The organism is Polaribacter marinus, assembly GCF_022662535.1.
Taxonomy (GTDB): Bacteria; Bacteroidota; Bacteroidia; order Flavobacteriales; family Flavobacteriaceae; genus Polaribacter; species Polaribacter marinus.
Window position 1 is genome coordinate 57,672 of the sequence record NZ_JAKQYM010000010.1, and the last position, 57,671, is coordinate 115,342.

Consider the following 57,671-nt stretch of genomic DNA (forward strand, 5'->3'; position numbering starts at 1 on the left):
TTGTCTTTATAAACAAATGCTTTTTGTTCTTTGTTAAATAATTTAGCAACGATATTTTTTGCAACTAATCTTCCTTGTTGAATAGCAGGTTGTGCCATCATTGGATGTCCGTAAGGATTTTTTTCTGAAGACATACAAGCAACATCCCCAATTGCATATATATTTGGATGATGTAGTACTTGGTTAAATTCATCAACTTTAATTCTTGCAGCTCTTTCAATGATACATTCAGCATGTAAACCATCAATAGTTTTGCCTTTTACACCAGCAGCCCAAATTACAGTTTCTGTTTTAAAATGATCTTCTCCATTTGTAGTTACAATTTTACCATTATAATCTAAAACGCGTAAATTTTTCCAAACATTTACACCTAATTTTATTAAGAAATCTTCTGCTTTTTCAGAAGCTTTTTCGCTCATTCCTTTTAATAAACAGTCAGAACTTTGAATTAAGTTTATCTGCATTTGTCTAATATCTAAATCCGGATAATCTTTTGGTAAAATACCTTTTTTCATTTCAGCCAAAGCACCGGCTAATTCTACACCAGTTGGTCCACCACCAACAATTACAAAGTTCATTAATGCATTTCTTTCTTCAATATTAGATGTTAATAAAGCGTCTTCGAAATTTTCTATTATTAGACTTCGAATGTTTAAAGATTGCGGAATGGACTTCATTTCCATGGCATATTTTTGAATGTTTGTATTTCCAAAAAAATTAGTTGTGGAACCTGTAGCAATAATTAATTGATCGTATTCTAAATTTCCAATAGAAGTTTCTATGGTGTTGTTTTTTGGATTTATTTTTTCTACTTCTGTTAATCTAAAATAGAAGTTTTCTACATCGTTAAAACGTTTTCTTAATGGAAAAGCAATAGAGTCGGGTTCTAAACCTCCGGTTGCAACCTGATAGAGTAGTGGTTGAAAAGTATGATAATTATGTTTGTCTATTAAAACAACTTGTACTTCTTGCTTTTCAAGTCCTTTTGCAGCTGCTAAACCTGCAAATCCGCCACCAATAATTATAACTCTTGGAAAGCTAGTTTGTGGAATGTTCATGTAGATTTGATGATTTTAAAATCAAATACAAATTTACTGAAAAGATAACTAGTTTTTATTTGAAGTTTCTTTTAATTTCAATCAAAGTTTTATTAGAGTTGATAAAACTAGAAATTATTTCTTTTCTTAAAATAGCTATTTTTTTATCATAGTAATTGGCCCATTTATCCTCTGTTAAAAGTTGGTTTATATGTTTAATTTTTTTTTGAGCTTCAGAAAATGTAAATAAATAATTTTTGTTTTCTTTTTTATTAGGTGAAATTTTAGCTGTTTTTTCTTCAAAATTAACATCAATAAAAAATATTTTTTCTTTCGAATTGATAGGGTAGAAGTCACACCATTTAGCATAGCCAATTACTGTTTTTTGGTTCTTGTAATCTTCATTTGCTATTAATTTCCATCTACAATTGGCAACTCTTCCCCAGTGATTCGATTTTCTATAAACACCTTCATCCGTATAAAAATACATACTTTCAGATTTACTTTTATAATTGGTGTCTTCAGGGAATTTAAAGTTTTCTATTTGTGTAAACTCACAAAAAGTATGTTTAAAGAAGTTGGTTTTATTGTAGATTTTCAAAAAAAATAGAATTTAATGCGAATTTATGAAAGAGAAATTAATTATTTAAATAAAGTTTTTTGTATTATTAGTTATAATACACAAAAAAACGCAACCAAATTAATGGTTGCGTTTTAGTTTAAGTATTGTAAAGTATTATTTTACTTCTTCAAAGTCTACATCTTCAACATTGTCACCTTGAGCATCATTAGCTTCTGGTTGACCTTGTTGTGCACCTGCATCAGCTCCTCCTGCAGCTTGTTCAGCAGCATACATCTCTTCAGAGGCAACTTTCCAAGCTTCATTAATCTTTTCCATTGCAGCATCAATTTGTGCCAAATCTTTAGATTCATGAGCAGCTTTTAATTCAACTAAAGCAGCTTCAATTGGTCCTTTTTTATCATCAGATAATTTATCACCAAATTCTTTTAATTGCTTTTCTGTTTGAAAAATCATAGAGTCAGCTCCATTTACTTTTTCTGCAGTTTCTTTAGCCGCTTTATCAGCTTCAGCATTTGCTTCAGCATCTTTTCTCATTTTTTCGATTTCTTCTTCAGATAAACCAGAAGAAGCTTCGATTCTAATTTCGTGAGATTTGTTTGTTCCTTTGTCCAAAGCAGAAACTTTAATAATACCATTGGCATCAATATCAAAAGTTACTTCAATTTGAGGTATTCCTCTTTGTGCTGGTGGTAAACCATCTAAATGGAAACGACCAATAGTATTATTATCTGCAGCCATAGCTCTTTCACCTTGTAAAACGTGAATTTCTACGGATGGTTGATTATCTACAGCTGTAGAGAATACTTGCGATTTTTTTGTAGGAATTGTTGTGTTTGCATCAATTAATTTTGTGAAAACATTTCCCATAGTTTCAATACCTAATGATAAAGGTGTAACGTCTAATAACAATACATCTTTTACATCTCCAGATAAAACTCCACCTTGAATAGCAGCTCCTAAAGCAACAACTTCATCAGGATTTACACCTTTACTTGGTGCTTTTCCAAAGAATTTTTCTACAGCTTCTTGTACCGCAGGAATTCTTGTAGAACCACCAACTAATACAATCTCATCAATATCAGAAATAGATAAATCAGCATTTTTTAATGCAGTTTGACAAGGTTCTATTGTTCTTTTTACTAAATCGTCAATTAATTGCTCAAATTTAGCTCTAGACAAGGTTCTTACCAAGTGTTTTGGTCCACTAGCAGTAGCCGTTACATAAGGTAAATTAATTTCTGTAGAAGCAGAAGAAGATAATTCAATCTTCGCTTTTTCAGCAGCCTCTTTTAAACGTTGTAAAGCCATAGGATCTTCTCTTAAGTCCATGTTTTCATCAGCTTTAAACTCTTCAGCTAACCAGTTAATGATTTTTTCGTCAACATCATCACCACCTAAATGCGTATCTCCATCAGTTGCTAATACTTCAAAAACTCCGTCTCCTAATTCTAAGATAGAAACATCATGTGTTCCACCACCAAAATCAAAAACAACAATTTTTTTATCGTCGTTAGACTTGTCTAAACCATAAGCTAATGCAGCAGCAGTAGGCTCATTTATAATTCTTTTTACTTGTAAACCTGCTATTTCACCCGCTTCTTTAGTAGCTTGTCTTTGTGCATCGTTAAAGTATGCTGGTACAGTAATTACTGCCTCAGTAACGTCAGTTCCTAAATAGTCTTCAGCAGTTTTTTTCATTTTTTGTAACACCATAGCAGAAATTTCTTGAGGCGTATATAAACGACCATCAATATCTACTCTTGGAGTATCATTATCTCCTTTTACAACTTTGTAAGGAACTCTTTTTACTTCTTGAGAAGATTCAGAGAACTTATTTCCCATAAAACGTTTAATAGAATAAACAGTTTTTGTTGGGTTAGTTACAGCTTGTCTTTTTGCAGGATCTCCAACTTTACGTTCTCCTCCTTCAACAAAGGCAACGATAGATGGTGTAGTTCTTTTACCTTCTGCGTTAGGAATTACAACTGGCTCATTTCCTTCCATTACGGAAACACATGAGTTTGTTGTTCCTAAATCGATTCCAATTATTTTACTCATAATAATTTATTTATATTAATTTTTTAAATTCAATTTTACATTATTCTATTTGTCAAACTGTGTGCCAACTGTTTTTTTATTGTAAAATGTCAGTTTTTTTAAAAAAATAATGAATATTGTTGTGACATTATGACACAAATTGTATCTAATTTATTGAAAAGGAAGAATTTTTGAAAAGACTTTTAAATTTCATATATTTGGATAATTCAAATAACCCTAATTATTATTTAATAAAAAAAACAAAAAATCATGAGTAAATTTGACGAAAAAGTAGCATTGTATAAAAAGTTTATGGACGATAGAGATCTACGTTCAAATACAGATTTATTAGCAGCCGTAACTAAAGGTTTAGGACCTTCTATTTATAAAGCAGATGCAGAAACAGTTTCTGGTTCTGATGCTAAAGAACTAGCAACTGTAAAAAATAATTTTTTAATTAAAAAGTTAGGTTTAACAGATAGTAAAGAATTAGATGAAGGAATTGAGGAGGTAATGGAAAGAATTGGTAAATCTGAAAGAAAAAAATATAGAGCAGTAGTTTACTATATGCTAATGAAAAAGTTTGATAAAGAAGCTGTTTACGGTTTTTAAGTTTTTAACTTTTTATTAATATAAAAAAAAATCCAACTCATTGAGTTGGATTTTTTACATTTACAACATAAATTTTAATCATTTTTAAGAATGTCTCAATTTATTAGTGTCTTTGATATGCTCAAAATAGGTGTTGGTCCATCAAGTTCTCATACTTTAGGTCCTTGGAGAGCGGCACAAGAATATGTTTCTAAGCTAAAAGAAACCAATAAATTTGATTTGATTGATAAAATTCAAGTTGATTTATATGGCTCTCTTTCTTTAACAGGAAAAGGCCATGCAACAGATTTAGCTGTTTTATTAGGCTTAAGTGAGGCAGATCCAGAATACATTCCTATTGAAGATATTTTTATTATTGTTGAAAGAATAAATACTCAAGAAGAAATTTTATTTAAAGGAGGGAAATCGATTCCTTTTTTCAAAAATTCAATTGTTTTTAATAGAGAATTTTTACCATTTCATGCAAATGGGATGACATTTAGAGGTTATAAAGAGGGTGAAGAAATTTCTAATGAAACCTATTTTTCTATAGGTGGCGGTTTTATTGTACAAGAAAATGATAACTTAGAAGAAGAAATTAAAATTAATAAAAAGAATTTTCCTTATCCTATCAATAGAGCTATTCAATTAGAAGAATATTGTGAAAAAGAAAATTTACAAATTTCTGAAATTGTTTTCAAAAATGAATTAGAATTAAGATATGCATCTGAAATTGATTTTGAATTGAATAGAATCTGGGAAACCATGTTAGAATGTATGTACATTGGTTGTCATACAGAAGGCAAGCTTCCAGGTGGGTTAAATGTAAAAAGACGCGCTTTTGATACACATCAAAGATTAATAAAAGACACTAGCTATCAAAATCCAAAAGAATGGATTACAGCGATTAGAAGTACAGAAGTAAAGTTTAGAGAAATTTTAAAATGGGTTAGTTGTTTTGCATTATCTGTAAATGAAGTAAATGCAGCTTTGGGTAGAGTGGTAACTGCACCAACAAATGGAAGTGCAGGTGTAATTCCAGCTGTTTTAATGTATTATTTAGTGATAGAAAACCATCAAGCAGATTTTAATGACATTAAAAAATTCTTATTAACCGCTGGCGAAATTGGCAGTATTTTTAAGAAAAATGCTACAATTTCTGCAGCTATGGGAGGATGTCAGGCAGAAATTGGAGTTTCTTCTGCAATGGCAGCAGGAGCTTTGACAGAGTTATTAGGAGGAACAGCAGCACAATGTTTATCGGCAGCAGAAATTGCTATGGAACATCATTTAGGTTTAACTTGTGATCCTATTGGAGGTTTAGTGCAAGTGCCTTGTATAGAACGAAATTCTATGGGTGCCATAAAAGCTATTCATGCAGCAGAAATTGCTTTAGAAACAAATCCTAAAGAATCGTTAGTACATTTAGACAACGTAATTGACACCATGTGGGAAACTGCGAAAGATATGAATAAAAACTACAAAGAAACCTCGGAAGGTGGTTTGGCAGTTACTGTAAGAATTGTAGATTGCTAATCAGTGGGCAGTTTTCAGTAACCGTTAATAGTGATAAATTGAAAACTGCCACTGAATACTGTAAACTATTTTTAACGTGTAAACACCAAATCATTTCCAGAAGACATTTCTTCAGAAAAACGATATTTATCAACATTAAAACCTTTTAATTCTTCAATAGTTTTTACGTTATTTTCAATAATATAACGCACCATTAAACCACGTGCTTTTTTAGCATAGGTCATTACAATTTTATAATTCCCATTTTTATAATCTTTAAAAATAGGTGTAATCATAGGTGTTTTTAATACCTTTTTTGGAATTACTTTAAAGTATTCTGTACTTGCCAAATTTATTAATAATTCATCATCTTTTAGCTCTTCATTTAAAGCTTCTGCTATAGTTGTATCCCAAAATTTATATAAATTTTCTTTTGTACCAACCTTTAATTTAGTTCCCATTTCTAAACGATATGGTTGTATTAAATCTAAAGGTTTTAATAAACCATAGAGTCCAGATAGAATGCGTAAATTTTCTTGTAATACAGGTAGTTTTTTTTTATCTAAAGTATTTACGTCAATTCCCTGAAAAACGGCACCTGTAAATGCATAAATAGCTTGTTTTGCATTTTGGGTTGTAAAAGGTGTTGCCCAAGTTTGATTTCGATCATAATTTAATGCAGCTAAATCATCAGAAATTTTCATTAACTCAGCTAATTTATTTTTTGAAAACGTTTTTAGTTTTTTATTCAATTTTTCTGATTGTGCTAAAAAACGAGGTTGTGTATGTAAACTAGTTGGAACTTTACTTTCGAAATCTAAAGATTTTGCTGGAGATATTATGATTTTCATACGATGTTTTTATTGTTGATGTAAAAATACAAATAGTAAGAGTTACATTCAAATTTTAAAAATCGTAAAATTGATAGAAATATCAATAAAATTGATGATTTCTATAACAAACAGACAGAAGCTCATTTAACTAATCTAGTTGCAGTAGTCTGGATTTTATATTGTGATATTAAATCATAATATTTTACCTTCATTTGAAGAAATTAAACTTTATATATAAGAAAAAAAATAGTCTTTTTTTTTGAATTTAAAATTCTTCTTTAGAGTTTTCAGAATAGGTTCTCCATTTTTCTAGACAGTCTGTAATATCTTTTGGGACTTCAGAATTGAACTGCATAAATTCTCCAGTAGTTGGATGCGTAAAACCTAATGTTTTTGCATGTAATGCTTGTCTTGGTAGTACCTTAAAACAGTTGTGTACAAATTGCTTGTATTTGGTAAATGTAGTTCCTTTTAAAATATCATTTCCTCCATAGCGCTCATCGTTAAATAACGTATGGCCAATATGTTTAAAATGTGCTCTAATTTGATGTGTTCTTCCAGTTTCTAATTTACATTGTACTAATGTAACATAAGTTAAACGTTCTAAAACTTTATAATGTGTTACGGCGTGTTTACCAAAATCTCCATCAGGAAAAACGGCCATTTGCAAACGATTTTTTAAACTACGACCAATATTTCCTTCAATTCTGCCTTCATCTTCTTCAATATTTCCCCAAACTAAAGCATAATATAAACGTTCTGTAGTTCTGTCAAAAAACTGACGAGATAAATTAGCCATTGCAAATTCGGTTTTAGCAACTACTAATAATCCACTGGTGTCTTTATCAATTCTATGAACCAAACCGGGTCTTTCATTAGAATTGGTTGGTAAATTTTCTATGTGATGAATTAAGCCATTGACCAAAGTTCCAGAATAATTTCCGTGACCAGGATGTACCACCATTCCTGCTGGTTTATTAACTACAATTACAGCATCGTCTTCATATACAATATCTAAAGGGATGTCTTCTGCAACCAACAAGTTTTCTGCTGGTGGATAAGCTAAAACAACTCTTACAACATCATTTGGTTTTACTTTATGATTTGATTTTACAGCAACGTCATTTACTAATACATTACCCGCTTTGGCAGCTTGTTGTACTTTGTTTCTGGTTGCGTTTTCTACAAAATTCATTAAAAACTTATCTACTCGTAAAGGCTCTTGACCTTCGCTAGCAGTAAATCTGTGATGTTCGTATAATTCGTCGTTTTCTATATCTTGATTTTCGTTTTCTTGCAAAATTTGTTTTTTAAGTTAAAAGTGATATTCGTAAAGAATCTCAGACTTTAACTGTTTAATTTTTAGTTTTAATCTTTAATTCCCTTTTCCATCACCTAAAACCAAATCTACAATTGAGTTTAGAGGAAGTTTGTCTCCATGAGTTAAAATTTCTCCTTTATATCGTAAGCCACGAACTACATCTTTACCTATATCTCTAACAAAAGTTGGATTTGTACCAATATTAAACCCTATAGAACGTAAATGAGACATTGCTTGTCTTTTCGTTTTTCCGTTTAAATCTGGGATTGTTACATCTCTATATTTAGAAGGGTTTAAGGTTAAATAAATTTTACGTTTTTCTTTTACAAAATCGCCTTCTTCTGGTGTTTGTTCTATAACAGATTTTTTTGGGTAATCTGGATTAAAACTGGCGCTGTCTATAACTTTAAAGTCTAAATTTAATTCTTTTAATTTTTGCTCTACCTCATCAAGGGTCATTTTATGTAAATTTGGAACTTGTATTTTTTGATCGTGATTGGTAGAAACTCCCAACCAAAATTTTAGAAAGAAAATAAAAGCTAGTAAACCTACAATTGCAATGGCAACTTGTATAAAAAAAGATTTACTTTTTAGAAATTGAACAATACTCATTTTTAAATTTTTAGAACACACAAAGATATAAAAACTAAACGTTGCTGTTTCTATATTTATTTTGATAAATTTGTTTTATTATTTTAGAATCAAATGAAAAAAAATATTGCCATAGTTATGGGCGGATATTCATCCGAAGTAAACATTTCTTTAAAAAGTGGAAATGTAGTTTATAATCATTTAGATAAAGGAAAATACAATCCTTATAGAGTACATATTTTAAGTGATAAATGGGTAGCTTTAGATGATGATAATAACGAATATCCTATTAATAAAAACGATTTTTCATTTTTAATGGAGAATGATAAAATTATTTTTGATTGCGCTTTTAATGCAATTCATGGTAGTCCAGGTGAAAATGGAATGCTTTTGGCGTATTTTAATTTAATTAATTTAAAACATACTTCTGCGCCATTTTATCAAATGGCATTAACATTTAATAAGAGAGATACTTTAAGTGTTGTAAAAGAATATGGTATAAAAACGGCTGTTTCTGTTTATTTAAATAAAGGAGATGTTGTTGATTTAGATAAAATTATAAGTAAAGTAGGTTTGCCATGTTTTATAAAACCTAATAATGCCGGATCTAGTTATGGTATTTCTAAAGCTCATACAAAAGAAGAAATTTTACCAGCTATAGACAAAGCTTATAAAGAAGATTCAGAAATTTTAATAGAGTCTTTTTTAGAAGGAACAGAGGTTTCTGTAGGAGTTATTCAATATCAAGGTAAAATAAAAGTTTTACCTATTACAGAAATCGTTACAGAGAACGATTTCTTTGATTATGAAGCTAAATATGAAGGAAAGTCACAAGAAGTTACTCCTGCACGAATTTCATCAGAAGAAAAAAGTAGAGTAGAAGAGGTGGCTAAAAGAGTGTATAAAATTTTAAGTATGTCTGGTTTTTCTCGTTCTGAGTATATCTTTGTAAAAGGAGAACCTCATTTCTTAGAAATAAATACAGTACCTGGTTTAACCGAAGAAAGTATTTTACCACAACAAGCAAAATCAGCAGGAATTACGTTAACAGAACTATTTGATAATGCTATTAGTATGGCTTTAAATTAAAATTATGAAGAAAGCAATTTTTCCAGGGTCTTTTGATCCAATTACGTTAGGTCATTATGATATTATTGAAAGAGGTGTAAAATTGTTTGATGAACTCATTATTGCCATTGGTATTAATGCTGATAAAAAATACATGTTTTCTTTAGAGCAGCGTAAAAAATTTATTGAAGATTGTTTTAAAAATGAACCTAAAATAAAAGTAGTTACCTACAAAGGATTAACAGTTGATTTTTGTCAAAAAAATAATGTCGATTTTATTCTAAGAGGATTAAGAAATCCTGCAGATTTTGAATTTGAAAAAGCAATCGCACATACAAATAGAGATTTAGCTCCAATAGAAACCGTCTTTTTATTAACAGCGGCAAGTACATCTTATATATCGTCCTCTATAGTAAGAGATGTAATAAGAAATCATGGAGATTATACCAAGTTAGTGCCCAAAACAGTAAGAATTAAATAATTATGAAAAACCTACTAAAAATAATAGCTTTATTCTCTTTTCTAGTGTTGTTAAATTCTTGTAATGATTCTTCTAAAAAAAATAAAGATTTTACAACACTATTCGAAAAATCTAAAGGAACAGAAACTCCCGTTTATAAAGATGTTATTTCTTATTATAAAGATTTGTCATCTGCTTATTCTGAAATTTCTTTGTTTTCTTTCGGACAAACAGATTCAGGAGAACCCTTGCATTTGGTGGTCTACAATCAAGAAGAAATCTATAATGTTAATGAAATTAAGAATTCACCCAAAAATAGAATTCTGATCAATAACGGAATTCATCCAGGTGAGTCAGACGGAATAGACGCTTCTATGTTATTGATAAGAGATATTGTTCAAAACGATTCTTTAAAAGAAAAATATAAAAATACTATTATTTGTGTTATTCCTGTTTATAATGTTGGCGGTGCTTTACATAGAAATTCTCATACCAGAGCAAATCAAAACGGCCCTAAAGAATATGGTTTTAGAGGAAATGCTAGAAATTACGATTTAAACCGAGATTTTATAAAACAAGACTCTAAAAATGCAGCAACTTTTGCAGAGATTTTCCACACCGTAGATCCAGATGTTTTTATAGATAATCACGTTAGTAATGGCGCAGATTATCAATATGCAATTACACATTTATTTACACAACATGATAAATTAGGGGGTAAATTAGGTGCTTTTATTGAAACTAAAATGCGTCCGAGCTTAGAGAATTCATTGCTTAAAAAAGGAATCTCAATTACACCTTATGTAAATGTCTGGGGAAATACTCCAGAGGCTGGATGGGCACAATTTTTTGATTCTCCAAGATATTCTACAGGTTATACAACATTGTTTCATACATTAGGATTAATGGTAGAAACCCATATGTTAAAACCTTATAAAACAAGAGTAGATCAAACCTATGAATTGTTGTTTTCTGCTTTAGATTTTACCGAAGAAAATTCACAAAAAATTAAAGGGCTCAGAAAAAATGCTATTGATGAAATTTTAGGAAGCAAAACATATCCAATTGCTTTTAAAATTGATAAAGAAAATTCAACAGAACTACAATTTAAAGGATTTGAAGGTGAATATATTGACAGTAAAGTAACAACAGGAAAACGCTTGTTTTACGATAGAACAAAGCCTTATACTAAAACTGTAAAGTATTTTAATAATTTTGTTGCAACAAAAGAAATTACAATTCCAAAAGCATATGTTTTACCAAAGGGTTGGCATAAAATTATTGATAGATTAGAAAATAATAATATAACATTTACTCGTTTTAAAAAAGACACAACTATTGCTGTTGAAGTAAATCATGTTGATCGTTTTGATACTCGTAAAATGGCGTATGAAGGTCATTATTTACACTATAATACCACTGTTTTAAAATCTACAGAAAACGTACTATTTAAAAAAGGAGATTTATACATTCCAACAAATCAAAACGGTATTCGTTATTTGTTAGAAACATTAGAAGCAGAAGCTACAGATTCATTTTTTAATTGGAACTTTTTTGATACAGTTTTACAGCAAAAAGAAGGATATTCTGCATATGTTTTTGAAGATTTAGCAGAAGAGTTTTTAATTAAAAATCCATTAATTAAAAAAGAGTTCGAAGAGAAATTAAATTCTGATCAAAATTTCGCTAAAAATCCTAGAGCACAATTACGTTTTGTTTATCAAAAAACACCTCATTACGAAAAAGCATATTTAAGATTGCCAGTTTTTAAAATATACTAAAAATTCATTTTATTTTTTAATCTAAAATTTACGTAACTTGTAGCATTAAAATATAAACAAGTGAGTAAATCTTTATCAATTAACGGAAAATCTTATACTGTAAATGTGCAAGATGATATGCCTTTGTTATGGGTAATTAGAGATATTGTTGGTTTAACAGGAACAAAATTTGGATGTGGAGTAAGTCAATGTGGCGCATGTTCTGTTTTAATTGATGGAAATCTTACAAAATCATGCAGCATGCCTGTTTCTTACGGAATAGGAAAAGAAATTTTTACAATCGAAGGAACTTCAGAAAACTTAGAATTTTTACGCAAAGCATGGAATGATGGTAATGTGCCCCAATGTGGGTATTGTCAATCTGGGCAATTAATTGCAGCAACATCGTTGTTAGATAAAAACGAAAACCCTACCGATGAAGATATAGATGCTGCAATGAGTGATAATATTTGTAGATGTGGAACTTACTCTAGAATTAGAAAAGCAATTCATAAAGCTGTTGAACTTAAAAACAAATCAATATGAGCAATATACAGCAAATAAATCGTAGAGATTTTGTCAAACTATTTGGTTTAACATCAACAGGAATTATTCTAGGTTGTAATATTTCATCAGATAGAAAAAAATTTATTCCCACTTCTGAAAAAGATACATTTTCGCCTAATTTATTTGTTCAAATAGAAAAAAATGGAGATGTTACTTTAATTGCTTCTCGTTCAGAAATGGGACAAGGAATTAAAACATCATTAGCGTCTGCTATTGCAGATGAATTAGAAGCCGATTGGAAGTATGTTAAAGTTAAACAAGCAATTGGCCACGAAAAATATGGAAATCAAAATACTGATGGTTCTAGAAGTGTAAGAACAAGGTTAGAGCCCATGCGTAAAATGGGAGCCATTGCTAAAATGATGCTGATTTCTGCGGCAGCCAAAAAATGGAATGTTGCAGAAAATACTTGTAAAGCAGAAAACCATTTTATCATAAATACCAATACAAATGATAAGATTTTCTTTGGTGATTTAGTTGATGATGCTGCAAAATTACCAGTTCCAGATGAAAAATTAATATTGCTTAAAAAAGTAGAAGATTTTAAGTTTATTGGTAAAAATTTAAAAAGTGTCGATTTAGAAGATTTTACACATGGAACTGCAACTTACGGAATAGACGTAAGAATTCCCAATATGAAATTTGCAGCGATTGCAAGATGTCCTGTTACTTTTGGAACTGTAAAAAGTTTCGATAAATCTGATGCAGAAAAAGTAAAAGGAGTAGAACGTATTTTTGAATTAGAAAGACTTGTACCACCAACAGGTCAGTTTTTTGGAGCTTTAGGTGGTGTGGCAGTTATAGCCAATAATACTTGGTCTGCTTTTGAAGGGAAGCAAAATTTAAATATCGAATGGAATTATGGCAATAATCATTCTTTTGATACGGAACAATTTCAAAAGAAATTAACAGAAAGAGTTCATAAAAAAGGGAAGTTAGTTCCAGGAAGTAGAGGAAACGTTAGTTCTACTTTTAATAAATCAAAAAATACAATTGAAGCTACTTATCATGTTCCTTTTTTGGTGCATGCCCCAATGGAAGTGCCAAATGCTACGGCTTGGTTTCAAGAAAATAAAATAGAAGTTTGGGCTCCTTTACAAGACCCGCAAACGGCAAGAGCAGAAATTGCTCATTTTTTTAATACAGATGTTCATAATGTAACTGTAAATGTAACTTTTTTAGGTGGAGGTTTTGGACGAAAATCGAAATCAGATTTTGTAGTTGAAGCGGTTGCTTTATCAAAAAAAATAAATGCGCCTGTTCAAGTAGTTTGGACGCGTGAAGATGATATTCAGCATAGTTTTTATCACGCTACAAGTGTTCAGTATTTAAAAGGTTCATTAGATACAAAAGGAAATGTTTCTGCATGGTTACAACGTGTTGCCGTTCCGTCAATAGTGTCGTCGTTTAAGTCAATGTCTGATTATGCTTCTGGTTTGGAATTGAATCAAGGTTTTACAAATAATCCATATGATATACAGAATTTTAGGTTAGAGAGCGTTAAGGCAGAAGCCCATTTAAGAATTGGTTGGTTAAGATCTGTGGTTAATATTCATAGTGGTTTTGGTAACAACTCTTTTGTAGATGAATTGGCTTTTGCTGCTAAAAAAGATCCTGTTCAGTTTCATTTAGATTTATTAGGAAAAGAAAAAGTTATTAAAGGAAGATCAGACTATCCGTTTGAATCTAAACGATTAAAAAATGTTTTAAAAAATACCGCTAAAATAGCCAATTGGGGTAAAGAACTACCAAAAGGTCATGGTATTGGAGTTGCAGTTCATTATAGCTTTTATAGTTATGTGGCAACTGCAGTAGAGGTTTCTGTAAAAAATGGAAAAGTGAAAGTTGAAAATGTTTGGACAACCATAGATTGTGGTTTGGCATTAAATAAAGATAATATTAAAAACCAATTAGAAGGAGCTGCAATTTTTGGAATGTCTATTGCTTTGTACGGTAAAGTTTCTGTTAAAGAAGGGGCTGTTGAACAACACAATTTTTTCGACTATCAAATGACAAGAATGAAAGATGCTCCAAATATTTATGTGGATATTGTAGAAGCAATGAATGAGCCATCAACGGGAGTTGGAGAACCAGGAGTTCCGGTAATGGCACCAGCAATTTGTAATGCTATTTTTAATGCTACAGGAAAACGCGTTCGGTCGTTACCTCTTTTAGATCATGATTTGGTGTAAAAAAATCAAATCAATAGAAAATATACTGAAATAATAATTTTGCCTTGCTATGACAAAAACTTTTGGGGAGTTTAAAAAAACTAGTTTTTATAAATATTTAATAATTTTTACAACGATTGCAGCTACTTTTTTAATAGCTATTGAATCGATTGAGGCAGGTAATGAAATCTCTTTAGATATTTTATTTGCAGAGCGAATTCTTTTTGGTTTGCTTGCTTTAGATTATTTTTTCCATTTTTCAGAAGCAGTAATTGATAAGAAACTTTTCTATTACTTAAAATCTTTTGAAGGAATTATAGATTGTATTGCTTTTCTACCTTTTGTTTTAACCTTTTTAGATTTTAATCATATTGAAGTTTTAAAATACTCTTTTGGTATAGCTACTTTTCTAAAAATTGCTCGTTTTTCAGACGCATTATCTATTTTTAAAGATGTAATTATTAGTGAGAGAAAGTCGATGTTAGCATCATTATATTTAATGTTTTTACTAACTTTTTTTATATCAACTATTTTATATTTTGTAGAAAAAGATATCAATCCTAATGGTTTTTCTAGTATTATAGAATCTATGTGGTGGGCGGTGGTAACATTGGCAACCGTAGGTTATGGTGATATTGTACCAATAACAGTTTTAGGAAAACTGATAGGGGCTTTAGCATCAATTGTTGGGTTAGGGATGTTTGCATTGCCTGCAGGTATTTTAGCTAATGGTTTTGCACAAGAATTGGCAAGAATAAAGTATGTAACTAGTTGGAATTTGGTAGCTAAAGTTCCTGTTTTTTCGGATTTAGATAAAGGGGCTATTTCTGATATAGCAAGACTTTTAATTGTAAAAAGATTTACTAAAAATGAAGTGGTTATTAAAAAAGGAGATCTTGGTGATGCTATGTATTTTATTTTAGAAGGCGAAGTTGATGTTGAGATACCAGAAAATCATATCACCTTAACTCAAGGAGATTTTTTTGGAGAAATAGCCTTACTGAAAGATGTAAAAAGAACAGCAACAGTAAGAGCTAAAAGAAGATGTGAAGTCTTAGAATTAACAACTTATGATTTAAAAAGACTGGTTCAGTCTAAACCAGATCTTATAGAAAAGATAGAGGCCATAGCTAAAAACAGATTTGATTTTTTTTAGAATTTATATTCTCCTAATGGATTAGGGAAATCTTCTGGATTTGCTGCTAAATGATAACGTGGGTCGTCAATATCTTCTATAATAATATCTTTAAAAATAGGGCTTGATTTGTATAATAAAAGTTTACAATCTTCACTCAAATGCTTTAAGGTAATTTTTTTTCCTGCTGCTTGATATTTTTCAACCAAACCAAAAATAGCTTCAATTGCAGAATGATCAGAAACACGAGCTTCTACAAAATCAATTTCTACATTTTCTGGATCATTTTTAACATCAAATTTTTCGTTAAAAGCAGAAATACTTCCAAAGAATAAAGGCCCCCAAATTTCATAAATTTTTGTTCCATCTTCTTTAAAACGTTTTCTAGCTCTAATTTTTTTGGCGTTTTCCCAAGCAAATACTAATGCAGAAATGATAACTCCTACAAAAACGGCAATTGCTAAATCAAAAATAACTGTTACAGTAGAAACGATAATTAAAACAAAAGCATCCGATTTTGGTATTTTCTTTAAAATTCTAAAACTAGACCAAGCAAAAGTTTCTATAACCATCATAAACATCACTCCAACTAATGCAGCAATTGGTACTTGTTCTATTAATTTGTCTGTAAAAAGTATAAAGGTTAATAAGGTTAAGGCCATCATTACTCCCGATAATCTCCCTCTTCCACCAGCGTTAATATTTATGACAGTTTGACCAATCATACCGCAACCACCAGTTCCGCCAAACAAACCACTTACAATGTTTCCTGCTCCTTGTGCAACACATTCTCTATTTCCGTTTCCTCTAGTTTCTGTTAATTCGTCTACTAAATTCATTGTCATTAAAGATTCTATTAATCCTACTGAAGCTGCTAAAAAAGCAAAAGGCAAAATAAAAGTTAGCGTATCTAAATTAAAAGGTAAGTTTTGCCAAAGTTCTAAATTCGGAGTAGGAAATTCTCCTTTTAAACCGGTTCCTCCTCCTTCAATAATATAGGAACCAACTGTAGAAACTTCTAAGCCAGAAAAAACAACGATTAATGTAGTAATTAGAATCGCTGTTAAAGATGCCGGTATTTTTTTAGTGATTTTAGGCAGCAACCAAATAATTCCCATTGTTAAAGCAACCAAACCTAACATTATATATAATTCTGTTCCTTGCATAAAAGTACTAACATATTGTTTTACACCTTCTGCAGAAACTTGTAGCGTTTTATGTGAAAACATTTTTACTTGTGCCCAAAAAATAACAATTGCTAAACCATTTACAAAACCAAGCATTACTGGGTGTGGGATTAAACGAACAAATCGACCTAATTTAAAGACCCCTGCAAAAATTTGAATGATTCCCATCAGAATTACACAGGCTAGTAAATAAAAATATCCCATATTATCTACAGGAGTATCAAATAACATTCCTTTGGTATGCCCTTCTGCAATCATTGATACAAAAATAACAGCAACTGCTCCTGCTGCACCAGAAATTAAACCGGGTCTACCTCCAAAAATAGCAGTAATTAATCCGATTATAAATGCACCAGAAAGTGCAACTAAAGGATCTATTTGTGCAACAAATGCAAAAGCAACCACCTCTGGTATCATGGCTAAAGAAACAGTTATTCCTGCTAAAACATCATCTTTTGCATTAGGTATTATTTTTCTAATAAAATCGGTCATCTTTAGTAGTTTTTACAAGTCGGCAAAGATAGAAGGTTTTTTTAGAAAATTAGACTTCTTTAAAAGTATCGTAGACTAATTTTATGTTTCCGTATGAGTTCTTTAGTTTTGTCGGAATTTCTTCATCAGGAAAAAAATTAACTTTAGTAATTCCTTCTTCAAGTTGTGGAATTAACTCTTTTTTGTAGTCAGAAGTCATTAAGAACCAATGAGTTTCTTTAATTTTTGTTCCGTTTTGATAATAAAGGTGATAAGTTGTAATTAATTTTTGTTGAATTATTAGTTCAAAAATTCCACATTCTTCTTCAACTTCTCTAATTGCAGCTGTTTCTATACTTTCTCCTTTTTCTATTCTACCTTTGGGTAAATCCCATTTATCATTTCTATAAATAAAAAGAAGTTCTTTTTTTGAGTTTAGAACCAATCCGCCAGCGGCAGAAACTACTTTAAAATTATTGATAAAAATATTCCAACCAGACTCTAAATCAGAAGTATATAAGTTTATACCTTTTATTTGTTCATTTTTAAGTTTATAGATAAGTTCATCTATTACAACATTTTTTAAAATATAAACAGGGTAATTATTTTCTTTATTTAAAGAAGATGTTAAAATTATTGGTTTATCATTTACAAAAACTTTATACATTTGCGATATGATTTTGAACAAAGATACTGCAAAAAAAACTGCTGAACTTTTATTACAGATAAAAGCGATAAAGTTGAATCCAAATGATCCCTTTCAATGGGCTTCAGGATGGAAGTCTCCGATATACTGCGATAATAGAGTTACACTGTCTTACCCTCCTGTTCGTGTATTTTTAAAAGAACAAATTGCTAAAATTGTTGAGTTACAACATGGAAAACCAGATGTTATTGCTGGTGTTGCTACTGGTGCAATTGCAATTGGTGTTTTAGTAGCACAAGAATTAGGGGTTCCTTTTATTTATGTGAGACCAGAACCTAAAAAACATGGTAGAAAAAACCAAATAGAAGGTCATTTAGAAAGTGGACAAAACGTTGTTGTTATTGAAGATTTAATTAGTACGGGTAAAAGTAGTTTAAACGCTGTAGAAGCTTTAAAAGAAGCTGGCGCAGTTGTAAAAGGAATGGTAGCTATTTTTTCTTACGGATTTGATATAGCTAATGAGAACTTTAAAGAAAAAAACATAAGTTTAACTACTTTGAGTAATTATGAAGAGTTATTAGAACAAGCTTTGGATAGTAATTATGTTTCTGTAAATGAACTAATTACCTTAAAAGAGTGGAGGTCTAATCCAAGTCAGTGGAAAAAAAAATAAAAAAAGATGAATATAGAAGGAAATAAAACAGTAGTAGCAAAATCTCAAAAAGAAATGTTTGAGTTTTTAACAGATTTAAAAAACTTTGAACAATTAATGCCAGAATCTATTCAAAAGTTTGAAGTTGATGGAGATTCATTTATTTTTGGTTTAAAAGGGATGCCAGAAATTAGATTGGTTTTAAAAAACTCAACAGAGTATTCTAACATAAAGTTAGGTGCAGCTAGTAGTAAATTAGATTTTGATTTGGATGCAAACATCTATGAAATAGATGATAGTTCTTGTGAAGTTCAATTAGATTTTAATGGGAAGTTTAATAAAATGATGGCTATGATGGTAAAAAAACCATTAACAAGTTTTATTGATACCTTAACCAATAATATAAAAGAGCTTTAGGCAAAAGAAATTTCTTTAATTCCAAATTCTTTTATTTCATCATTTTCAAGTTGAATCAGAAGGTTTCCAATTTTTGAAATACCATAAATTTTTCCTATAAACAAAACATTTTCATTATTTTTAAACATAGTGGGGATGTTTTTTTTGTACAAAACATTAAGGTATTCCTTTTCTAGAATATTAAATTTTTTAAGATTTAAGAGTGTAGTTTTTTCTTTTATTTTGGTAATTATTTTTTTTAATAAAACATCTAAATCATATTCTTTTTGAGTTTCGTTTTTTAAAGACGTAACATTTTTAAGTGAATTACGAAAGGTTACTTGGTTTACATTTAAACCAATTCCAACTATAGAAGATTTAATTTTACTGCCTTTTATGCTGTTTTCAATTAAAATTCCACATATTTTCTTGTTTACTGACATAATGTCGTTAGGCCATTTTATAAAAAGTTTTGATAGTTTTTCATCCAAAAGAACTTCTAAAATAGCTAAAGAAATAGCAAAATTTAGGTATTTTTTATGATTAATTTCCAAGGAAGAAAATCGAATGAATATGCTGAATGTTAGGTTTTTATGTGGTTCTGATAACCATTTGCTATTTAGTTGTCCACGTCCGTTAGTTTGGTTTTCTGTGCTAACAACAGTGAAGTTTTCTAACGTAGAGTTTTGTGCCAATTCTTTCAAAAAAGAATTCGTAGAATCAATGGCATTAAGTTTGATTATTTTCAAGTGTTAAATAATGTGTAAACTAGATCAATATTACATAAAATACTCGCAAAAAAATAATAACTTTGCAATAAATTAGAAAAAAAATTAATGGTAAAAAAACCAGTAAATACAGACGAGTTAATCGCTGTTATCATAAAAGGAATTGATGATGTTAAGGGAGAAGACATTCAATTACTAGATTTAAGAGAAATAGAAAATACAGTTTGCGATTACTTTATAATTTGTTCAGGTAATTCCAATACGCAAGTAAACGCAATATCTGGTTCAGTACAAAAAATAGTAAGTAAAGAACTTAAAGACAAACCTTGGCATGTAGAAGGACAAGGAAATTCTGAATGGGTTTTAATGGATTATGTAAACGTAGTTGTGCACATTTTTCAAAAACAAGTTAGAGAATTTTATGATATAGAAAGCCTTTGGGGAGATGCAAAAATTACTGAAATAAATCCTGTTTAAACTTTTTGATTTTTAAAACACATGAGTGATTCAAATAAAGACAATAATTCTAAGACACCTAAATTTAAGTTTAATGCTTACTGGATTTATGGAGCTATATTTTTAGCGATCATAGCCGTTCAGTTTTTTAGCAGTGGTGATTTAGCAACAAAAAATATTTCAAAAAACGAGTTTACTGAAATTTTAAAAGAAAATGATATTTCTAAAATTTTGGTTATAAATAACAACGTAGCTCAGGTTTTTATAAAAGAAGATGCTTTAAAGAAAAAGCGTTATCAAAAATTAGTAACGTCTACTTTTTATAGAAAAGGCGCTTCTTTGTACGAATATAATTTTGGAGATTTACAGAATTTTGAAAATGATGTAGAAAAAATTAGAAAAGAAAATGATTTAGATTTCGATTTAAAAAATGAAAGTAGAACCAGCATGTTTGATACTATTATTGGTTTCTTGCCTTTCATTATATTAATTGGTGTTTGGTTGTTTTTTATGAAAAGAATGTCTGGTGGTGGAGCCGGTTCTGGTGGAGGTGGTCAAATATTTAGTATTGGAAAATCTAAAGCTAAATTATTTGATAAAGACACCAAAGTAAAAACTACTTTTGAAAATGTAGCTGGTTTAGAAGGAGCAAAAGAAGAAGTTCAAGAAATTGTAGATTTTTTAAAAAGCCCAGAGAAATATACAGCTTTAGGAGGTAAAATACCTAAAGGAGCATTATTAGTAGGACCTCCGGGGACAGGTAAAACATTATTAGCAAAAGCAGTTGCTGGTGAAGCTGGTGTGCCTTTCTTTTCTTTATCTGGATCTGATTTTGTAGAGATGTTTGTAGGTGTTGGTGCATCTCGTGTTAGAGATTTATTTAAACAAGCAGCTCAAAAATCACCTTCAATTATTTTTATTGATGAAATTGATGCAATTGGTAGAGCTCGTGGTAAAAATAGTATGACGGGTGGTAATGATGAAAGAGAGAATACGTTAAATCAATTATTAACAGAAATGGATGGTTTTGGTACAGATACAAATGTAATTGTACTAGCTGCAACAAATAGAGCAGATGTTCTTGATAGCGCTTTAATGCGTGCAGGTCGTTTTGATAGACAAATTTATGTTGATTTACCTGATATTAATGAACGTAAAGAAATTTTTGAAGTACACATTAAACCATTAAAATTAGCAGATGATGTGAATGTTGAGTTTTTAGCACAACAAACACCAGGATTCTCTGGAGCTGATATAGCAAATATGTGTAATGAAGCTGCATTAATTGCAGCAAGGCAAGGTAAGAAAGCTATTCATCACCAAGATTTTTTAGATGCTGTTGATAGAATTGTTGGAGGTCTAGAAAAAAAGAATAAAGTAATTACTCCGAAAGAAAAGAAAACAATTGCATTTCATGAAGCAGGTCATGCCACTGTAAGTTGGATGTTAGAACATGCGGCACCATTGGTAAAAGTTACAATTGTTCCAAGAGGTCAATCTTTAGGAGCTGCTTGGTATTTACCGGCAGAAAGAATGATTGTTCAAACAGAACAAATGTTAGATGAAATGTGTGCTACCATGGGAGGTAGAGCTGCAGAAAAAGTGATGTTTAACAAAATTTCTACAGGAGCATTAAGTGACTTGGAAAAAGTGACAAAGCAAGCTAGAGCGATGGTTACTGTATATGGTTTGAATGAAGAGGTTGGTAATATTACTTATTATGACTCTTCTGGAAATGATTCTTTTGTAAAACCTTATAGTGAAGATACTGCAAAGACTATCGATAAAGAAATTTCTAAAATGATAGAAGCTCAATATCAAAGAGCAATAAAGTTATTAGAAGATAATAAAGATAAACTTACTACTTTAGCAGAACTACTTTTAGAAAAAGAAGTTATTTTTAAAGATGATTTGCAAAAAATATTCGGAAAAAGACCTTTTGATGAAGTAGAAGAAAAAATTGAAAAAGAAATTGAAGAAGAAGCTAGTGTTCCCCCAGTTAATAAAACTGAAGAATAACTAAACATCTTTAATTTAACAATGAAATTATTTAAAAAAATATTTAATTTTTCTATAAAGGAAACAAAAGAGATACAAAGTCAAGAGGTAAATTTATCTCTTGACGATTTGTTTGTACATAACTTTATAGAAAAAGGAGGTAAATTCTTATACTGCTTAAAAAAAGACGAAGTTATTGCAAACCTTAAAAGTATTATTTCCGAGAATAATTGGAGTGAAATTTTAATACTAGATAAAAACTTATCCTCCTTTTTTAAAAAAGAAGATGTAAAAATTATAGAGAGTTTTAATTCAAAAACACCAATTCTAACTACTTGTGAACATTTAATAGCAGACAATGGAGATATTTTATTTTCTTCAAATCAATTAAAAAGTAAGAAATTCTCTGAGCTGTCAGAAAACTTTATTGTATATGCTACTACAAGCCAATTAGTTAAAGATACTAGTCAAGGTTTAACGGGGATTAAAACAAATAATAAAGAAAATTTACCCACTAATATTTCAGCAATTAAGAACTATAACTTAAATAAAAGTGAGGATAATTTTTTAAACTACGGCAACAGTAATTCAAAAAACTTATATTTGCTGTTGTTAGAAGACTTATAATATGCGCAACCTTTTAAGAAGGAGTTTATCTGGAGTTATTTACGTTTTAATCTTTATTTCTGCAATTCTTTTTTCTAAAGAATCCTATATCATACTTACATCATTATTTGGTGTTATTTGCATATGGGAATTTTTAAAAATCATTAAACTTAAAAGTTTTGCTCCATATATTTTCTTTGTAGTTGCTTTATTTTTAATGCTTAAAAGACCTCAAAGTTATGCAGTAACAGGTATTCTAATTATTACGATTTTATCATCTATTTTTCTTATCTATCAACTTTTTTCAAAAAAAGAGATTAAATTTTCTGATGAAAGATCAAAACTAGGATTAACTATAAGATATTTAATTTTTTCTATGAGTTTCTTGGTTTTATTACCAATTTTTAAAGGTGATTATAAACCTTATTTGATGATTTGTCTTTTAGTTTTAATTTGGGTAAATGATAGCTTTGCTTTTTTAGTTGGAAAAAATTTTGGTAAAAGGAAATTGTTTGTTTCTGTATCACCTAAAAAAACAATCGAAGGCTTTTTGGGAGGTGTTGTTTTTGCATTAATTTCTGCTGTAATAATTAGTAAATATAATGCTGATTTTACAACTATAAATTGGATTATTATTGCACTTATTATTAGTGTAATTGGTACTATAGGAGATTTGGTAGAATCTAAATTTAAAAGACAAGCAAGCATTAAAGATAGCGGAAATATAATGCCAGGTCATGGTGGGATTTTTGATAGATTAGATAGTTTGTTGTTTGTTGCTCCATTTGTATATTTGTATATTAACTTTATAATTTAAGAATGATTCGTTTTCACAAAGAAGGATATAAAATTATTACCATTGCTTTTGTATTATCTATTATAGGTATTTTACTTGCAGAGAAATTTATTGAAATTGATTGGTTAGTTAAAGCGGTTCAAGTTTTTATTTTAGGTTTTTTAATAATTATACTTCAATTTTTTAGAAACCCTAAAAGAGTTACACCTTTAAATAAAAATACAATTATTGCACCAGTAGATGGTAAAGTTGTTGTAATTGAAGAAGTAGAAGAACCAGAGTATTTTAAAGGAAAAAGATTACAAGTTTCTATTTTTATGTCTCCAATTAATGTTCATGTAACAAGGTATGCAATGAGTGGAGTTGTAAAATATAGTAAATATCATCCAGGTAAATATTTAGTAGCTTGGCATCCTAAAGCTTCTACAGAAAATGAAAGAACAACAATTGTTTTAGAAAATACTACTTTTGGTGAAGTTTTATATAGGCAAATTGCAGGTGCGTTAGCAAAAAGGATAGTAAATTATGCTAAAGTAGGAGAAAAAGTAATACAAGGTACTGATGCAGGTTTTATTAAATTTGGATCTAGGGTAGATCTATTTTTACCTATTGGTACAAAACTGAATGTTAAATTAGGTGATAAAGTAAAAGGTGGAGTTCAAGTTGTTGCAGAGAAATAATTTTATGCAAAATGATTTAGACATAGAGTTTGAAAAAGCATTTGTTGAAATATCTAAATTAGAAGAAGCTGTAGCTCCAGATCTTATGCTGAAGCTTTATGCATATTATAAGCAGGCAAATTTTGGTAATAATTTTTCTTTTAAAAATGATATCGATGTAAGAGATGCATTTAAGTTAAATGCTTGGATTCAATTAAACGGAATGAAATCAGACGAAGCGAAAAAAGAATATATAAAGTTAGCAGAAACCATATTAAACCATAAATAATATAATTATGAAGAAAGTAGTTATTGTAGCTTTTTTAACAGTGATAGCATTTAATTTTTCTAGCTGCAAATCAGAAGCAAAAAAAGAAACATCAAAAGAAGTAAGTAAAGTTGACGCAAAATTTTCTTTAAAGAAGGCAAAAAATGAAATAAATTTTACTGCTTTTAAAACCACAGAAAAAGTTCCTGTTGGAGGACAGTTTAAAAAAGTAGATATTATTTCTGGAGGTGAAGGAAATACTATTAAAGAAGCAATTAATAATACAGAATTCTCAATACCTGTAAGTAGTATTTTTACAAAAGATACGAGTAGAGATTTTAAAATCAAAAAGTTTTTCTTCGGTATAATGGATAATACCAAATTATTATCTGGAAAATTAGTTATTGAAAATGATTCTGTTGGATATACAAATATTAAAATGAACGGAGTAACAGAGAAAATTCCTTTTCAATATACAATAGAAAACAATTCTTTTTCTTTGAAAGCAACTATGGATGTTACCAAATGGAATGCTGCCGATGCATTAGCAGCACTTAATAAAGAATGTTTTGACCTGCACAAAGGTGCAGATGGAATTTCTAAAACTTGGAATGAAGTATTATTAAATATTACTTCAACTTTTTAAGAACATAATATTAAAATACTAGTAGACTAGTTTCGTTACCGACTGAACCTAGTTCTTAAATTAAAAAGGTCATTATTATTTACTAATTAATGTTAGTAAATAATAATGACCTTTTTAAGGTTACAAAAATATTTTTTAGAACTAAAAAGTAACAAGCTATCCTTGATGATATTTTACGTTTAAATAAAGATTCACCATTTTAGGTGATAAGTCTCACCATTTATGGTGAGATGAAAATTTCACTATTTTTGGGTATTGACAAAGCCTTTATAAAGGAGTATTTTTAACATATAATAATTTACTAACCCCCCATAAATTTTTTATTATGAAAAAAATACTTTTCACATCATTACTTATTATTGTTTCTTTAACTACGAACGCTCAAGATTATGCATTAAATTCTGAAATGAATTATAATGAGAATAATATAGACAATAATTCATCTAAAGAAATAGTTCCTCTATTAGAGCAAACAAAGTATACTTATAAATATAAAGGAGATGATGTTTTAGTGATTTTTAGTGAGAACGAACATATAGAATATTTTAATGATAAAAAATATTTTATAAAATCAACAATAACTTGGACTGCAGAAGATGAATGTTATATGACATTACAAGAGTCTAACTTACCTAGATTTCCATTTAAAAAAGGAATTAAATTAAAAATGAAAATCCAAAAAGTAAAACGTGGATATATTTATTACGAATCGACTTTAGGAGGAAGAAGCTGGACAGGTAAAATGAAAAAATTAAATTAAAATAAATTTTTAAACGTATTTTGTAAAGTTGGAAATTTAAATTTAAAACCAGTTTCTATAATTTTATCAGCAGAAATTCGGCTTCCTTTTAAAAGTAATACGGACATTTCTCCAAAAATAAGTTGTAGAATTAAAGAAGGTACTCCAAATTTTATATAAGGACGTTTAAGGTTATTGGCTAATAATTTAGAGAATGATTTACTTGTTTGATGTTCTGGAGCAACAGCATTATAAATACCTTCTAATTGTTGTTCAATAACAGATATATACATATTACATAAATCGTCAATATGAATCCAAGGTAAATATTGTTTACCCGAACCTAAAGGTGAAATTATAGGTGTTTTCATTTTTTGTAAAGCGCCACCTTTTTTAGAAATCACAATACCAGTTCTTAATAAAGTAACTGGTATTTTTTTTGCTTCAAATTGAAGCGCTGCTTGTTCCCATTTTTTACAAACTTCACTTAGATAATCATTACCTGGTTTATCTGTTTCTTTGAAAATTTTAGTAGAAGTTATAGCGCCATAATAACCAATTCCGGAAGCAGAAACAAAGCCCTTTAAATTTAGTTTTTGTGCTATTACTTTTTTAAATAAAAGATTAGTTGTTTTTACCCTACTATCAATAATTAACTTTTTTCTTTTTTCTGACCAATTTTTATCCGCAATTCCAGCACCTGCTAAATGTATTATATAGTCTACATTTAAAAAGGCTTTATCATCAATATAGTCTTTAGAAACATTCCACTTGTATTCATTTTTATTTTTAGGAGTTCTACTTAAAATCGCTACTTCATGTTTTTGTTCTATTAACATCTTTGTAAGTCTAGTACCTACCAAACCTGTACCTCCAGTAATTAATATTTTAGCCATAATGTAAAGATATAAAAAAACCACAATCGAAAGATTGCGGTTTTTGATTGATAATTTTTATGCAATTATTTAATCTCTTTCATTGCATTGGTAATTAGTGTTTTTAAATGATTTTTATGTGCTTTGGTAGCTAGATTACCAGTACCATTGCTAACCCACGTTTTAATGTTTTTAAGATTATAAATTGCCATAGATTTTGCTGCAGAAGAAAATCTATTACTAGCTTTACCTGTAACCATATTAATTAATCTTTGTGTATAAACAACTTGTAAATTTTGTCTAAAAGAATTAATACTTCCATAAACATCTGGCTTAAACATTGTATTGTTTAAATCAGTCATAAAAGTAGATAATTTATATTTGTTACCATACAGTTCGGAATTAGATAATCTTTGTAATGTATTTGGATGCATTATGTGTGCTAAAACACTTGTTTGATAACCTAATACTTGTTCATGAATTTTAGGATCTTCTGGACCACCAAAGAAATTGTATCCTCTTCTTTGTCTTGCTAAAAGATTATAGACATCATTTGGTGTGTCAAAAGCATTTGGGGCAAAAATATACTTCTTTAAAGTATTCATAGCTCTTTTTTGATCAGCATAACTTACAGGAGTATAGGGTTGTGTTCCTCCATTTTGACCGAAAGTAGCTCTATCAACATATACACCTCCAATAAACCTAGAAACCACACCTCCTGCAGTAGCGGTTTGATTGTGAAGAGTATAGTAAGCTCTTCTTAATTCTTCATAAGTTTCTCCTTTCTTTGTAAATTGAGTTTTCAAATTCTTCATCATAGAATTGATTAACTCAAATCTGTTTATAGAGTACGTAATTTGATCGTTAGATAAATCGCCAATCATTACTCTTGGATCAATTGCTTTACCTGGAGAACGCATATCATCAGCATCGTTACCAAAAATTAAACCAGGTTCTGTAGATCTTTCTAATAATGCATTTCTTTCAGCTTTTCCTTTAAAAGGAGTATATCCAAATTGAATTGCCCAAATATCATAAGGTCCAACTGCCATGTCATAATATTGACCTTGTTTTGTTCTGTCATTAGTTAAGTTAATACCAGCATAATCCATTACAGAACCTGTTAAAGCTTTTCCTTTAATAAAGTTTTTATCTGCTAATTGAGCCGGTGTATAAACTTGACTTGCTTTCATATTATGATTCAATCCTAATGTATGACCAACTTCGTGCATAATTAAAGATTTCATCCCTTCTTTTTTTATCGCTTCCATTTCTAAATCTGAAGCTCCATTTGCTTGTAAAACAGCTGTACCTAGCATTAAATTTTCATGCATCATGTTTCCAATAGAGCAAAACATGTGGTTTTGGTGTTGTTGATGCTTTTTTACTTCCAATTCTTCTAAAGTTTCTAACTTCATATTAGAGGCTGCATCATTATATAATTTATCAGCAAAGACTCTGTTTGTAAAATGAACAAACTCTAACATAATATCTGCTCCTAAAATTTCACCAGTTCTAGGGTTTACAAAGCTTGGTCCATAACCACCAAAAGGAGGATTTGGAGAAGAAGTCCAACGTAAAACATTATAACGTACATCACCTGCATCCCAATCTGCATTATCTGGTTGTACTTTTACAACCATAGCATTTTTAAATCCTGCTTTTTCAAAAGCTTCATTCCATGCTAAAACTCCTTCTTTAATAGTTTCTCTCCATTCTATAGGAGTTGTGTTTTCTATCCACCAAGTAATTGGTGTAACTGGTTCTGAAATTACAGCATTAGGATCTTTTTTTACCAATTTCCATCGATGAATCATATCTCTATAATTTATCGTTTTAGTGGTTGTCATATCATTTGTTTCTGTTAAAAAATAACCAACTCTAGCATCATCCATTCTAGGAGTGTAGTCTTCTTTTGGCATTTTCATAAACGTGTGAAATACTTTGATAGAAACGTTTCTTCCGTCTGTTACTGCAGGTCCTCCTCCGTTAAAAACAGTAGGGTTGTTGTATACGTATTCTGTTTTTACGTTTGTGTTTTCTGGATAGTTTTTAATTGAGTTTATTTTAGATTTTGCTTTGTCAAATCTTCCTAAACTAAATGCAAACGGAGATTGTCCTGGAAATCTAGGTCCTTTAATTCTTGTAAATGTTTCTGATAAGAATAGACTACTTGCATCAATTAAAAATTCGCCTTTTGCATCATCGGAAGCTAATATTTTTCCACTAGCTACAACAGCATCACTAATATTTGCATTAGATGATTTAGATAATGCATTGTTTTTATCAAAATAGAAAGAAGTATTTGGAGCAATAAACTCTAATTTATTAAAGTATTTCTGTACATTAAATACTGTAGAACCTTTATAAGATCCTCTAAATTGACCTGCTTCTGTTACACCGTCTGCAATTTGAGAAAAGTAAATAAAGTCTTTGTTTAATTGCTCTTTCTTTACTAATAATTTGATATCACCAGTAACTGTGTCTTGAAAAATTGTAAATAAACCTTCTATTTTTTTACTACTTTTTGTGAGATCTGAAATTGTTTTCTCTTTTTTCTTAGGAATAGGTTTTTTTATCGGTGTTTCTTTTTTCGCGTCTTTTTTGTTTTTCTTTTTTCTTTGTGCATTTACATCATTAATACCTAAAATAGTAAGAGCTAAAAAAAAAGAGAAAATAATTTTAAATTTCCTGGAATTGATTGTTTTCATATTAAGTTTGAGTTGATTATAAATTAAGTTTGTAAGTTCTTTTTTTGTAAAACTACTTACATGTATTGTTTGTAAAAACAATACATGTCTTATAAAAAAGACTAATTATTTTGTGAAAAGTTACAAAACTTATTTATATTTTTTGTTTTCTTGACACAATTTTATGATTTCTGTAACTCTTTTTTGTCTGGTTGTTAGTTTTTTAGCTTGAAATAACCAGTACAAATATCCTTTTTTATAGCTTGGAGCAAAATTCTGATAGTTTGTAAATGCAAGATTGTTTTTATTAAACTCAATTTGTAAGTCTTCGGGGATTATTCCTTTTTCAACTTCATCTAAAGCAAACCAAGAACCATTTTGTTTAGCAATTTTAATTATTTCTAAACCTTTTTCTTGCATCAAGTTTTTAGAAGTTAGCTCTTTAATGTGTTTTTTATTTAAAGCACTCCAAACACTTTTATGGTTTCGTTTGCAGAAATATTGCTTTCGTTTTCCATTTCCTAAACTTTTTACTGTAGAATCTATCCAGCCAAAACAGAGTGCAACTTTTACAGCATCTTCCCACCTCATAGACTCCTCTTCATTTTCTACTTTATAGAAAATTAGATATACTCCTATAGAGCTATGATGATTCTCTGAAAGCCACTTGCGCCATTCAATATTATTTTTAAAATATAGTTCTGGCTTTTCAGACATATTTTATCTCAAAATCTTATTTGGAAAAACAACAACACTTTCGTGACCATCTTTACCAACTGATGCAACCCCAAAAAAGAAATTATCAATAACAATTCCTTCTAAAGTAAATTCTGTTTCTTTTACAAATCGACTATAATCCCAAGTTGGAGATGTTGTGTCTCTCCAATAAATTTTATATCCTTTCGCTCCTTCTACTTTACTCCATTTTAATTTAGCAGATGCTTGAACTATACCGCCAATAGCAACATCTTTAGGGCTTGCAGGAGCACTTGCTAAACCAGCCATTGTGATGGCGTTAACAGCAGTTAGTTTTTTAGCATAATCAAAGTTTACATGTTCAAAGGTATCCCCGTAATTGATGTCGTTTTCTGTTCTAATATTTTGATGTTGTTGCGTATAGTTTTCATGAGCTTCCATGATTCTAATTCCAGGAAAACCTAAATCATTAAAAGGTCTATGATGTCCTCCACGTCCAAATCTATCTAGTCTATATATCATCATTGGATTCATTTCTGGCATATATGTTTTGACCATTTTATGAGTGTATCTTGCAAGTTGACGAGAAATTCCATCTACTTCACCACCGTAAAATCTACGCATTTTACGTTGCTTTTCAGTTTCGTTTGCAGGAACTGGTTCTGAAAAAATTCGAAAACTACGATTATCTATTACTCCGTCAACACCGGTAATATTACCAATCATATCATTGTTTAATACTCCAATGATTTCCCAACCTTTTTTTTGAGCATACTTTGCTAAACCTGCACCACCAAACAAACCTTGTTCTTCACCAGAAAGACCAACATAAATAATACTACTTTCAAATTTATATTTACTTAATACTCTTGCAGCTTCAATAGTTCCCGCCATTCCCGACGCATTGTCATTTGCACCTGGAGCATCTGTAGTAAAGTCCATTGTGTCACTTGCACGAGAATCGATATCACCACTCATGATAATATATTTATTTGGGTATTTGCTGCCTTTTTGTATGGCAACAACATTTACTACCCAAGCATCATGCGGTACTCTTCTGTTGCCTTTTTTTGTAACAAGATCTTTTTGATAAAAGGTGTTTAAACAATTGTTACAATCAGTTGAAATTTTATCAAATTGATTTTTTATCCAACGTCTTGCAGCTCCAATTCCACGTGTATTGGAAATGGTATCAGAAAATGTGTTTCTTGTGCCAAATTCTGTTAACGTTTTAATATCAGCTTTAATTCTATTTGCAGAAACGTCATTTATAATATCGTAAATTTTTTGATCTGTTTGTGCTGTAATTGAGGTAGATATAAGTAGGTATAAGAATATGATTTTTTTCATTATGAAATATTTTTTTAAAGATAACTTCTTTTTAATTGAAAAAAAAAGTTAAAATAATGTTAAATAAGTTGTTTTTTTTTATAGATTTACGGCATCCCCTTTTAATCTTATTGTAAACACAAAATTAGTACAAATGAAACAAATCTTACATTTTTGTTTTTTCGTGTTATTTTCAGGGACCCTGTTAGCGCAAAAAACTAACCATCAAAATTTCGAAAAACTTTTAAAAACTAACCAAAAAATTGAGTCCTACTTCTTAAATAAAGAACGGCAAACACCTTCAACTATTAAATTAAAATCAAATTCTGATTTAACGACTAATAAACTTCCAGAGTTTATTAAAAATGCTCTTCAAATTAATAATGATGCATTTCAATTGTACTTATCTGATAAGACGAAATCTAAAAATGGATCAGAAATTATTACTTATTCTGCTACTTATAAAGGTATCGAAATTGCACATGCAAAATACAAAGCTTATGTTAAAAATGACAAAGTTAAATTTATAAGTTTAGAACATTATTTTATAGACAGAAGTATGAATAAAGCTGCTTCGATTTCTAAAAATCAAGCAAGAGAATTAGCAAAGAATTTTGTTGGAGCAGATAAATATGTTTGGGAAGCAATAAATGAGCAAATGGCTAAGACCACAGATGCAAACTTATTAAACAAACTTCAAGCTAGTTATGATGAAAGTTTCCCAAAAGGAGAACTGGTATATGTAGATGATTATACAACTCCAGAATCGGATTTAAAATTAGCTTATAAATTTAATATATATGCATTAGAACCTGTTTCTAGAGGAAATATCTTTATTGATGCTCAGAATGGAAAAACCATTTTAGCAGATGCAATTATTAAACATGCTAGAGAAGTAAATGAAAAAAGAGATGAAGCTAGAAATGCTTTAGCAAACATCCCATATAGATCAGAGATTTCTAGTTCTGCATCTGTAACTGCATCTGGAGATACTAGGTTTGCTGGGAATAGAAACTTTCAAGCTACTGAAACAACCATTGAAAGGGTATTGTTAGGAGATATCACTGCTTATTCATTAGATGGAACTATTGATTTATCTCCTTATGGTATTGTTGATGATCCCTTGACCGCAGATGTAGATGAATCTTTAGTGTTAAATGAAACTAGATCTTATAGAGGCGTTGGAGGTCTCCCAATAAATATAAACGGTCTTCCTACTTATTCTATATATGATGGCTATTCAGATCCATTAGAATTACAACTTAGCTCAGAAGTAGGAGATAATAATTGGACAGCAGAAGAACATTATCGAAATGATTTTAGTACGCCTTATCCTCTTCATAATGAAAAAAACAATGATGATATTGCATTAGATGCACATTGGGGAGCAGAAATTGTGTTAAGATATTGGGCTGATGTTCATGGAAGAAGTAGTCATGATAATAAAGGAACAAAGATTATTAATTATGTTCATTATGGTGATGCTTATGACAATGCTTTTTGGAACGGAACAGCAATGACATACGGAGATGGTAGTTATCAAGGAGGAACAAACTTATCTGGAGGTTCTTTTTTACCTTTAACTTCTTTAGATGTTTGTGGACATGAAATAGGACATGGTATTTGTTCTGCAACTTCAGACCTTGTTTATGCTGGTGAATCAGGAGCAATGAATGAAGGTTTTTCAGATATTTGGGCAGCAGCAGTAGAAAATTATGTATTAACTAAAATTGACAATACTTTACCATACGATCCTTGGGGAGTTGGAGAGCAAATTGATGAAAGTGATGGAGGTATAGCTCCTGGTGAAGCAGGGTCTGCAGCATTACGTTGGATGGATGATCCAAATGCAGCGGGAAGTCCTTCTTTTTATGGAGGTGAAGATTGGACGGCAACAGATGGTTGTGTTGCAACTTTAGTTAATGATCAATGTGGAGTGCATACCAATAGTGGTGTATTAAACAAGTGGTTTTATTTATTGGTTACAGGTTCTGGTCAGCCATTGTCACCAGGAGCAAATAAAATAGCAGCTGATCCTGCAATACAAGATAGAGGTGCAGGACTTCCTTATTCTGTTAGCGGTCTTGGTTTTGATCTTGCAGAACAAATTACATTTAAAGCAGAAGTATTACTTACTCCAAACGCATTGTTTTCTGAAATGAGAAATGCTACAATTTTAATCGCAGAAACAGAATATACTGCTTATGAAGTAGAACAAGTTATGAATGCTTGGTATGCCGTTGGAGTAGGAGAACAGTATGTGGCTCCAGACCCAAATATTTTATTGTATGAATCGACAACTAGCATGGTAAATGAAAAAACAGCTACTACAGGTTGTAATGAGTTCAATACAATTACTGTATCAATTACTGCTGCTTCAGTAACAACAGCTCAAACCGCAACATTTACATTTGATGATTCTACAGCAACTTTAGGAGAAGACTTTGATGTTTCTCCTTCTAGTTTAACATTTGATGTTTCTGCAACCCCGGTTACTAAAGAAGTAACAATTACTGTTTATAATGATGGAATCATTGAAGGAAATGAAACAATTCAAATGAATTTTTTAAACGGACCTAATCCAGAAGATGTAAGAAAACAAACAATTACAATTTTAGACGATGATTATGTGCCAAGTATAGGTGCTGGAACAATTGAATTATTAAGCGAAAGTTTTGATGATTCAGATGCTCCTACAGGATGGATTGTAGATTCTGCATTTGATGTGAATAAATGGTATTTTAATGGAACAGCATTTGTAGGGCCAAGTTTTATAGAAACACCAACGCCTATTTATAACGGAACAGCAATAAGTAGTGTAGATTTAATTAGTAAAGTTGTAGATGCTCGTGGTATTTCTAATGTAACAGTTTCTTTTGATTGGACAGCTGGAGGTGAAAATGATGGTTCTACAATCTTAGATTGGGGAGAATTTATGTATACTTTAGATGGAAGTACTTATGAATCAGTTCAGAAATTTTCAACAGAAGGATTACCTCTAATTGGTGTTGGAATACCAGATTCAGGGACATTTAATTTAGCGATACCTGCTTTAGATAATAAATCTTTTACTTTAATTTGGAGATGGTATAATGATGATTTAATTCAGAGTCTTTATAGTTTTTCTGTAGATAATGTATTGGTATCGGGTAATGCAGCTCCTGTAGAAAGTGATATAGCAGATTCTGATAACGAAACTGTAAATACAGGAAATCAAGTTTACTTTATAAGTAATCAAGATGGAGAAGTACTTGGACTTATTGAAAACGCAACAGAAGATTTAGGATGTGTAACTCTTTCTATTTTAGAAAATGGTAGTTCTTCAAATTTTTCTAACATAGCGGGTTCTCATTCAGGTAAAGTATTTAAAATAGAAGCAGATGGAGAGAATGCAGCAACAGCTACATATGATATAACATTATATTTTACTGATGCAGAATTAAGTGATTTTTCAGATCCGAGTTCTTTACAGATAATTAGAGTAGATGGTAGTTCTATTGATGATGCTACAGATTCTACTGTAAATTATAATATAAGTGGAAGTTTACTAGAAACAAATGCTAGTCAAAGCTATCATAGTTTTAAAGGGACTTTTACAGGATTTAATTCTTTTGCTCTTTATCAACCTTCAACTCTTTCTAAAGATAATTTTGAAACTTCAGAATTTATGATTTTCCCAAATTTTGTTAAAAGTGGAGATGATATAAATATTCAAAATTCAAAAACGAGTATCAACAAGATTCGTATATACTCAGTTTTAGGAGCTTTAGTTAAAGAACAAACTGTAGATGGTGATTTATCTACAAAAGTATTAACAGATAGTTTAACTACAGGGATGTATTATTTAGTGATTAATAATAATAAAAATCACAGTTATAAAATAATTGTTTATTAAAAAAAACAAGAACATAATTAAACCCAGTAAGCTTTCTTACTGGGTTTTTTATTTACTTAATTGTAAAAATCTGTTATCTTTTTAAAATTCTTTTCTGTTTCCAGATTTAGATTTTAGTTTCATAAGAAAAATAAATTATCTAATTTATTTGAAAACATTTCTGTTTCAAACACCTTGTTTTTAGCAATTTCTATTTTTACTTTTATGATTTTTGTACAAATTATCTTTCTAAAAAAATATTTTAATAAACGATTTGAATAATTTTGTAAAAGCTTATTTATCTGTTTTTAATATTATTTTTTTGTTAAAAGGGATGTTTAATTGATATACAATATCTTGATCTTTAGAAGCATCTACTAAATCTAACCCAAAAATCACTTTTTTAGGGTCGTCATAAGTTAATGTTCCAAACAATCGATCCCAAAAAGAAAAAATGTTTCCAAAATTGGTGTCTGTCCAAGGCATTTCAAAATGATGATGGAACTTGTGCATATTAGGAGTTACAAAAACAAAACTTAATATTTTGTCTAGCTTTTTAGGCATGTAAAAATTGGCATGCGTAAAATAAGCAAAAAATACAGTTGCCATTCTATAGAAAAGATAGTAGGCTAAAGGAATTCCAAAAAGAATTATAACTAATAAAGCAAAGACTTCTCTCATTAAATAGTCTCCTGGATGATGTCTAGTAGCGCTTGTAGCATCTACAGTAGTATCACTGTGATGTATCATGTGAAAACGCCACATAAACGGAACTTTATGTAATAAATAATGGACTAGATATTGTGCCGAAAAATCTAAAGCCAAAACGGCTATTAATAATTCTGCCCAAGTAGGTAAATCTATTAAGTATAAAAGTCCAAATTCATTTGTATTTAACCATGTAAAAATTCCTAAAGTTAAGACGCCAAACAGCAAGTTTATACTTAAATCCATTGCAAGAAAGACTAAGTTAACCCCAGCATGTTTCCATTTTTTATAATTAAATTTAACAAGTGGAATAATCAATTCTGCGATCCAATTTGCAGAAATACAGATAAATATCCATAATAATTTTTGCCACGAAGGCAACGTTTCAAAAAAGTTTAAAAAACTATCCATTAGTGAAAATTGTATTTAACAGATTGTAATATACAGATTTTTCAGCATTTTTTTTAAACTCTAAAATTCTAAATACATAATATGATTAGGGTTCGAATGTGTTTCAGAAATTTTAAAATCACTTTTACCAACTATTTTAAATCCGTTTTTTTTATAAAAATTGATTGCTTTTTCATTTTCTACCCAAACTTTTAACCAAATTCCTTTTTGGTTATTTTGTTTGCAAAGTGTTAGATTAAAATTGAATAATTCTTTACCTAGACCTAAGCCATAAAAATCCTCTAATAAGTATAATCTATTCATAAGAGTAATGTTTTTATGAGAGATATTGTCGTTTTCTGAATTAAAAACAATTTTAGAATATCCGGCTACTTTACCTTGATATTCTAAGATATAATATAAATTTTCTTTCTGTTTTAGTTCTTCTATAAAATTTCCTGCATTAAAGTTTTTAGAAATGTATTCTTCTATATCTTTTTTTGAAGCAGAATGACCGTGTGCTGGTAAAAAAGAAGCGACACTTAATTTCGATAAAAATGGAGCATCGGAAATTTTTGCTTTTTTTATTTTAAACATTGGTTTAAGTAAAAAATTATCAATATTATTCAAGAGTGCAAAACTAGTAAAAAAAATATTCTCATTTAAATTTAGGATACTTGCTTTTTAAGGTTTTATAACCTTTACATTGTAAGTAATAACGATCTCATTATTTAGTTTTAAATGAACATTATAAAACCCTTTTTTGTTAAATTTATTTGTAAACGAAATATTGCTTTTATCTTTTTTTAGATCATATATTTTATAATTTTTTTCTTCATTGCCATTAAAAAATATTAAAGCAACTTTACTTGATTTAATGTCCTTTAATGTTTTGAAACTAAAATTTATTTCTTCATTTTGAGTTGCTATAAAATCCATGGTTGTAGGATTTTTAGGAATTATTTTATACTTGTAAGCTTCACCATATAATAAAGGTGCACTAGTAAAATTTTTTGAAGTTATTTTTTCTGTTAGTAACCACTTCTTTTTTAAAGGAAAATGTTTTTTAGAAAAAAGAATAGGATCTGTTAAGAAATACCCATCATTATAATCATTTATAAACTTTCCTTTTTCATCTATATAACCACTAGACCAGGTAGCATCACATAAATACCATTTGTTATTTAATCTTACGGCATTCCAAGAATGATTTGCCATTTCTAAAGTATCTACGTTTGAAGAAATATTTTTGCCATATCCATCTATTATCTCGCATTCTATATTAGCAATTTTTGCCATTTCTTTAACTAAATAAGCATAGCCTGTACACATTGTTTTTTGATGTTTTAATAAGCTTTTAAACATCTTTTTATTATAATTTTTATTCCATTTTAAATATGTAGTGCTATCTTTTTTTAATTTTTTTCGTTGCTTTCTTACTTTTGTGTGCATTGTAAAATCACCTTTAATATTATTACAAATCCAAGTGTAAATTGCTCTAAATTTTTCTACATCAGTCATTAATTTAATGGTTAACTTATGTGTTAATAGTGGTAAGTTATAGAGATTTTCTCCTTCATTTAATGTGGCAATATTATCGGCTTTAACCAAGCTAATATTTTTAAAATCTGATATTTGAGAGTTTGCGTTTATGGATATAACGAAGATGAAAAGAAGTGTAAAAGATTTCATTATTAAGATTTCATTATTAAGATTTCTTTTTAGATTTATAAACTTTTTTTACTTCTACAGCCCCCATTAATACATAAGATTCATTTTTAAAATTGACATTAAGTGTAATGTTTTTATTGGAATGTTTACCGTCTATTGTAATTTTTTTAGTTTCAAAACCTAAATATGAAAAGATTAAAACATCATCTTTTTTTAAGACTATTGGGAATTTGAATCTTCCATCGAAGTCTGTTTGTGTTCCTTTGTTGGTTCCTTGTAATAGAATACTTACACCAGGTAGAGGACCAGATTCATCAGAAACAATTCCTTTTATAAAAAAATCTTTTTTGAGTTGTTTTATTTCTTTATTAGAGGATTTTTTTTGAGCTTGTAATGTGCCGAATGTAAAAAAACTAAAGAAAGCTAAACCAATTCCGCCAAAGAAACTTAACTTTCTTTTAGGTAGCTTTTGAGGGGGGCTACTTAGTTGATGTTTCATGAATTGTCCACAAGTATTATGGTTGTTCTTTTTAAAATAATTGACAATTTCATAAGTTGTCATTTTTGTAAAATCGATTACTTCTTTATTACAAGAATTACAAAAACCACCTTTTTGGGTTTTTTTAAAAGTTTCAAATTTTTCTGAACAAGGAGTTTTTACGGCTAAATTAAATTGATTTTTCATGATATGTTTTTTAAGGATGACATATCAAACCTATAAAGTAATTTTGAGTTTTAAAACCAGTAATGAGTAAGCTGGTCTGTTTGTTAAGTAAAGTTGTGTTTTTAATTAGTGTAAGAAATACGATGTTTAGCAAAGAGGATTATTTTTTACGGCCAGTAAATTCTTCCATAGTTTTATAAATCCCTAATACAGAGCCAGCAAACCAATCAAAAAAGTTAATAGACATCATTGCTTGTCCTATTTTAACAAATCGATACATATACCCAGGGATTGTGATCATTTTTTTGTTTTTCTCAATTGCTTTTATAATAGTAAGTGATGCTGCTTCTGGTTTTAGAATTGGTATTTTAGAATTAACTCCATCAAACATTCCTGTATTGATGTAATAAGGCATAATCGTGGTTATATTAATATTCTTTTTTAATAGTTTCATTTCTAAGCGTAAACTATCAGACCAACCAATTAAAGCCCATTTACTAGCTACATAAACAGACATTTTTGGATTTGAAATTAAGCCTCCAGAAGAGGCAATATTGCATATGTGTCCAGTATTTTTAGTTAGCATGTCTTTTAGAAATTCTTTAGTAATTAACATTGGAGCATTTGCGTTTATATCCATTGTTTTGGTAATTTCTGATGTTGTATGTTCATGAAAGTACTTTCCAATAATTATTCCTGCATTATTGATAAGAATGTCAATGCTACCAATTTCTTGTTTTACTTTTTTAGCAGTTTCTTTTATTTCTTTTGGGTTTGAAACATCTATTACATATCCAAAAATTTCTCCAAGGTTTTTATAGTCAAAAATGGTTGTGTCTATTCCTTTTTGGTTGATATCCCAAATAATAACTTTTGCTTTTCGTTCTAAAAGTAAACGAGTCATAATTTTACCTATGCCAGAGGCTCCGCCTGTAATTAAAACTGTTTTATCTTTTATTTGCATATATTGATTTTATGTTGTGTAGAATTATTCAATCCTAAAAGAATACATTAAAGAAACGAATTTAGTTGTTTTTTTGATAGCTTCTAATAAAAAACCTCTCTGAATTAACAGAGAGGTTTATATAAGTAACCTTTGGTATTACTACTATTTAATCAGTTCGTAAGAACGTTTGATAAAGTTTGTTAACTCTTCACCATGTAAAAGGTTTTGAGACAATTTAGCCAAATCAAAAGCTTGAGAAATTAAACGCTTTTGTTTCTTTTCTGTTTTAGTGTTTAAGATTTCTGAAACTAAAGGACTATTAGTGTTTACCACTAAATTATACATATCTGGGAAATTACCCATTCCCATCATTCCTCCACCACCAGATGCTTGCATTTCTTTCATTCTACGCATAAATTCTGGTACTGTAATTAAAAAAGGAGATGCACTAGAATCCATAGCTTCTAATTGAACAGTGTAGGTTTCTTTTGGAACAGCAGCTTCAATAATTGGCTTTAAGTTCTCTTTTTCTTCATCAGATAATTTAGAAATTACATTTTCGTCTTTCTTAATTAAATTGTCAATAAAATCTGCATCTACTCTTGCAAATTTTACTTTAGCATCACCACCTTCTAATTTCTGCATTAAATGAGAAATAATTGGCGAATCTAATAACAATACTTCATAGCCTTTTGCAGTTGCATCTTGTATGTAGCTATGTTGAGCTTCTTTGTTAGATGTGTATAAAATAACGTGATTTCCGTCTTTATCTGTTTGTGTATCTTTTGTTTTTTCAATCAATTCATCAAACGTAAAGTAAGTATCTGCAACTGTAGGATATAGTGCAAATTTCTTAGCTTTGTCGAAGAATTTGTCTTCAGACAACATTCCGTATTCGATAATTACTTTAATATCGTTCCATTTTGTTTCAAAATCGGCTCTATCTTTTTTAAATAAAGAAGCCAATTTATCACCCACTTTTTTAGTGATGTAACCAGAAATTTTCTTTACAGCTCCATCAGCTTGCAAATAAGAACGAGAAACGTTTAAAGGAATGTCTGGTGAGTCGATAACACCTTTTAACATTTGTAAAAAGTCAGGTACAATTCCCTCAACATTATCTGTTACAAAAACTTGGTTTTGATACAATTGGATTTTGTCCTTTTGCATATCCATGTTCTGTGTTAATTTAGGGAAGAATAAAATTCCTGTTAAATTAAAAGGATAGTCAACATTTAAATGAATGTGAAATAAAGATTCTTCAAATTGCATTGGATACAATTCTCTATAAAAATTGGTGTAATCTTCATCGTTTAAATCAGCAGGGGCTTTTGTCCATGCAGGATTTGTATTATTAATAATATTGTCAACTTCAATTTGTTTGTGAGGCTCTGTAGTCTCTTTACCGTCTTTATCTTTTGTTGTTTTTGGTGTAAAATTAGGATCGTTTACTTTTTTTGTTCCAAATTTAATTGGCACTTGGTTAAAACGATTGTATTTATTTAATAAACCACCAATTTTTTCTTCTTTTAAAAAGTCTAAAGAGTCTTCTGCAATATGTAAAACGATTTCTGTACCTCTATCAGATTTATCATGTTCTACTAATGTATATTCTGGCGAACCATCACAAGACCAATGAGCAGCAGGCTCGTCTTTAAATGATTTTGTAAATATATCTACTTTTTCTGCCACCATAAAAGCAGAGTAAAAACCTAAACCAAAATGACCAATAACACCAGTGTCATTTTTGTCATCTTTATATTTTTCTAAAAATTCTTCCGCGCCAGAAAATGCAATTTGGTTGATGTATTTTTCAACCTCATCCATCGTCATTCCTAAACCTTGATCTTTAATCGTTAACGTTTTTGCTTTTTCATCGATACTGATTTCAATTTTAGCATCACCTAATTCTGTTTTTGCTTCACCAATAGAAATAAGGTGTTTTAGCTTGGTGGTTGCATCTGTTCCGTTAGAAATAAGTTCACGTAAAAAGATTTCGTGATCAGAATACAAGAATTTTTTAATCAGAGGGAAAATATTTTCTACTGATACATTAATGTTTCCTTTTGCCATTTTTATATTTGTTTTGTTTAACTTTATTATTTAAAGTATAATTAATAGTCAAAAAAAATACCAAAAATAATTTTCTGACAAGATGACAGAAATATTTTTTTAAATAGCAAGTTTTTTATGTATTTTTAAAAATTACTATTTTTACAGGCTAAAAAATTGCAAATAACTAAAAAATCAATATATAATTATGTATAATTCAAAAATTAGTGGTTTAGGATATTATGTCCCAGAAAACGTTGTAACTAATAACGATTTAAAAGAATTCATGGATACTTCAGATGAATGGATTCAGGAAAGAACTGGGATAAAAGAAAGAAGATGGATTGATCCAAAAACTGGTGATACAACTGCTGTGATGGGGGCTAAGGCTTCTAGAATTGCAATTGAAAGAGCTGGTTTAACTAAAGATGATATTGATTTTATTGTATTTGCTACATTAAGTCCAGATATGTATTTTCCTGGATGTGGTGTCATGGTTCAAGAAATGTTAGATATGCCAACAATTGGGGCATTAGATGTCCGTAACCAATGTTCTGGTTTTATTTATGCGATGTCTGTTGCAGATCAATTTATAAAAACCGGAATGTATAAAAATATTTTAGTGATTGGCGCAGAAAATCATTCTGGTGGTTTAGATCGTTCTACAAGGGGTAGAGGTGTTACTGTAATTTTTGGAGATGGAGCAGGAGCAGCTGTGCTTTCTAGAAGTGAGGAAGCAGGAAAAGGAATTTTATCTACTCATTTACATTCGGAAGGTAAACATGCAAAAGAATTGGTGTTAGAAGGCCCCTCAACACAACGTTGGGTACCAGAAATTCTTGCTGAAAATAATCCAGATGATATTTCTTATTTTCCATATATGAATGGACAATTTGTTTTTAAACATGCTATTGGACGTTTTTCAGAAGCTATAGTAGAGGGATTACAAGCTAATAATTTAGAAAAAGATGATATAGACCTTTTAATTCCACATCAAGCTAATTTACGTATAGCACAGTTTATACAGAAAAAATTTAGATTGCCAGATGAAAAAGTATATAACAATATTATGAAATACGGAAACACTACAGCTGCTTCTGTAATTATTGCCTTAACAGAGGCTTGGGAAAAAGGAAAAGTAAAGGATAACGACCTGGTTGTTTTAGCTGCTTTTGGTAGTGGATTTACTTGGGGTTCTGTAGTTATTCGTTGGTAATTTTTACTTATGCAGATAAAATAAAGGTTCTGCATTGAGTAGAACCTTTATTTTATTGTTGAAAATGAATTTATAGAGATAAAATTTTTACAAATAATCGATCTTTTTTATTATTTGATTTAATATCTTTAGTAGATTATAAACTAAATTTTGGATTGTTTATATTTGTGTAAATACAGTGTGATACCATTTAACCTAAACTTAATAAAATGAAAAATGTAACATTAGTTATTGGTGCATCAACAAATCCTAATAGATATTCTAATATTGCTATAAAAAGATTGGTTGATAAAGATTTAAAAGTGGTGGCTCTAGGTGTAAAAAAAGGAACTGTTTTAGGAGTGGTTATTGATGATGAAAAAAAGAATTACAAAAATATAGATACTGTTACTTTGTATTTAAATCCTAAAAGACAAGAAGAGTATTATGACTATATTATTGGTTTAAAACCTAGACGAGTTATTTTTAATCCTGGTACAGAAAATACAGAGTTTGTAAAACGATTACAAGAAAATAAAATTGAAGCAGAAGTTGCTTGCACTTTAGTGCTGTTGAGTACAAATCAATATTAAAAAGTAAATTGAATTAGCAAGTTTAATTTCCCCCTCCATAATATTGTAGAATCTAATAAAATTTTTGTTATTTATCAGAAAAGCTAATCCAATTTACAATGCAGTAAAACTACCTTATATGCTAATTCTCTACAATACTCAATATGAGTAATTTTGTAAATTTAAATTAAACTTAAATTACTTTTGAAATAGTTAATTAACTCATAAGTTGAGTTTAAGTTTAATTTTTTTAAAATGTTTCTTCTATGTGTGTCTACAGTGTGTTTGCTGATATTTAGTGTTTTAGATATTTCTAAACTTGTTTTACTTCTAAGTAGTAAACGAATAATATCTCTTTCTCTATTGCTAATTACTTGTAATAAATTATCACTTGATATATTTTTATAGAACAGGGTTTCGTACTCATTTTTATCGTTTAAATACTTAGCAGAGGCACATACATCCATATTTATATCACCATTTAAAACCGTGTAATGTGCTAATCCTATAATAGGTTTCTGTTCTTTGTCAAACTGTAGTGGTGTTGTATTTTGAATAATAGAAATATACTTTCCTTTTGCATTTTTAATTCTATAGTTCCAAGTATAACTCATTCTTTTACGCTGTTCATCATCAAGTTCATTCATTGTAAATGACATTAAACTTTCTAAACAAGTTAACCAAGGTTTTACGACGTTTGGATGAAAAAGAGACCAAAAATAATTCATACCTCCATTTTTTAGTTCTTCTGGTGATAAACCTGTGCAAGCAGAAAAGTTTTTACTTACATATTCAAAACTTTGATTGGCTGTATTTGTAATGCAAAAAAAAGTAGCATTATAAGGATAGAAAAAATCAAATTCAATTAATTTTTTTATATGCTCTTTAATTTCTACTTGTGGGTAGGTTTTGAATATTTTATTATAAATGGAATTAATTTCTTTTACACCTACCATAAGTTATACTTTAAAAACTTTACCTGGTTCTGCTAATTCAGTATTCTCAAAAATTTCTTTGGCTTCTTTTTGAAACAAAGAAATATCTTTATACCTACCCGAATAATGCCCAACAACTAATTGCCCAACTTCAGCATCTTTAGCAATTTGTGCAGCCTGTTTAGAAGTAGAATGTTTTGTTTTTTTTGCTAAATCTTCTCTGTCTGCTAAAAAGGTAGCTTCATGGTACAATAAATTTACATTTTTAATAATAGGAATAATGTCTGGCTTGTAACTTGTATCACTACAAAAAGCATAGCTTAAAGCTTTCTTTGGGCTAATCGTTAATTCAGAATTAGGGACAATCTCTCCGGTAGGTAAAATAACATCTTTACCTGCTTTAATATTTAAATAGTCTGCTCTGTCTATTTCTACATAATTACTAATGTTATCCATATGTAATTTTCTTGCTTTCTCCTTTTCTGTAAATAAATAACCATTTGTATAAACACGATGATTTAATGGTATTGTCCTTACAGAAACTTTATCATCTTCAAAAATAAGTTCACTTTCTTTTGAAGATAATTCATGAAATATCATATTGAATTTAGCATGTGACTCTGAAACTTTAAGCATTTGAAGTGTCGCATTTTTAATGCCTTTTGGTCCATAGATATGCATTTCTTTTTCTCTACTTAGGATGCCATAGGTAGATAATAACCCTACCAAACCATAAAAATGATCTCCATGTAAATGAGAAATAAAAATATGATCAATTTTAGAAAAACCAACTTTATATTTTCTCATCTGACGTTGAGTACCTTCACCACAGTCTATTAAAAAATGCTGATTATTGATTTCTAGGTATTGTGAGGTTGGGAATGCGTTAACACGGGGAGTAGCAGAATGACAGCCTAGAATAGTTAGTTGTAAACTCATCTAATGACAAAACGTTTTGAGATCACTTTCTTTTTGTCTTGAATGCTATAAATATACATTCCTTTAGATAGATTTTCTTTGTAAAAAGGAATCGAATTTTTTCCTGTTTTGGTTTTGTACATTTTTTTAATAACGGTCTTACCTAAAACATTTTTTATACTTAAAATTATGGTAGAATTACTATTAGAATTAAAAGTGATTTTTGTAGAATTATTAAATGGATTTGGGGCTGCAGACAATTTATCAATTGATTTTTCTTGTGAAAATCCAATTGTTATAAAGAATAAAAGTAAAATAAAAAGTATTTTTTTTATCATTTATCTGTTTTTAAAACCCGAGTTCTCTTTCTATTGCTTCCATTTCTAATATATCTTCGGCTTCTTGTAAAGTAGGTACAATATTAAAAGTTTCTGGAAAATCATTAACATTTACCTTTGTATTTACAACTACAAAAGATGTACCATTTTCTTTTTTTTGAGCAGCAATATCCAAAAATAATAAAAAATCTTTGTTGGTAACGTTAATATCTTCAGAAATTTGAAGTATTAAATGTTCTTTTTCTAAAGCTTTTACTTCTTTTAAAAACGAATTATAGCAATTGGTAAATTGCTTTTCATCAAAAGAAATAAGTGTGTAATTGGATTTTTTGTCAATTTGCATTTTGTTATCTTTTTATTTGTTGCGCCAATAAATAAATAACAGCCATTCTAACGGCAACTCCATTTTCTACTTGATTTAATATAATTGATTCGTTAGAGTCTGCAACATCACTTGTAATTTCTACTCCACGATTTATTGGACCTGGATGCATGATAACTATTTTCTTGCCAAGGTTGTCTAAAATCTCTTTATTAATTCCAAAAAGCTGTGTGTACTCTCTTGTTGATGGAAAATATTTAATATCCATTCTCTCGTGTTGTACGCGCAAAACATTAGCAACATCACACCATTCTAATGCTTTTTTTAAGTTTGTTTCTACTGTAACACCTAGACTAGAAATGTATTTAGGAATTAAAGTTGTTGGTCCGCATACTTTAACGGTTGCTCCTTGTAATTGTAGCGCAAATATGTTTGATAAGGCAACTCTAGAATGTAAAACATCACCAACTATAAGTATTTTTTTTCCTTTTACAGAGCCCAATTTTTCTCTAATTGAATACGAATCTAATAAGGCTTGTGTTGGATGTTCATGGGTTCCGTCTCCAGCATTTATAATTTTGGCATCTACATGTTTAGATAAGAAAACACCAGCACCAACATTAGGATGACGCATTACAACAATATCTACTTTCATTGATAAAATATTGTTAACGGTATCGATTAATGTTTCTCCTTTTTTTACGGATGATTGACTAGCAGAAAAGTTAATGACATCTGCTGATAATCTTTTCTCGGCAAGTTCAAAACTTAATTTTGTTCTTGTGCTGTTTTCAAAAAATAAGTTGGCAATTGTAATATCTCTTAAAGAAGGAACTTTTTTGATAGGTCTGTTTATAACTTCTTTAAAATGATCTGCAGTTTTAAAAATGACATCAATATCATTTGCTTTAAGATATTTTATTCCTAATAAATGTTCTACACTTAGTTCTGACATATTACTTTTGTTCAATATAAACTGCGTCTTTATTATTTGTTTCTTTCCAAGTTACCAAAACTTTTTCTTTATTTATAGCATCTACTTGTCTTCCCCTATAGTTGGGTTGTATTGGTAAATGCCTACTAAAACGTCTATCTATTAAGACTAACAATTCAATATTTGTTGGTCTTCCATAAGACTGAATTGCTGTTAATGCAGCTCTAATACTTCTGCCAGAAAATAAAACATCATCTATAATTACAACTTTTTTATCTTCGATTAAAAAATTAATATCGGTTGTAGCTGCAGCTAGGGGAGTGTCTTTTCTGCGAAAATCATCTCGATAAAATGTTATATCTAAAAGACCTAATTCTAGGTTTTTAATGTGATATTCTTCTTTTAATAAATTAGCTAATCTGTTGGCTAAAAAAGAACCCCTAGGCTGTAATCCAATTAAGACGGTATTAGAAAAATCATTGTGGTTTTCAATTAGCTGACACGCTAATCGATGCAGAATTATTTCAATATCTTTAGAGTTAAGTAAGGTTTTTCTGCTCATAAGAAACCTATCAAATTAGCTTGATAGTTATTGAAAATCAAAATTAATGTAAATAAACGTATGTGCAAAATTTATGTGAACTAAATGTACTATTGGTTGTTAATTAAATTGTTGAAAAGAAATCAATAGAATTTAAAAGTGGTATAAGAGTTGTAGTACCTTTATTTTAATAATTCAAATCTCATAGTTATGTCTCTATTAAAGTTTGAATCCATGCTCAAAACCAACAGTATTTATTTCTTTGATTTGGTTGAGTTTGAGGAAATCATCATACATTATCTAGAAGTTGGTAAACATTCACTTGCTAAAAAAGCAGTGAAATTAGGTTTAGAACAACACCCTACCTCTGTAGATTTAAAACTCTTACAGGTAGAGCTTTATGTTTTTGAAAATGAGTTAGATAAAGCATCTCTTTTGTTAAAGATAATTGAACGTTTAGAACCTAATAACGACGAAATATTTATTCAAAAAGCAACTATAAGTTCTAAAAAAGGAATGCATTTAGAAGCTATTGAAGATTTGAAAAAAGCACTTTCTTTTACAGATGATAAAGTAGATATTTGGTCTTTATTAGGAATGGAATATTTGTATTTAGACGATTTTAAAAATGCCCGTTTAAGTTTTGTAAAATGTATAAATGTAGATTTTGAAGATTATTCTGCACTTTACAATATTGTGTATTGTTACGATATGAGTAAAGAACATGAGCAAGCTGTTAAATATTTAAATTCTTATATAAATAAAAATCCGTATTGTGAAGTTGCGTGGCATCAATTAGGAAGACAGTATTTTATTTTAGAAATGTTTAATGAAGCATTAACTTCATTTGATTATGCTGTTTTAATTGACGAATCTTTTATTGGTGGATATTTGGAGAAAGCGAAAACTTTAGAAGAATTAGCGCGCTATCAAGAAGCTATCGACAATTATTTAATAACCTTAGAATTAGATGATCCAACTGCATTTGCTTATGTAAGAATTGGAGAATGCTTTGAAAAATTAGACAAATTTGAAGCAGCAATTTCGTATTATAAAAAAGCTGTACATGAAGATCCTTTGTTAGATAGAGGTTGGATTTTATTAACCAATTTATATTATGACCAAGAAGACTATCAAAAAGCAGCTTATTATATTTCTAAAGCCTTAAAAATAGATGAAAGTAATTTTGTATACTGGAAAAGGTATGCCGAAATAAATTTAAAACTCAATTTTTTCGAAGAAGCCGTTTCGGGTTTTCAAAAATGTTTGTCTTTAAATAATGATTCTTTAGATATCTATATAGGCTTAACTGATATTTTATCTTTTTTAGGAGAATTTAATGATGCTTTAAAAATTTTGTTAAAAGCGCAGAAAACTTACAAAACTACTGCAGAGGTAGAATATAGATTAGCAGGTTTGTTTTTTATTCTTAATAAAGAAAAATATGGGTTTAATCATTTAATATCGGCAATGGAATTAGATTATGATTATCATACAATTTTAAATGAAATTTATCCATCTGTTTTTGATAATCTTAAAGTGAGAAAATTATTAAATAATTATAAAAAGGCAATGGAATAAGCTTTTTAATACCTACTAAAAAAATATTAGTTTTTAGAATTTTTATATTTAATAATTTGAGCAGCAATACTTACTGCAATTTCTTGGGTAGTTTCACTTTTAATAGGAAGTCCTATTGGTGCATTTACCTTACTTAATTCTTCTAAAGTAAAACCTTCTGCTATTAAAACTTCCCACATTGTTTTTAATTTTGCTTTACTACCTAAAACACCAATAAAATGATGTTTTTTTCTAAGTAACTTGCTTAAAACCAATTTGTCATCCGTGTATTTGTTGGTCATTATTGCTATATAACTTGAACTTCCTTCATCAATATAATTATTGATTTCATGATAATTAATTACCAGTTTTTTATGTGCAAAATTGTTGTTTTCTAAGGTGTTTAAGTTTTCTCTATTGTCTATAACCACAATATAAAATCCTAGTTTTGCAAGAAGTTCAGAAACAGCAACGCCCACATGTCCGCCACCAACAATATATAGTGTTTCTTTGAATCCTATTTGTTCTTCAAAAAACCAATTTTCAAGAGTATATATTTGATAATTAAATTGATTTTCTACGAGCTTATTAGAAAAAGAGAAAGAATTTTGTGTAAAACTTAAAGTTCCTTTTTTACCATTGTTGATACAGTGAATGATGTCTTTAATCTGTGAAAGATCATTTTTATCTAGGTAATGAAATGCAACAGTTTGTTCTCCAGAGCAAATCATTCCAGAACCATTTTCTATATTACCTCTATGAACTTGTTTTTTTATAAATATAGATGTTTTTTTATCTAGTAAAAGTTGTTTTGCTTCTTCTACCAAAGAGAACTCCATAACGCCTCCACCAATAGAACCAAAGATAAATCCGTCTTGAGCTACCATCATTTTAAAACCTTTTCTACCAGGAGAGCTTCCCAAGTTTTCAATAACGGTTAATATATAAACAGCTTTGTTTTCTTGAAGTTTTGTTGCAATATGTTGCCAAATAATCATTGAAAAATAGTTTCACTTAATGCATAATAAATAGCCATTATTGCAGAAAAAATAGCACTTGCTAAAAAACGCCAATTGAGTTTTATATTATTTTGTATCATATAATTTGCAGCAAATGAAATAGGAATATTCACCAAAAAAGATAAAAAAGCTATTTGAAACAAATTAAAATTGATATCAGTATAATTACCAGAAAATAATTTGATAAAAGCCAAATGTCTAAAAATCCAAATAGGATTAAAATACGCTATTGCCAAACTTGTTTTAGACAAGATTTTTTTGATTCCTGATAGTTTTTTTGTTTTGAGATCAATCCAAGTAAAATAATTGGGGATTTCAAAAGCATAAATTGTTGCTCCAATAAACATCATCCCTAATAATCTATAGATAGAAAATTCATCTAATAAAAAGGCAGCAATACTATCTCCAGCACTATAAATTATAGCGCCTTTTAAGATGTTTTGTTTTGTAAATTGAAGTTTGATAGTTTTATTTTTCATACAAACTCATCAACACTTTTTCTGGAGTAAAAGGTGCGTGAAATTTTAATTTATAATTAGGATTAAAGGCTTTTACGGCATGTTGAATTGCAAAATATGCCCCAATTCCATACATTAATGGAGGTTCTCCTACAGCTTTTGATTTTTGAATAGCCATTTCATTTCCATCTGTTTCTAAAGGAATGGTTACTATGGTTTTTGGTGATGAAAATACATCAGGAACTTTATAGGTAGACAGCGCATTTGATAATAATCTTCCGTCTTTATTGTAAGCGATTTCTTCTAAGGTCATCCAACCAATTCCTTGTGCTAAAGCACCTTCAACTTGCCCAATATCAATTCCAAGATTCATAGATTTTCCAAAATCATGTACAATTTTTACACTGTCAATTTCATAGTTACCACGCAAACAATCTAATGTAACTGTTGTAATTGCAGTTCCGTAAACATGATATGCAAAAGGATGACCTTTTTCTTTGCTTTTATCGAAATCAATAATTGGTGTAGCATAATGTGCATTTTCACTCAATGCAATTCTTTCTAACATTGCCTGTGTAATTAAAATTTCCCAAGAAAGAGAAGATTTTTTAGTGTCAATAAAAACAAAATTATCTTTAAAATGGATGTTTTTTTCATCCGAGGATAGCATTTTAGCAGCTACTTTCGTTAATCTTTCTATTAGAGAATTACATGCCATTTCAACTGCTTTTCCGTTTAAATCTGCAGTAGAACTTGCTGCAGAAGGAGAGGTGTTAGCAACACGAGTTGTGTTTGTAGTTTCTAGTTTTACTTTATCTGCAGAAATTCCTAAAATATCTTGAGCAACTTGTAGCATTTTTGTATTTACACTTTGTCCCATTTCTACAGCGCCAGTTGAAACTCCAACACTTCCATCTTGATAAATATGAATTAGTGCTCTTGCATGATTCATTGGAGTGTTTGTAAAAGAAATTCCAAATGTAATAGGCATTAAAGAAATTCCTTTTTTATACAATTGATTTTCTTTATTGAAATCTTCAATTTCCTTTTCAAGCTTTTCTAATTCAAACTTTTCTTTGGCAGAAAACCAAGATTTTTTTGCTTGTACTTCGGTAGCAATTTGTCCGTAAGAAAATTCATCATTTTCATTTAATAAGTTGGCTTCTTGAATTTCTTTTTTATCAACCCCAATTTTATCTGCAGCTTTAGCAATAGCACTTTCTATAACAAACATTCCTTGTGGTCCACCAAAACCACGAAAAGCAGTATTTGGAGGTAAATTGGTTTTACAACTATAAACGGTTGTTTTTACATTCGGAATAAAATAACTATTGGTTGCATGAAACAAAGTTCGTTCTGCAATAGCAGGAGATAAATCTGCAGCAGCTCCTGAGTTTTGTAAAAACTCTGCTTCAAATGCTTTGATTTTTAAATCTTTGGTTAATCCTATTTTAAAGAAAGATGAATAGGGATGACGTTTTCCTGTCATTCGTAAATCATCATGACGATTTAATACGAATTTTACAGGTTTATTTAAATATTGTACAGCAACTGCGGCCATAACCGCCCAAGGTGTAGCTTGGTCTTCTTTACCACCAAAACCACCACCTAGACGTATGACATCAACTTCTATTTTATGCATAGGAATCCCTAAAACTTTGGCAGCTGTTTTTTGCACTTGAGTAGGACCTTGCGTTGAAGAAATTATTTTAATACTTCCATTTTCTTGAGGAATCACATAACAACCTTGGGTTTCTATATACAAATGTTCTTGCCCGTTAGAAAAGGTTTCTCCTTCTAAAACATATTTGCAATCTTTAAATGTATCTGATGTATTTCCAAGAGAAAAAGATCGAGGAGCGTTTATAAAACTTCCTTTTTCTTTGGCTTCTTTGGCAGTTGTTATAACAGGTAATTCTTCTATTTTTATGGTAATTAAAGCTCTTGCTTTTTTTGCAATTGCTTCAGTTTTGGCTACAATAAAGGCTATAGGTTGTCCCCAAAAATGCACTTCATTTTCAGCCCATAAGGGTTCATCAGGGATGATACCTCCAATTTGATTTTCTCCTAATACATCTTTATAGGTAAATATTTTTTCTACTCCTTCTAATGCTTCAGCTTTTGTATAATCTACTGAAATAATTTTTCCGTGTGCTTTTGGTGAATCAAAACACAAACCAAATAAAGCATCTTGTCTGATCATTAAATCATCTACAAAAAGAGATTCGCCACGAACATGTGTAAAGCTATCTATATTTTTCATGAAGCGATTAATTTTTGAGGTTGAATTTTATTTGGAAATAATTTGATGAAATGCGCAAAAAATAATTGTTTTGCTAATAAACGTTTGTATTCAGAAGTTCCTCTAACATCACTTATTGGTGAGATTTCTGATTGTAAAATTGTTTCAGCTTCTTTTATAACGTCAGAATTGAGGGGTTTTCCAATTAAAAATTGATTTGTTTTGTATAAGTATTTTGGAATAGCTGCAACACCACCAACCGAAAAATGAGCATCTGTTATCGTATTGTTTTCTGTTGATATTCTTCCGGCAGCATTTACACTTGCAATGTCTAAATGTGTTCGCTTGCTTACTTTTTCGAAGTTAAAAGAAGCCTCTTTGTTAAGTTTAGAAAAAGAAATGGATTTTAAAATTTCATCTTTTTGTAAGTCGTATTTTTTATAGTTTTGATGAAATTCTTGAAAGGGGATTTCTCTTTCAGAACCATTTGAATGTTGAATTCTAAGTGTTGCATTCAGTGCTAAAAAGAATATTGACATGTCTCCAATTGGAGAGGCATTTACAAAGTTGCCTCCAAGAGTTCCCATATTTCTTATTTGCTCTGAAGAAATAAGTTTTATAAAGGATTTTAAATGAGGGATATTATTTTTTAACGCTGTATTTTCTAACAGTTCGGTAACAGTTGTGTTTACACCAATGCTGAAAAAATCATTTTCAAAATGAATTCCTTTTAAAGCTGATGCGTCTACTAACAAATGTAGATCTTCCTCTGCCATTTTATCTGCATGACGAACATAAACATCGGTACCATTGGCAACTTTTATTCCGGTTTTTTCAAAAACTTTAGGCTGTAAGTTTTTTAATTTTTCAGGAATAGTTTTAAAATAATTTGGAATAAAGCCTTCATCAATCAACCATTCAATTTGGTGATTATTATCCTTTTTTTGTAGTTTTTCTTCAATTTCAAATCCTGCTTTTTCTATTGACTTATAACCGGTACATCTACAAATGTTTCCGCTAATGGCATCATTACAAGAGTTTAAAGTTTTGTTGTTTTCTAAAGCATAACCTGTCATAGAAACTACAAATCCGGGTGTACAAAAACCACATTGGGTTGCAAAGTTATTTGCCATTGCACTTTGTACTTTATTAAGTTCTTTTGGAAGATTAACGCCTTCTATTGTAACTATGTGTTTGCCATTGGCATTTCCTAAGGGAGATATACAAGAAGTTATACTTTGATAGGAAATGGAATCATTTTTTAATGTTCCAACTAAAACTGTACATGCACCACAATCGCCTTCGCGACAACCAATTTTTGTGCCTTTTAATTGTTGGTGTTCTCTAATGAAATCTAGTAATGTAATACCTGATTTTACAGAGGTTTTTATAATTTTATTATTGAGTATAAATTGTATCATAAGCAAAGTACAAGATACAAAAAAAGTGTTGTTTTTATAAAAAATCATGCAAACAAAAAAAGATTGCCTAGGCAATCTTTTTTTGTTTTGTGTAAAGAGAGAAAATTATTTCTTCTCACTTTCTTTAATTTCCGAAATATATTTTTGTAATTCTTTACCGTAAACAGAATTTTTTACTTTTTCTGAAAGAGAACTATTTATAGTGTCTAACATTTTTAAACTGGCAGTATTTAATGTTAACGCAATATAAGCAGAAGCTTCGCTTTCTGGGTTTGTCATAGCATAATTAGTAGCAAAAAGAACTCTTCTTCTTTCAAGTTTTTGAAAATCTATTGCTAGTTGCTTTATTAGTTCTTGATTGTTTTCTTTTCTAGCGTCAAAATCTTTTTTGATAAAATCTAAACGTAGATTTTGAAACTTCTTATCAATGTTAGTGTATTTATCAAATATTTCTTGATTTTTAGAACCAGAAATTTCTGGGTTAAAACCAAATTGATCTATATTATCATTAATCGTTATGATTCCTTTTTCACCAAAAAATAAAATTCTTTTATCAGTTGTGTTTCCATCAAAAGTTAAAAAATATAAAACAGGAGAATCTACATTGTCTGTTAATTTGAATTTTTCACTCCCTAATATTGCAACAGAATCTATAGAAACTAAAGCCGAATCCTGCATTTTTTGCAGATAGAGAGTTCCTTTTTTTAATCCTTTAATTGTCCCTTGAACAATCATATTTCCTTCTTTTTTAGAATTGCATGCAACTACTAAAATGGATAATGCTAGTATAGCAATAATTTTCTTCATGTAAATTAAAATTTTTGAATGCAAATATGCTGATTTTTATTTAAACTGTTGCCGATAATTCCATTAAAATAGTACATAAAATTGCACCTACAGTTCCAATAGCATAACCAAAAACAGCTAATAAAACTCCCACAGTAGCTAATGATGGATGAAATGCTTGTGCTACAATTGGGGCAGAAGCTGCACCGCCAACATTTGCTTGACTACCAACAGCTAAAAAGAAATAAGGAGCCTTGATTAATTTGGCAACTAAGATTAATAGTCCTGCATGAATTGTCATCCAAACAAGACCAATTACAATTAAACCTAAATTGTCAAAAATCATTGCTAAATCCATTTTCATACCAATTGTTGCTACTAGAATGTAAATAAAAACACTACCAATTTTACTGGCACCAGCCCCTTCATAATTTTTAGCTTTTGTAAAAGATAAAATAATTGCAATTATGGTTGAAATACTAATCAACCAAAAGAATCCTGAGCCTAAAAAAGTAAAGATATTTCTCCATGTGTCTGATTCTATTCCAGCAACTAAACCCTTAAAAAAAGAACTTAAAAAAGTAGAAGCAAAATGTCCAAAACCAACGGTACCAAATGCTATTGCAAGCATGATCATTAAATCGGTTAATGAAGGATTTCTTTTAGTTTTTTTAGCAAAGGCAGAAACTTTTTCTTTTAACTCTTCAATAGCAGAAGTATCTGCACCAAGCCACTTATCAATTTTATCTTTTTTACCAATTCCTATTAATAAAATAGCCATCCAAATATTGGCAACAACAATGTCAACAAAAACCATTCCTCCGTACTTAGCGGGATTGTATTTGTAAATTTCTAACATGGCTGTTTGGTTTGCACCACCACCTATCCAACTTCCTGCCAATGTAGAAAGCCCTCTCCAAACGGCATCAAAATCTGCACCACCAACTGTTTCTGGAGAAAATATAGAAATTAATAAAATAGCAATAGGACCACCAATTACAATACCAATAGTACCAGTAAAAAACATGATTAATGCTTTAGATCCTAAGTTGAAAATGGCTTTTAAGTCTATACTTAACGTCATTAAAACTAATGAAGCAGGCAATAAAAATCTACTTGAAACATAATAAAGTTGAGACTCACCTTGTAGAACTTCTCCTACAGAATTTATTGTTTCCCATTTTGGTGATATAATTCCTGCTGTTGTAAAAATTGCAGGAATAAAGTATGCCATGAATAAACCGGGTACTATTTTGTAAAATTTTGGCCAAAAACCAGATTTAATACTTTCTGTATAAAATACAAATCCTAAAGAAATCATTAATAAGCCAAAAATGATGGCATCGTTTGTAAATATTGGTTCTGTCATTATTTGTTTTTTTTGTATTCGATATTTAATATCATCCCTGATTGTAATTTAAAGGGGCAATTAGGTAATTTTATTAAAAATATCTTTTTGTTTCGTTTTTAAAATATTTCACTAAATGCATAGATACTTCAATTTTATGAAATAAGATAATTAACATTTAATTCATCATAGAATAAATTAACGGATTAATTTTAATTGCTAGAATAAATTTTAATTTCTTTAAATGGTGAAATGTTGATATTCTCTGTCATCGATTTATAATGAATCCAATCTTTATTAAAGAATAGGTTTGTTTTTAAAATTGCTTTTTTAAATTCTTCTTTAAATTGATCCATTAATATAGTTTCTGTCTTGGTTTGTTCTCCAAAACGAGAGCGGATATAACTGCTTGCTTGTCTAAAACGTTGGTTAACGCTAACCTCTGGGTTTCTTGTTATTCCTTGTCTTTTATCAATCTTTCCTAAATAAATGGCAACTAAACCATCGATTTTTTTTATAATTTCTGAAGATGATTTTATTTGAGTTTTGTATGTTTTCTTGTTTTCTTTACTTAATTGAGATTTTATTAATGTAGCCGTATTTTTACTTTCAATCAATTGTTTTACAATATTTGCAATTTTCTCTTGATCTTTTTCTAATTCTTTACTTGCATTGTATTTCTGATTGATAGCTTCTTTAGAAATTTGTAACCTAGGGTCAAATTCTACTTTTATATTTTGCTCAGAAACTGCATCTCCAAAAGTCATTTTTAACTGATAAGTTCCTGGTTTTACAGAAACACCACTTGGTTCTCTTTTAGGTTTTCTAATTGTTCTTGAAGCTCTATCAACTCCTTTTTCTCTTAAAAACCAAGTGGTTTTATGAATGCCATTTTCTTTTGGAGCTTTCATTTTTAGTGTTCTTATCTTTCGAGATCCGTCAAAAATTTCTAATTGAATAGAATCGTATTTGATTTTACTTTCTTTTGGTTTATTTATGTAATAAGAAATAATTGCACCTCTTTTTCTATTTTCTCCTTGGTAAATTGCATCTGCACCAAATCTACTTCCTGTTGGCTGTTGCGTTGCAGCTTGATAGGCTGTTGGAGGAGCAAATAACTCTAATTTTTTGGAAGTTACCTCGGTTCCATTTGCAATTGCTCTTAAAGGTCGAATGTCATCTAAAACCCAAGCGGCTCTTCCAAAAGTTCCAATAATTAAATCATTTTCTCTTGGGTGAATTACCAAATCTTTTACGGGAACTGTTGGGA

54 protein-coding genes (2 of these 54 cut by a window edge) are annotated in these 57,671 nt (G+C 29.6%); 22 read left to right on the forward strand and 32 right to left on the reverse strand.

The genetic code is table 11. The features are described from left to right. The 3 genes from MC378_RS12935 to dnaK form a co-directional block, all read right to left on the reverse strand. Positions 1-1,058: the 5' portion of an NAD(P)/FAD-dependent oxidoreductase gene (locus MC378_RS12935; RefSeq protein ID WP_242179187.1), read on the reverse strand. The gene continues 229 nt to the left of window position 1, outside the view; only the first 1,058 of its 1,287 coding nucleotides appear in the window; its start codon is at positions 1,056-1,058; its stop codon lies beyond the left edge, outside the window. Positions 1,059-1,113: 55 nt separating this feature from the next. Continuing rightward, positions 1,114-1,638 (reverse strand): hypothetical protein, encoded by a 525-nt coding sequence (locus MC378_RS12940; RefSeq protein WP_242179188.1) that lies wholly within the window; start codon positions 1,636-1,638, stop codon positions 1,114-1,116. Positions 1,639-1,773: 135 nt separating this feature from the next. Beyond that, positions 1,774-3,678 carry a molecular chaperone DnaK gene (gene dnaK, locus MC378_RS12945; RefSeq protein WP_242179189.1) on the reverse strand — a complete coding sequence of 635 codons (1,905 nt, stop codon included), beginning with the start codon at positions 3,676-3,678 and terminating at the stop codon, positions 1,774-1,776. A gap of 249 nt (positions 3,679-3,927) precedes the next feature. Here dnaK and MC378_RS12950 point away from each other — a divergent pair, with 249 nt between their 5' ends. Both MC378_RS12950 and MC378_RS12955 read left to right on the forward strand, forming a co-directional pair. Next, positions 3,928-4,269 carry a DUF2853 family protein gene (locus MC378_RS12950; RefSeq protein WP_242179190.1) on the forward strand — a complete coding sequence of 114 codons (342 nt, stop codon included), beginning with the start codon at positions 3,928-3,930 and terminating at the stop codon, positions 4,267-4,269. 90 nt (positions 4,270-4,359) lie between these two features. Then, entirely contained in the window at positions 4,360-5,784 is a 1,425-nt protein-coding gene (locus MC378_RS12955) for an L-serine ammonia-lyase (protein WP_242179191.1), read from the forward strand. A 71-nt stretch (positions 5,785-5,855) separates the two neighbouring features. Here MC378_RS12955 and yaaA read toward each other — a convergent pair whose 3' ends face one another. From yaaA to MC378_RS12970, 3 genes are all read right to left on the reverse strand, one after another. Further along, positions 5,856-6,614 carry a peroxide stress protein YaaA gene (gene yaaA, locus MC378_RS12960; RefSeq protein ID WP_242179192.1) on the reverse strand — a complete coding sequence of 253 codons (759 nt, stop codon included), beginning with the start codon at positions 6,612-6,614 and terminating at the stop codon, positions 5,856-5,858. Positions 6,615-6,861: 247 nt separating this feature from the next. Continuing rightward, positions 6,862-7,896 (reverse strand): RluA family pseudouridine synthase, encoded by a 1,035-nt coding sequence (locus MC378_RS12965; RefSeq protein WP_242179193.1) that lies wholly within the window; start codon positions 7,894-7,896, stop codon positions 6,862-6,864. A gap of 75 nt (positions 7,897-7,971) precedes the next feature. Beyond that, on the reverse strand, positions 7,972-8,529 hold the full coding sequence (locus MC378_RS12970; RefSeq protein WP_242179194.1) for a PASTA domain-containing protein: 558 nt from the start codon (positions 8,527-8,529) through the stop codon (positions 7,972-7,974). A 93-nt stretch (positions 8,530-8,622) separates the two neighbouring features. On the opposite strand from MC378_RS12970, the gene MC378_RS12975 reads away from it, so the two are divergent. From MC378_RS12975 to MC378_RS15395, 6 genes are read left to right on the forward strand one after another with little or no spacing between them, the layout of a single operon-like run. Beyond that, positions 8,623-9,597 (forward strand): D-alanine--D-alanine ligase, encoded by a 975-nt coding sequence (locus tag MC378_RS12975; RefSeq protein WP_242179195.1) that lies wholly within the window; start codon positions 8,623-8,625, stop codon positions 9,595-9,597. Positions 9,598-9,601: 4 nt separating this feature from the next. Further along, positions 9,602-10,057 (forward strand): pantetheine-phosphate adenylyltransferase, encoded by a 456-nt coding sequence (coaD, locus tag MC378_RS12980; protein WP_242179196.1) that lies wholly within the window; start codon positions 9,602-9,604, stop codon positions 10,055-10,057. 2 nt (positions 10,058-10,059) lie between these two features. Then, positions 10,060-11,817, forward strand: coding sequence for a M14 family metallopeptidase (locus MC378_RS12985; protein ID WP_242179197.1), 1,758 nt, complete (start codon positions 10,060-10,062; stop codon positions 11,815-11,817). 60 nt (positions 11,818-11,877) lie between these two features. Further along, entirely contained in the window at positions 11,878-12,342 is a 465-nt protein-coding gene (locus MC378_RS12990) for a (2Fe-2S)-binding protein (protein WP_338048451.1), read from the forward strand. Next, a complete protein-coding gene (locus tag MC378_RS12995; protein ID WP_242179198.1) occupies positions 12,339-14,555 on the forward strand; it encodes a xanthine dehydrogenase family protein molybdopterin-binding subunit in 2,217 nt (738 codons plus the stop codon). The genes MC378_RS12990 and MC378_RS12995 overlap by 4 nt, the downstream gene beginning before the upstream one ends. Before the next feature lie 49 nt (positions 14,556-14,604). Further along, entirely contained in the window at positions 14,605-15,690 is a 1,086-nt protein-coding gene (locus MC378_RS15395) for a cyclic nucleotide-gated ion channel (protein ID WP_274704129.1), read from the forward strand. Here MC378_RS15395 and MC378_RS13010 read toward each other — a convergent pair. Both MC378_RS13010 and MC378_RS13015 read right to left on the reverse strand, forming a co-directional pair. Next, on the reverse strand, positions 15,687-17,348 hold the full coding sequence (locus MC378_RS13010) for a SulP family inorganic anion transporter (protein ID WP_242179199.1): 1,662 nt from the start codon (positions 17,346-17,348) through the stop codon (positions 15,687-15,689). The genes MC378_RS15395 and MC378_RS13010 overlap by 4 nt on opposite strands. A gap of 49 nt (positions 17,349-17,397) precedes the next feature. After that, on the reverse strand, positions 17,398-17,994 hold the full coding sequence (locus tag MC378_RS13015; RefSeq protein WP_242179200.1) for an NUDIX hydrolase: 597 nt from the start codon (positions 17,992-17,994) through the stop codon (positions 17,398-17,400). A gap of 7 nt (positions 17,995-18,001) precedes the next feature. On the opposite strand from MC378_RS13015, the gene pyrE reads away from it, so the two are divergent. Beyond that, positions 18,002-18,646: an orotate phosphoribosyltransferase gene (gene pyrE / locus MC378_RS13020; RefSeq protein WP_242179201.1), complete on the forward strand. Its 645-nt coding sequence runs from the start codon at positions 18,002-18,004 to the stop codon at positions 18,644-18,646. Positions 18,647-18,652: 6 nt separating this feature from the next. Further along, entirely contained in the window at positions 18,653-19,042 is a 390-nt protein-coding gene (locus tag MC378_RS13025; protein WP_242179202.1) for an SRPBCC domain-containing protein, read from the forward strand. Here MC378_RS13025 and MC378_RS13030 read toward each other — a convergent pair. Continuing rightward, positions 19,039-19,770, reverse strand: coding sequence for a biotin--[acetyl-CoA-carboxylase] ligase (locus tag MC378_RS13030; protein ID WP_242179203.1), 732 nt, complete (start codon positions 19,768-19,770; stop codon positions 19,039-19,041). The two genes, MC378_RS13025 and MC378_RS13030, sit on opposite strands and share 4 nt — an antisense overlap. 87 nt (positions 19,771-19,857) lie before the next feature. Between MC378_RS13030 and rsfS the strand changes: the two genes are divergently transcribed. From rsfS to MC378_RS13070, 8 genes are all read left to right on the forward strand, one after another. Next, a complete protein-coding gene (gene rsfS, locus MC378_RS13035; RefSeq protein WP_242179204.1) occupies positions 19,858-20,226 on the forward strand; it encodes a ribosome silencing factor in 369 nt (122 codons plus the stop codon). 21 nt (positions 20,227-20,247) lie between these two features. Then, positions 20,248-22,224: an ATP-dependent zinc metalloprotease FtsH gene (gene ftsH, locus MC378_RS13040; RefSeq protein ID WP_242179205.1), complete on the forward strand. Its 1,977-nt coding sequence runs from the start codon at positions 20,248-20,250 to the stop codon at positions 22,222-22,224. A 21-nt stretch (positions 22,225-22,245) separates the two neighbouring features. After that, positions 22,246-22,830, forward strand: coding sequence for an LUD domain-containing protein (locus MC378_RS13045; protein ID WP_242179206.1), 585 nt, complete (start codon positions 22,246-22,248; stop codon positions 22,828-22,830). 1 nt (position 22,831) lies between these two features. Beyond that, positions 22,832-23,626: a phosphatidate cytidylyltransferase gene (locus MC378_RS13050; protein ID WP_242179207.1), complete on the forward strand. Its 795-nt coding sequence runs from the start codon at positions 22,832-22,834 to the stop codon at positions 23,624-23,626. A 2-nt stretch (positions 23,627-23,628) separates the two neighbouring features. Further along, positions 23,629-24,285, forward strand: a complete 657-nt coding sequence (locus tag MC378_RS13055; RefSeq protein ID WP_242179208.1) for a phosphatidylserine decarboxylase family protein — start codon at positions 23,629-23,631, stop codon at positions 24,283-24,285. Positions 24,286-24,289: 4 nt separating this feature from the next. After that, positions 24,290-24,553, forward strand: a complete 264-nt coding sequence (locus MC378_RS13060) for an acyl-CoA-binding protein (RefSeq protein WP_242179209.1) — start codon at positions 24,290-24,292, stop codon at positions 24,551-24,553. A 7-nt stretch (positions 24,554-24,560) separates the two neighbouring features. After that, positions 24,561-25,178, forward strand: coding sequence for a YceI family protein (locus MC378_RS13065; RefSeq protein WP_242179210.1), 618 nt, complete (start codon positions 24,561-24,563; stop codon positions 25,176-25,178). 325 nt (positions 25,179-25,503) lie between these two features. Next, entirely contained in the window at positions 25,504-25,938 is a 435-nt protein-coding gene (locus tag MC378_RS13070; RefSeq protein WP_242179211.1) for a hypothetical protein, read from the forward strand. On the opposite strand, the gene MC378_RS13075 is transcribed toward MC378_RS13070, so the two are convergent. From MC378_RS13075 to MC378_RS13090, 4 genes are all read right to left on the reverse strand, one after another. Beyond that, positions 25,935-26,813 carry a TIGR01777 family oxidoreductase gene (locus tag MC378_RS13075; protein WP_242179212.1) on the reverse strand — a complete coding sequence of 293 codons (879 nt, stop codon included), beginning with the start codon at positions 26,811-26,813 and terminating at the stop codon, positions 25,935-25,937. The two genes, MC378_RS13070 and MC378_RS13075, sit on opposite strands and share 4 nt — an antisense overlap. A 65-nt stretch (positions 26,814-26,878) precedes the next feature. Continuing rightward, on the reverse strand, positions 26,879-29,503 hold the full coding sequence (locus tag MC378_RS13080; protein WP_242179213.1) for a zinc-dependent metalloprotease: 2,625 nt from the start codon (positions 29,501-29,503) through the stop codon (positions 26,879-26,881). 129 nt (positions 29,504-29,632) lie between these two features. Beyond that, entirely contained in the window at positions 29,633-30,199 is a 567-nt protein-coding gene (locus tag MC378_RS13085) for a YdeI/OmpD-associated family protein (RefSeq protein WP_242179214.1), read from the reverse strand. 3 nt (positions 30,200-30,202) lie between these two features. Further along, complete coding sequence (locus MC378_RS13090; protein ID WP_242179215.1) at positions 30,203-31,528, reverse strand: M28 family peptidase; 1,326 nt, start codon at positions 31,526-31,528, stop codon at positions 30,203-30,205. A gap of 133 nt (positions 31,529-31,661) precedes the next feature. Between MC378_RS13090 and MC378_RS13095 the strand changes: the two genes are divergently transcribed. Further along, positions 31,662-35,402: a M4 family metallopeptidase gene (locus tag MC378_RS13095; protein WP_242179216.1), complete on the forward strand. Its 3,741-nt coding sequence runs from the start codon at positions 31,662-31,664 to the stop codon at positions 35,400-35,402. Positions 35,403-35,675: 273 nt separating this feature from the next. Here MC378_RS13095 and MC378_RS13100 read toward each other — a convergent pair whose 3' ends face one another. The 6 genes from MC378_RS13100 to htpG all read right to left on the reverse strand — a co-directional run bounded on the left by MC378_RS13100 (position 35,676) and on the right by htpG (position 41,833). After that, positions 35,676-36,500, reverse strand: a complete 825-nt coding sequence (locus MC378_RS13100; RefSeq protein ID WP_242179217.1) for a sterol desaturase family protein — start codon at positions 36,498-36,500, stop codon at positions 35,676-35,678. Positions 36,501-36,560: 60 nt separating this feature from the next. Continuing rightward, a complete protein-coding gene (locus tag MC378_RS13105; RefSeq protein ID WP_242179218.1) occupies positions 36,561-37,076 on the reverse strand; it encodes a GNAT family N-acetyltransferase in 516 nt (171 codons plus the stop codon). Between the two features lie 87 nt (positions 37,077-37,163). Continuing rightward, positions 37,164-38,171 carry a transglutaminase domain-containing protein gene (locus MC378_RS13110; RefSeq protein ID WP_242179219.1) on the reverse strand — a complete coding sequence of 336 codons (1,008 nt, stop codon included), beginning with the start codon at positions 38,169-38,171 and terminating at the stop codon, positions 37,164-37,166. A gap of 16 nt (positions 38,172-38,187) precedes the next feature. Beyond that, entirely contained in the window at positions 38,188-38,835 is a 648-nt protein-coding gene (locus tag MC378_RS13115) for a carboxypeptidase-like regulatory domain-containing protein (protein ID WP_242179220.1), read from the reverse strand. Positions 38,836-38,974: 139 nt separating this feature from the next. Next, positions 38,975-39,778: an SDR family oxidoreductase gene (locus tag MC378_RS13120; RefSeq protein WP_242179221.1), complete on the reverse strand. Its 804-nt coding sequence runs from the start codon at positions 39,776-39,778 to the stop codon at positions 38,975-38,977. Between the two features lie 144 nt (positions 39,779-39,922). Next, a complete protein-coding gene (htpG, locus tag MC378_RS13125) occupies positions 39,923-41,833 on the reverse strand; it encodes a molecular chaperone HtpG (protein WP_242179222.1) in 1,911 nt (636 codons plus the stop codon). Between the two features lie 187 nt (positions 41,834-42,020). Between htpG and MC378_RS13130 the strand changes: the two genes are divergently transcribed. After that, positions 42,021-43,028, forward strand: coding sequence for a 3-oxoacyl-ACP synthase III family protein (locus MC378_RS13130; RefSeq protein WP_242179223.1), 1,008 nt, complete (start codon positions 42,021-42,023; stop codon positions 43,026-43,028). Between the two features lie 209 nt (positions 43,029-43,237). Further along, on the forward strand, positions 43,238-43,600 hold the full coding sequence (locus MC378_RS13135; protein ID WP_242179224.1) for a CoA-binding protein: 363 nt from the start codon (positions 43,238-43,240) through the stop codon (positions 43,598-43,600). A gap of 161 nt (positions 43,601-43,761) precedes the next feature. On the opposite strand, the gene MC378_RS13140 is transcribed toward MC378_RS13135, so the two are convergent. The 6 genes from MC378_RS13140 to pyrR are packed head-to-tail and all read right to left on the reverse strand — an operon-like array spanning position 43,762 to position 47,588. Further along, positions 43,762-44,535, reverse strand: a complete 774-nt coding sequence (locus MC378_RS13140) for a LuxR C-terminal-related transcriptional regulator (RefSeq protein ID WP_242179225.1) — start codon at positions 44,533-44,535, stop codon at positions 43,762-43,764. Positions 44,536-44,538: 3 nt separating this feature from the next. Further along, positions 44,539-45,453 carry a ribonuclease Z gene (locus MC378_RS13145; protein WP_242179226.1) on the reverse strand — a complete coding sequence of 305 codons (915 nt, stop codon included), beginning with the start codon at positions 45,451-45,453 and terminating at the stop codon, positions 44,539-44,541. Further along, positions 45,450-45,770 carry a T9SS type A sorting domain-containing protein gene (locus MC378_RS13150; protein ID WP_242179227.1) on the reverse strand — a complete coding sequence of 107 codons (321 nt, stop codon included), beginning with the start codon at positions 45,768-45,770 and terminating at the stop codon, positions 45,450-45,452. The genes MC378_RS13145 and MC378_RS13150 overlap by 4 nt, the downstream gene beginning before the upstream one ends. A 10-nt stretch (positions 45,771-45,780) precedes the next feature. Beyond that, positions 45,781-46,113: a hypothetical protein gene (locus MC378_RS13155; RefSeq protein ID WP_242179228.1), complete on the reverse strand. Its 333-nt coding sequence runs from the start codon at positions 46,111-46,113 to the stop codon at positions 45,781-45,783. Positions 46,114-46,117: 4 nt separating this feature from the next. Next, a complete protein-coding gene (locus MC378_RS13160; protein ID WP_242179229.1) occupies positions 46,118-47,047 on the reverse strand; it encodes an aspartate carbamoyltransferase catalytic subunit in 930 nt (309 codons plus the stop codon). A 1-nt stretch (position 47,048) separates the two neighbouring features. After that, entirely contained in the window at positions 47,049-47,588 is a 540-nt protein-coding gene (gene pyrR / locus MC378_RS13165; protein WP_242179230.1) for a bifunctional pyr operon transcriptional regulator/uracil phosphoribosyltransferase PyrR, read from the reverse strand. A gap of 189 nt (positions 47,589-47,777) precedes the next feature. Between pyrR and MC378_RS13170 the strand changes: the two genes are divergently transcribed. Then, complete coding sequence (locus MC378_RS13170; protein WP_242179231.1) at positions 47,778-49,148, forward strand: tetratricopeptide repeat protein; 1,371 nt, start codon at positions 47,778-47,780, stop codon at positions 49,146-49,148. Positions 49,149-49,174: 26 nt separating this feature from the next. On the opposite strand, the gene MC378_RS13175 is transcribed toward MC378_RS13170, so the two are convergent. The 7 genes from MC378_RS13175 to MC378_RS13205 all read right to left on the reverse strand — a co-directional run. Beyond that, the gene (locus tag MC378_RS13175) at positions 49,175-50,125 is read right to left on the reverse strand and encodes an XdhC family protein (protein ID WP_242179232.1); all 951 of its coding nucleotides are present in this window, start codon (positions 50,123-50,125) and stop codon (positions 49,175-49,177) included. Then, the gene (locus MC378_RS13180) at positions 50,122-50,625 is read right to left on the reverse strand and encodes a hypothetical protein (protein WP_242179233.1); all 504 of its coding nucleotides are present in this window, start codon (positions 50,623-50,625) and stop codon (positions 50,122-50,124) included. The genes MC378_RS13175 and MC378_RS13180 overlap by 4 nt, the downstream gene beginning before the upstream one ends. Next, positions 50,615-52,867, reverse strand: a complete 2,253-nt coding sequence (locus MC378_RS13185) for a xanthine dehydrogenase molybdopterin binding subunit (RefSeq protein WP_242179234.1) — start codon at positions 52,865-52,867, stop codon at positions 50,615-50,617. Before MC378_RS13185 ends, MC378_RS13180 begins: the two co-directional genes overlap by 11 nt. After that, positions 52,864-54,267 (reverse strand): FAD binding domain-containing protein, encoded by a 1,404-nt coding sequence (locus tag MC378_RS13190; protein WP_242179235.1) that lies wholly within the window; start codon positions 54,265-54,267, stop codon positions 52,864-52,866. Before MC378_RS13190 ends, MC378_RS13185 begins: the two co-directional genes overlap by 4 nt. A 105-nt stretch (positions 54,268-54,372) precedes the next feature. Beyond that, entirely contained in the window at positions 54,373-55,074 is a 702-nt protein-coding gene (locus tag MC378_RS13195; RefSeq protein ID WP_242179236.1) for a DUF4369 domain-containing protein, read from the reverse strand. Positions 55,075-55,114: 40 nt separating this feature from the next. Then, positions 55,115-56,422 carry a DUF819 family protein gene (locus MC378_RS13200; RefSeq protein WP_242179237.1) on the reverse strand — a complete coding sequence of 436 codons (1,308 nt, stop codon included), beginning with the start codon at positions 56,420-56,422 and terminating at the stop codon, positions 55,115-55,117. A 191-nt stretch (positions 56,423-56,613) separates the two neighbouring features. Then, a protein-coding gene (locus MC378_RS13205; protein WP_242179238.1) for a VPS10 domain-containing protein crosses the window boundary here: on the reverse strand, positions 56,614-57,671 show its end. It continues 2,086 nt past the right edge of the window; only the last 1,058 of its 3,144 coding nucleotides appear in the window; its start codon lies off the right edge, out of view; its stop codon occupies positions 56,614-56,616.

Bases quoted from the DNA above. Each gene is read 5' to 3' on its own strand.
- MC378_RS13050 (WP_242179207.1), top strand. From the start codon at position 22,832: ATGCGCAACCTTTTAAGAAGGAGTTTATCTGGAGTTATTTACGTTTTA.
- MC378_RS13090 (WP_242179215.1), bottom strand. From the start codon at position 31,528: ATGAAAAAAATCATATTCTTATACCTACTTATATCTACCTCAATTACA.
- MC378_RS13060 (WP_242179209.1), top strand. From the start codon at position 24,290: ATGCAAAATGATTTAGACATAGAGTTTGAAAAAGCATTTGTTGAAATA.
- pyrE (WP_242179201.1), top strand. From the start codon at position 18,002: ATGATTTTGAACAAAGATACTGCAAAAAAAACTGCTGAACTTTTATTA.
- MC378_RS13095 (WP_242179216.1), top strand. From the start codon at position 31,662: ATGAAACAAATCTTACATTTTTGTTTTTTCGTGTTATTTTCAGGGACC.
- MC378_RS13010 (WP_242179199.1), bottom strand. From the start codon at position 17,348: ATGACCGATTTTATTAGAAAAATAATACCTAATGCAAAAGATGATGTT.
- yaaA (WP_242179192.1), bottom strand. From the start codon at position 6,614: ATGAAAATCATAATATCTCCAGCAAAATCTTTAGATTTCGAAAGTAAA.
- MC378_RS13130 (WP_242179223.1), top strand. From the start codon at position 42,021: ATGTATAATTCAAAAATTAGTGGTTTAGGATATTATGTCCCAGAAAAC.
- MC378_RS12955 (WP_242179191.1), top strand. From the start codon at position 4,360: ATGTCTCAATTTATTAGTGTCTTTGATATGCTCAAAATAGGTGTTGGT.
- ftsH (WP_242179205.1), top strand. From the start codon at position 20,248: ATGAGTGATTCAAATAAAGACAATAATTCTAAGACACCTAAATTTAAG.
- MC378_RS13140 (WP_242179225.1), bottom strand. From the start codon at position 44,535: ATGGTAGGTGTAAAAGAAATTAATTCCATTTATAATAAAATATTCAAA.
- MC378_RS13155 (WP_242179228.1), bottom strand. From the start codon at position 46,113: ATGCAAATTGACAAAAAATCCAATTACACACTTATTTCTTTTGATGAA.
- MC378_RS13015 (WP_242179200.1), bottom strand. From the start codon at position 17,994: ATGTATAAAGTTTTTGTAAATGATAAACCAATAATTTTAACATCTTCT.
- MC378_RS13135 (WP_242179224.1), top strand. From the start codon at position 43,238: ATGAAAAATGTAACATTAGTTATTGGTGCATCAACAAATCCTAATAGA.
- rsfS (WP_242179204.1), top strand. From the start codon at position 19,858: ATGGTAAAAAAACCAGTAAATACAGACGAGTTAATCGCTGTTATCATA.
- MC378_RS12970 (WP_242179194.1), bottom strand. From the start codon at position 8,529: ATGAGTATTGTTCAATTTCTAAAAAGTAAATCTTTTTTTATACAAGTT.
- coaD (WP_242179196.1), top strand. From the start codon at position 9,602: ATGAAGAAAGCAATTTTTCCAGGGTCTTTTGATCCAATTACGTTAGGT.
- MC378_RS13065 (WP_242179210.1), top strand. From the start codon at position 24,561: ATGAAGAAAGTAGTTATTGTAGCTTTTTTAACAGTGATAGCATTTAAT.
- MC378_RS12995 (WP_242179198.1), top strand. From the start codon at position 12,339: ATGAGCAATATACAGCAAATAAATCGTAGAGATTTTGTCAAACTATTT.
- MC378_RS13185 (WP_242179234.1), bottom strand. From the start codon at position 52,867: ATGAAAAATATAGATAGCTTTACACATGTTCGTGGCGAATCTCTTTTT.
- htpG (WP_242179222.1), bottom strand. From the start codon at position 41,833: ATGGCAAAAGGAAACATTAATGTATCAGTAGAAAATATTTTCCCTCTG.
- MC378_RS15395 (WP_274704129.1), top strand. From the start codon at position 14,605: ATGACAAAAACTTTTGGGGAGTTTAAAAAAACTAGTTTTTATAAATAT.
- MC378_RS13075 (WP_242179212.1), bottom strand. From the start codon at position 26,813: ATGGCTAAAATATTAATTACTGGAGGTACAGGTTTGGTAGGTACTAGA.
- pyrR (WP_242179230.1), bottom strand. From the start codon at position 47,588: ATGAGCAGAAAAACCTTACTTAACTCTAAAGATATTGAAATAATTCTG.
- MC378_RS13150 (WP_242179227.1), bottom strand. From the start codon at position 45,770: ATGATAAAAAAAATACTTTTTATTTTACTTTTATTCTTTATAACAATT.
- dnaK (WP_242179189.1), bottom strand. From the start codon at position 3,678: ATGAGTAAAATAATTGGAATCGATTTAGGAACAACAAACTCATGTGTT.
- MC378_RS12975 (WP_242179195.1), top strand. From the start codon at position 8,623: ATGAAAAAAAATATTGCCATAGTTATGGGCGGATATTCATCCGAAGTA.
- MC378_RS13070 (WP_242179211.1), top strand. From the start codon at position 25,504: ATGAAAAAAATACTTTTCACATCATTACTTATTATTGTTTCTTTAACT.
- MC378_RS13180 (WP_242179233.1), bottom strand. From the start codon at position 50,625: ATGAAAAATAAAACTATCAAACTTCAATTTACAAAACAAAACATCTTA.
- MC378_RS13175 (WP_242179232.1), bottom strand. From the start codon at position 50,125: ATGATTATTTGGCAACATATTGCAACAAAACTTCAAGAAAACAAAGCT.
- MC378_RS13115 (WP_242179220.1), bottom strand. From the start codon at position 38,835: ATGAAAAATCAATTTAATTTAGCCGTAAAAACTCCTTGTTCAGAAAAA.
- MC378_RS13110 (WP_242179219.1), bottom strand. From the start codon at position 38,171: ATGAAATCTTTTACACTTCTTTTCATCTTCGTTATATCCATAAACGCA.
- MC378_RS13085 (WP_242179214.1), bottom strand. From the start codon at position 30,199: ATGTCTGAAAAGCCAGAACTATATTTTAAAAATAATATTGAATGGCGC.
- MC378_RS13080 (WP_242179213.1), bottom strand. From the start codon at position 29,503: ATGAAAACAATCAATTCCAGGAAATTTAAAATTATTTTCTCTTTTTTT.
- MC378_RS12950 (WP_242179190.1), top strand. From the start codon at position 3,928: ATGAGTAAATTTGACGAAAAAGTAGCATTGTATAAAAAGTTTATGGAC.
- MC378_RS13195 (WP_242179236.1), bottom strand. From the start codon at position 55,074: ATGAAGAAAATTATTGCTATACTAGCATTATCCATTTTAGTAGTTGCA.
- MC378_RS13045 (WP_242179206.1), top strand. From the start codon at position 22,246: ATGAAATTATTTAAAAAAATATTTAATTTTTCTATAAAGGAAACAAAA.
- MC378_RS13120 (WP_242179221.1), bottom strand. From the start codon at position 39,778: ATGCAAATAAAAGATAAAACAGTTTTAATTACAGGCGGAGCCTCTGGC.
- MC378_RS13160 (WP_242179229.1), bottom strand. From the start codon at position 47,047: ATGTCAGAACTAAGTGTAGAACATTTATTAGGAATAAAATATCTTAAA.
- MC378_RS13055 (WP_242179208.1), top strand. From the start codon at position 23,629: ATGATTCGTTTTCACAAAGAAGGATATAAAATTATTACCATTGCTTTT.
- MC378_RS13170 (WP_242179231.1), top strand. From the start codon at position 47,778: ATGTCTCTATTAAAGTTTGAATCCATGCTCAAAACCAACAGTATTTAT.
- MC378_RS12985 (WP_242179197.1), top strand. From the start codon at position 10,060: ATGAAAAACCTACTAAAAATAATAGCTTTATTCTCTTTTCTAGTGTTG.
- MC378_RS13145 (WP_242179226.1), bottom strand. From the start codon at position 45,453: ATGAGTTTACAACTAACTATTCTAGGCTGTCATTCTGCTACTCCCCGT.
- MC378_RS13025 (WP_242179202.1), top strand. From the start codon at position 18,653: ATGAATATAGAAGGAAATAAAACAGTAGTAGCAAAATCTCAAAAAGAA.
- MC378_RS13190 (WP_242179235.1), bottom strand. From the start codon at position 54,267: ATGATACAATTTATACTCAATAATAAAATTATAAAAACCTCTGTAAAA.
- MC378_RS13200 (WP_242179237.1), bottom strand. From the start codon at position 56,422: ATGACAGAACCAATATTTACAAACGATGCCATCATTTTTGGCTTATTA.
- MC378_RS13100 (WP_242179217.1), bottom strand. From the start codon at position 36,500: ATGGATAGTTTTTTAAACTTTTTTGAAACGTTGCCTTCGTGGCAAAAA.
- MC378_RS13105 (WP_242179218.1), bottom strand. From the start codon at position 37,076: ATGTTTAAAATAAAAAAAGCAAAAATTTCCGATGCTCCATTTTTATCG.